The organism is Herbaspirillum sp. RV1423, from assembly GCF_000577615.1.
GTDB lineage: Bacteria > Pseudomonadota > Gammaproteobacteria > Burkholderiales > Burkholderiaceae_D > Herbaspirillum.
Genome location: NZ_CBXX010000035.1, coordinates 1 through 50,202, shown reverse-complemented (window position 1 = coordinate 50,202; position 50,202 = coordinate 1). Strand labels below are relative to the sequence as shown.

Genomic DNA, 50,202 nt, shown 5'->3' with positions numbered 1-50,202 from the left:
CGAAGGCTCCGGGTCATACCGTGCGTTCGACCTACACCCAGGGCGGCGGGGTGCCGCACCTGATCGCCGTGTATCAGGACAAGTCCGGCACCGCGCGCGACGTTGCGCTGTCGTACGCCACCGCCAACGGCGGCGGCCGCGCCGGCATCATTGAAACCAACTTCCGCGAAGAAACCGAAACCGACCTGTTCGGCGAACAGGCCGTGTTGTGCGGCGGCACCGTCGAACTGATCAAGGCCGGTTTCGAAACGCTGGTGGAAGCCGGCTACGCGCCGGAAATGGCGTACTTCGAATGCCTGCACGAACTGAAGCTGATCGTCGACCTGATCTACGAAGGCGGCATCGCCAACATGAACTACTCGATCTCGAACAATGCGGAATATGGCGAATACGTCACCGGCCCGCGCATCATCAACGAAGAGAGCAAGAAGGTCATGAAGCAGGTGCTGACCGACATCCAGACCGGCGAATACGCCAAGAGCTTCATCCTGGAAAACAAGGCCGGCGCGCCGACCTTGCTGTCGCGCCGTCGCATCAACGCGGAACACCAGATCGAAATCGTGGGCGAGAAGCTGCGCGCCATGATGCCCTGGATCAAGGCCAACAAACTGGTGGATCAATCGAAGAACTAACGCGATTCCGGACCGCGATGTAGGCATCATGACAGGACGCGCTTGCAAGCGCGCCCCGGGCAGGACGGCGCAAAGCGGCGCTTTGCGAATTCCCGTCCAGCCTGTCGTGGATCAAGGCCAACAAACTGGTGGACCAATCGAAGAACTAAGCCAAACCTCTCCCGTTTGTCGTTCCAACGAAAGATGGAACCCAGCGTCGTGAAAAAGCTTGAGCGATGCACTGACGCCACTGGGTCCCGGCGTGCGCCGGGACGACGGCAATAGAGATATCGATGGGTAAAAAGGACGCTCAGGCGTCCTTTTTTGGTTAAGCCGGCGGACCAATCGAAGAACTAAGTTAAACCTCGCTCGTTTGTCGTTCCAACGAAAAAGTTGGAGCCCAGCGTCGTGAAGAAGCTTGAGCGATGCACTGACGCCACTGGGTCCCAGCGTTCGCGGGGACGACGGTAACGGGAAGTTGATGGGAAAAAGGACGCTCCGGCGTCCTTTTAGTTTTTCTCGGTTATCGTAACAAAGATGTTTCGTGGCTTTCACATTGTCACAATTGTACTGTTCCTTTCAAGAACCAAGCGTTTCACCGGGCGTCCAACCGCCAGTCTTCGCCACACAGCTTTCGTGGAATGTGCGAAGCTCATCAATCAGTTTCATTTCTGGAGATCTCAATGTCGCGCCCAAGCCAACTATTATTCGCAGCCATACTCGCAACAGCAACGATGGCAGCGCATGCGCAACCCGTTCAAACTGCCGGCACCCTGGTGGTCGTTCCAGCCTCGGGTGAAATCGTCGTGCCGAATGATGAAGCGCATGCCACGCTGAGCGTGGAAGAGCAGGACAAGGACAAAGCAGCCGCTGCCTCGCGCGTCAACCGGAAAATGAAGCAGGGCATAGATATCGTCAAGAAGCAGGATCCGCAAGCGCAACTGAAAACGCGCGGCTATTACACTTACGCTGTCTACGCCGAGGACGCGCTGCGTTCAAACAACAAGCCACGCCCGATTGTCGGCTGGCGCGTCGGGCAGTACCTCGATGTCACGACCACCAATCTGGAAGGCTTGCCCAAGACGGTGGCTGCAGCACAAAGCATATTGGGATTGAACAACCTGCAATTCGGATTGAGTCCGGCAACTGCCAAGAAACTGGATGCCGACCTCATCAACGCCACCTACAGGAATCTCAATGAACGGATTGCCTCGATTGCGGCCGCGATGGGACGCCGCAGCAGCGATGCCGTAGTGGAAACCATCGACTTCGAAGGTTCCGGCAACTATGCCCAAAATGCACTGGCCCCCAAGGCCATGATGATGCGTGCGATGGCGGATGCGCCTGCGCAGGAAGCGGTGGCCGAGCCGAGCTTCGAACCGGGCGAGTCCACCGTCGGCATGCACCTGGTCGGCAAGGTGCGATTCAAGTAAGCGTTCTTTCGCGTCGGAGAGCATGAGGCAAGCTTTCCGGCGCGGTTTCATTTCGTGCACATCCGCTTCATGTGTGCGTATGCCAGGTGTTTCCGTCGCGATTGTCGCTGTTGCATGGATGGTCGAGGCATCGATTCGCGCCATATCCGCCATGGTTCGCGATAAAATACGCGCTTATCAAAAGAAGAATGGCTCATCGGGCCAACAGATCCCTCCGCTTTCGCACAGGCCGGAATCTCAGGCCGTCATTCGCTCTCAATGGGTAAATATCCGTTGATTTGATTTGCGGCGCGTTACATTTCTGGGGCGCTCGTCTAGAATAAGCACGCTTTACCATTCTGAAATTTATCAGCGACTATCGGAGCAACGTTGAATAATCATTACCCACATCCTATTATTGCCCGCGAAGGCTGGCCTTTTCTGGGCATCGCCGTTGTCGTCGCCGTTATCGTTACCCTGATCGGCGGAGCGTGGTCGCTGCCGTTCTGGATCATTGCTTTGTTCGTGCTGCAATTTTTCCGCGATCCTCCGCGCGCCATTCCGCAGAATCCGAACGCCGTGCTGTCGCCTGCAGATGGCCGTATCGTTGTGGTCGCCAAGGCCCATGACCCGTACACCGACCGTGAAGCGCTGAAGATCAGCGTGTTCATGAACGTCTTCAATGTCCATTCCAATCGCGCGCCGGTGGATGGCAAGATCGAGACCGTGCAATATTTTCCCGGCAAGTTCGTCAATGCCGACCTCGACAAGGCGTCTCTAGAAAACGAGCGCAATGCGCTGGCAATCACTGCCGCCAACGGCCAGAGCGTGACCTGCGTGCAGGTGGCGGGCCTGATCGCCCGCCGTATTCTATGCTACGTCAAGGCCGGCGACGTGCTGGCGCGCGGCCAGCGTTACGGTTTCATCCGTTTCGGTTCGCGGGTCGACGTCTATCTGCCGTTGACCGCCACGCCGAAAGTGAGCGTCGGTGAGAAGGTCTCTGCCACGGAGACCATTCTGGCTGAATTCTGACCACCCGACGCATACTAGACGGACTTCACATGGCAACTTTCCGCAGACGCAAAAACAAGGGCAACATTCCTTTTCCGAAATCCTTGCGCAGCCATAAAACGCCGTTGTATCCGGCTCAACTGGAAGACATCGACGGTGCGCCCATTGTGCGCCCACGGCGTTCGCGCGGCATTTACCTGTTGCCGAATGCGTTCACGACGGCGGCGTTGTTCTGCGGTTTCTACGCCATCGTCATGGCGATGAACCTGAAGTTCGACCATGCATCGATTGCAATCTTTGTCGCCATGGTGCTGGACAGCCTGGACGGCCGCGTTGCACGCATGACCAATACCCAAAGCGAATTCGGTGCCCAGTACGACAGCCTGTCCGACATGGTGTCGTTCGGCGCCGCGCCGGCGCTGGTGGTGTATGAATGGTCGCTGCGCGGCATGGGCAAGCTGGGCTGGCTGGCGGCGTTCGTGTATTGTGCCGGCGGCGCTTTGCGCCTGGCCCGTTTCAACACCAACATCGCGGTGGTCGACAAACGCTACTTCCAGGGGCTGCCGAGTCCCGCCGCGGCGGCGCTGGTGGCCGGCTTTGTCTGGCTGATGGACGACCTGCGTTTTGCCGGCACCGACCTGAGCTGGGCGTCCTGGGTGATTACCTTGTATGCCGGCATCACCATGGTCACCAACGTACCGTTCTACAGCTTCAAGGACATCAATTTCCGCAAGCCGGTGCCGTTCATCGCCGCGTTGCTGGTGGTGGTGGCGTTGGTGGCGATCTCCAGCGATCCGTCCAAGGTGTTGTTCGGCTTGTTCGTGCTGTACGGCTTGTCAGGATACATCGTCTATGCCTGGCGCAAGATCAAAGGCAAGCCCGTCAGCATCGTGCAGACGGAACACGAAGAGAAGTAGAACGCATCTCACGCCTAATTATGAAATGAGTTCTGGACAAGTCAATCAAAACCGCCGCGGTGCAAGCCCGGCGGTTTTTTCATATCCGCGCCAAGGCCTGTTTGCAACGCTGTGCCGGAAGACTAGAATAGGACGCAGACACTAGCCGAGGGAGCCGCCATGTCAGCAGAAAAACTCATCATCTTCGACACCACCTTGCGTGACGGCGAGCAATCGCCCGGAGCATCGATGACCAAGGAAGAAAAGATCCGCATCGCGCGCCAGCTTGAACGCATGAAGGTCGACGTGATCGAAGCGGGTTTTGCTGCGGCTTCACCAGGCGACTTCGATGCAATTCGCAGCATCGCCGGATTGATCAAGGATTCCACCATCTGTTCGCTGTCGCGCGCCAATGATCGCGATATCGCCCGCGCCGCAGAAGCCTTGCAGCCGGCGCAACGCAAGCGCATCCACACCTTCATCGCAACCTCGCCGCTGCATATGGAAAAGAAGCTGCGCATGACGCCCGATCAGGTGTTCGAGCAGGCTCGGCTGGCCGTGCGTTATGCGCGGCAGTTCACCGACGACGTGGAATTCAGTCCGGAAGACGGCAGCCGCTCCGACATGGATTTTCTGTGCCGGGTGCTGGAAGCGGTGATCGCAGAAGGTGCCACCACCATCAACTTTGCCGACACTGTCGGCTACGGTGTACCTGAGCTGTACGGCCACATGCTGAAAACCCTGCGCGAGCGCATTCCCAATTCGGACAAGGCGATCTGGTCGGTGCATTGCCATAACGATCTCGGCATGGCGGTCGCCAATTCATTGGCAGGGGTAATGATCGGCGGTGCGCGCCAGGTTGAATGCACCATCAACGGTCTCGGCGAACGCGCCGGCAATACCGCGCTGGAAGAAATTGTCATGGCGGTCAGGACGCGGCGCGACCACTACAAGCTCGAACTCGGCATCGACGCGACGCAAATCGTGCCGACTTCCAAGCTGGTGTCGCAGATCACCGGCTTCGCCGTACAGCCGAACAAGGCCGTGGTCGGCGCCAATGCCTTCGCCCATGCATCCGGCATCCACCAGGACGGCGTACTCAAGGCGCGCGATACGTATGAGATCATGCGTGCCGAAGACGTCGGCTGGAGCGCCAATAAGATCGTGCTGGGCAAGCTGTCCGGCCGCAATGCCTTCAAGCAGCGGCTCGAAGAGCTCGGCATTACGCTGGAGTCGGAGGGCGAGGTCAATGCCGCCTTTGCCCGTTTCAAGGAACTGGCCGATCGCAAGTCCGAGATTTTCGACGAAGACATCATGGCGCTGGTCACCGACGAACAACACAGTCACGAAGGCGAACATTATCAGTTCGTGTCGTTGTCGCAACACTCGGAAACCGGCGAGCGGCCGGCTGCCAAAATCGTCTTCACCGCCGACGGCAAGGAGATTGCATGCCAAGGGCAGGGCAACGGCCCGGTCGACGCCATCGTCAATGCCATCGAATCGCACGTCGCCAGCGGCTCGGAACTGCTGCTGTTTTCCGTCAATGCAATCACGACGGGCACGCAGTCGCAGGGCGAGGTCACCATGCGGCTATCCAAGGCGGGACGCATCGTCAACGGTGTCGGCGCCGACCTCGACATCGTCGTCGCTTCGGCCAAGGCTTACCTGTCGGCCTTGAACAAACTCTATTCAAAGTCGGAAAAGTTGAATCCGCAGCAAGTCTGATGTTGTCAAGGTGATATCGAAAAGTGCGCCAATTGCTGCTAGTCTGAAACAGGTCGTCTGAAATCGTTCAGCTAGGATCGTCGTGGCCATTGCAATCAACAGTTCTTTCACCGCCAGTGTTCCGGCTGCCTATGGAGGCAGTACGCCGGTGATTGATCTCGGCCAGAGTCCGGCCGCGATCAGTACTGCCGTGGCGCTGGCGAGTGCCGGAGCGGTAGTGCTCAGCCTGAGTGGTGCGCCGCGAGGATCCGTGACTTACACGGCAACCGGCCTCCTGCATGAAATCGCGCTGGCAGGTACCGCCACATCGCAGCCGACGACGCCGAATCAGGAGACACAGTCGCTGGGGCAGGGCATCCTGGCGTCGCTGGGCAGCAATCAGCAATCCACCGACGGCGTCTATGACGGCAGCGGCGTATTTACACCGACCAGCGGAATTCCCGCCGATTTCGCCGATATCCTCAAGAGCAATCCTGGCTTGTCCGACGTCGCAGTCAGCGACTCGGTGACCCAAGGCGTCGTCGGGACGCTCGTTGCTACCACCGCCTGATTATTTTTCCTCTTGGTTTTCCTGCCGGATGATGGCTGCAATGCGCTGGCGCAGCAGGGCGTCTTGCACCATTTTTTCGCTGAGGCGATGGTCGGTGTCCGGCAAATCGATGAGACGCCGAAAGCGTGCCGATTGCGCCGCCTGCACGAGCAGTTCGGCGACGTCATGCGGAATGACGGCGTCGTCGAGTGCACGGATGATGCTCAGGCCGCCGCGGTAATGGCGGATGAATTCCAGCGTTTCGGCTTCGCGCCAGCTCTGCGGCCGGCGTATCGCGGCGGAGAAGGCGGGACCGAAAGGCAGCGCAAAAGCCGCCCGGTCATAGATGGCGCCGACGATCATGACCAGATGGGTGAGTTCACTGTCCGGTTTGCACGCCAGCCGGATGGCGATCTCACCGCTCATGCTGGTGCCGACGACGGTATGGACGGCATGCGCGACGTTCGTCGCCTGCAAGACGTGCTCAGCTTCGCGCAAACGTTTTTGCAGCGAGCCGGGACTGTTGGCGCTGCTGTCCCCATGCCCTGAGAAATCGAAGGCGATGCTGCCGAAGCCCTGTTCAGCCAATTCTTCGCGCAGCAGACGCTGTCGCTGCCGGTGGCTTTGCCCCGCGCCGTGCAGGAATAGTGCGCTGAGCTGTTCGGCAGAACCGAGCGTATCGACGGCGATTGTCTCGTCATCGACAGGCAATGCGAATTGCCGCGCGTTCATTCCGGGGATGTCTGGCGCCGTTCGTTTCCCGGCGTCTGGGCGTAATAGGTGCGTTTGTCTTGGTACATCAATGTATCGGCGCGCTGTATGGTCGCTTCCAGGCGTTCGCCGTGCCGACTGGTGGCGTAACCCATCGACAGACTCAGCGGCGAACCTGAGTAATACTGGTTGTTGATGTCGATCAGGCTCTGGATGTTTTCCACCATTGCGACGGCGTCGCGTTCATCTGTAGCCGGCATCAGGATGGCGAATTCGTCGCCGCCGATGCGTGCGGCATGGACCGGTTTGTCCGCCGCCTTGCTCAGCACTTCGCCGACACGGCGCAACAGGGCATCGCCAGCGGCATGGCCGAGCTGGTCGTTGATTTCCTTGAGGCCGTTGAGATCGGCCATGATGACGCTGACCGGGAACGGACCTTTGCGCTCGAGCCGGTTCATTTCGTCGACCATGAAGGCGCGATTGTGGAGTTTGGTCAGTTCGTCGTGCTTGCCGAGGAATTCAAGATAGGCTTCGGCCTTCTTGCGGGCAGTGATATCGGTCAGCGCCACCAGCACCAGGTCCCAATTCTCTTCGTGCCCGGGGAACACCGAGAACTGCAGATGCACGTGCAATTGTTCGCCGTTAAGTGCGTAATTCACGACCTCGCGCTGGTGGAACAGGTTGCCGTGCCACAGCTCGCCGAGCTGTTCGCTGAAATGCGGGCGCATATCATCGCGGAACACTTCGCTCAGATGCGACAGCAACGTCGGCTTGTCGGGAGCGTGGAACATGGTCAGCGTCTGCTGGTTGACGTCGATGACGCGGATTTCCTGCATGCAGCGCTCGACGAATTCGGGATGCACGTCGGTGAAGACGCGGAAGTCCTTGATGCCGATCTGGCGCAGGTCGCCGAACAGGCGCTTGACCTGGCTGAAGTCTTCCACCCACAGGGAAATGGGCGAATATTCGAACAGACCGCGCGCATAGTTTTCGCTGTGCATCAGTTTGCGGCGGGCCGCTTCGCGTTCGGTGACGTTTTCGACGGCCAGCAGCACGCGCTCCCAGTTGTCTTCGTAACCCGGCAGGATGCGGGCGTTGAGTTGTATGTCGAGGCGTTTTCCGGACAGGGTGTAGTTGACGCTGTTGCTGGAGAATTCGTTCTTGCCTTCCCACACCTGCAGCAATTCCTCGATATGCGTATGCAGCATGTCGTCGCGGAATACCTTGCCGAGGTTGGCGGTCAGGTGCGCCAGATCGTCCGCCTCGAACAGTTGCAGCGTCTTGCGATTGACTTGCAGGACACGGATTTGCAAGGTGCAGGCGTGGACACGCGACAGGTCGGCCTGGAGATGGCTGCGCAAATCGGTGACGCCGGCGGCGCGCCATTCATCGAGCAATTTTTTGACGCCGCTGAAGTCTTCCAGCCACATGGACACGGGGGCCAGTTCGAACATCTCCGCATTGACGTGTTCGTCGCTGCCAGCCTTGGCAGTATCGGGAGAGCGGCTTTCATTCTGCATAACGGTGAAGAGAGGTGGGTGACGCATTAGTGTAATGCCTTTGATGCAATACACCCACACTCTTCGTGGTCAATGCGCAAAAATTTAGATGCACATTGTGCAAGAAAGCAGCCCGGTTATGCTCCGCAACCGATCACCGCGACGCCAGCAGTTGTCGCGCCATGCCGCGCAAACGACGCAACGGCGCTGCGACAAGCGCGGCGATGAAACTCAGTGAGAAATAGCGCGGCGCCGCGCTGGCGTAGTGCAACACTTCGGCGGTCCGCGTTGCGTACAGGCAAGTCCAGCCGCCTTGTTCGATCTGGTAATACTGGCCTTCGTGCAGCGTCGACAGCGTTCTCAATATCGTTTCCGACATCCATTCGGGCGATTCGCGCAGGCGGATGCTACCCGTTTGCACGACCAGCACCGCATCGCGGCGACTCCACAGATAGTAACTTTGGCCGGCGCTCAGATAGATTTTGGCGGGGACGGCCTGTTGGCGTTCTGGTGTGTGCATGGTTTTTCCCGGTTGGTTGGCGTAGGGACAGTCTAGGCGGGACGCATTTTGCGGAACAGGCACAGGCTGTCGCGATGTGGATCGATACAGCGGACATTTTTTCGATCTGTTATCGTCTGTTTTCGACTGCTCTGTATCTATCGCCGCCGCAGCGGAACGCTGAAGATTCATCCATGGACATGCAACCACCCCCTCTCGCCGCCGAGCCTGCGCAGCAAGCTACCCAGCCCATCTATCGCCGCCTGGCCGATTACTATCTTTCGGCGATCCATGCCGGCACCCTGGAAGCAGGCGACCGCATGCCTTCTGTGCGAGACCTGATGCGCCAGCATCAGGTAAGCCTGTCCACCGCCTTGCAGACCTTGCGCCATCTGGAAGAAGGCAACTGGCTGGAGGCACGCCCGCGTTCCGGATATTTCGTCCGGCAACCGCGCAGGGCGACCATACGTCCGGCAGGCGAGCCGAATATCCTGGTTCCGCTCGACCCGGCGCAATATGTCGGCATTCACGAACAGGTTTCCGATTTCATCGCGCGGCGCCAGTTGCAGGCGCCCGCCATCGACCTCAGCGGCATGAGCTGCGCGCCCGAGCTGTATGCGGTGGAAGCCCTGAAGAACGCCGCCATCCGCGCTTTGCGCGAGCAGCCGTCCTTGCTGACCAGTCCGATGCCGATTAACGGCAACGCCACGTTCCGCCAGGTGGTGGCGCGGCGGGCGTTGAATGCCGGGATCCGTATCAGCGCCGACGATGTGGTGGTGACGCATGGCTGCATCGAAGCGCTCAACCTGGCGTTGCGAGCGGTGGCGCAGGCAGGCGACACGATTGCGGTGGAGTCGCCGACTTACTTCGGTTTGCTGCAGACGCTCGAAAGCCTGGGCATGCGCGCGCTGGAGATTCCGACCAGTCCGCACAGCGGGATCTCCATCGAAGCGCTGGAGCTGGCGATGCAGACCTACGGCAACATCAAGGCGGTGGTCGTGGTGCCGACGCTGCAAAACCCGCTCGGCTGCATTATGTCGGACAGCCATAAGGAGCGATTGGTGGCCTTGTGCGAGCAACACGGCGTGCCGCTGATCGAAGACGACGCCTACAGCGAACTGGCGGACGGCGATGTCGCGCCGTCCGCCGCCAAGGTGTGGGACAAGAGCGGCAACGTCATCTACTGCGCCTCGCTCAACAAGGTGTTGGCGCCGGGCATGCGCCTGGGCTGGATGACCAGCGGCAAATGGCATGAGCGCGTCAAGATGCTCAAGTTCGCCTATACCCGCGCCAACGAGGAATGGACCCAGATCACCGCCGCCAATTACATGGGGTCGCCGGCTTACGACCGCCACTTGCGGCGCCTGCGCGGTAATCTCAAGGAGCAGCGCGAACAGATGGCCGAGGCGATTGCCGCCTACTTTCCGGAAGAAACACGCCTGAGTGTGCCTGCCGGCGGCGTCGGCCTGTGGGTCGAACTGCCGCGCGGCCTGTCGTCGAAAGCCGTCTTTGCGGCAGCGCTGGATGAGGGCATCGGCGTGTCTCCGGGCGTGATCTTTTCCAATTCGGATCGTTTCGAGCATTACTTGCGCCTGTGCTGCGGCAAGCCGTTCACGCGCGAGCTGGACCAGGCTTTGCGCAAGCTGGGTGCCATCACGGACCGTTTGCTGATTTAGCGAAAACGGCGGTTCAGGAAATGTTTTTCGTCATTGGATAAAAATTGTAAGATTGATGCCGCTTCCCGCGACAAACCTATCTTCGAATCCAAAATAGATGACAGGAAAATAACGATGGAATCTCTTTCACAAGGCGGGACAAACGCTGCGTTGCTGCAATTGTTGCAGCAGGCGATCGGTTTTCATACCGCGGGCGAACTGGATCGGGCCGAGTCGATTTACCGCGAAGTGCTGGCGCGGGATCCGGTGCATCCCATTGCGCTGCATTATCTGGGCATCTTCCTGCATCAGCGCGGTCAGCACGAGGAGGGCATCCAGAGCATCCGCCTGTCCTGTGCGCTGCAGCCGGGCAACGCCAACTGGCATAACGATCTCGGCAACGTGCTGTTCGCCCTGAAGGAATTCGAGGAGGCCTGCGACGCCTATCAGGCTTCGCTGGATGCGAATCCCGGCGACCATGTGGTCTGGAACAATCTCGGTTCGTCGCAGTTGCAATGCAACGATATGGAAGGCGCAATCGACTCCTTCAAGCAAGCGGTCGAACTGGTCCCCGAATTCGGTCCGGCGCTGATCCATCTCGGCAATATTTATGAGGCCGCCGGCGACAAGATGAGCAGTTCGCATTACCAATGCCGCGCTTTCGTGCTGCCGCCGCTGGAAGGCAAGTCCAGGGAGATGCTCGGTACTTGCTTCTACTTCCTCGGCCGCCTTGAAGAAGCTGCCGATATCTACCGCACATGGATGGAAGAAGAGCCGGGCAATCCGATCGCCGCGCATATGTATGCGGCCTGTTCGCAAAGCGACGTGCCCGGCCGCGCTTCGGACAGTTATGTGGAACAGCACTTCGATCGCTACGCAGAGACCTTCAACGACAATCTCGTCGGCAGCCTGGCGTATCGCGGTCCGCAGTTGATGGGACAGGGGCTGACGGCCATAGGTATCGGCGGCAAGCAATACGATATCCTCGATGTCGGCTGCGGCACCGGCTTGTGCGCATCGTTTGCTGCGCCTTATGCACGTTCGCTGCATGGCGTCGACCTGTCGGGAAAGATGCTTGAACAGGCGCGGGCGCGCGGAGGCTACGATCAGTTGATCAAGCAGGAGATCACCGAATACATGGCCGGACAGCCGCAGGCCTTCGATATCGTGTTGTCGGCCGATACCTTGATCTACTTCGGCGGTCTTGAAGATGCGTTCGGTGCGGCGGCGACTACGCTCAGGAAAAACGGCTATTTCCTGTTCACGGTTGAAACGATGACAGAAGGCAATCACGCTGGCGATCTTCAGTTGCATCCGAGCGGACGCTATCGACATAGCGCCGCGTATGTGATGCAATGTCTGGCGGACGCGGGACTGGACTTGATCAGCATGGAAGACGTGACGCTGCGCGAGGAAATCAGGCAGCCTGTGGCCGGCATGCTGGTGATCTCCAGGAAAATTTAGTTTCCAGGTGACGGGAACATAAAAAGAGCGACGGCATCGATGGCGTCGCTCTTTTTATTTCGGGGTGATGTCGCACGCTAGCCTTGTCGGTTCAGCACCGCATTGACTTGTTCCGTCGTCGGAATCGGCGCCACGGCGCCATAGCCCGTGGTGGAGATTGCCGCCGCCACGTTGGCGTAGCGGGCCGCATCGAACGGATTCTTTCCGGCGACCAGTTGAGAGACGAATGCGCCGCCGAAACAGTCGCCGGCGCCGGTCGCGTCAATGGCGTCGACCGCATACGCCGCCACCATGCGCCGCTCGGTCGGCGTCGCCACATAGCAGCCTTCCTTGCCCAGCTTGAACGCCACCAGTTTGACGCCATAGACCAGCAGCCTGTCGACGATGGCGTCGCGGTCGTCCAGTCCGGTCAGCGCGCTGACGTCTTCCCAACTGGGCAGGCAAATATCGCACAAGGCAAAGGCCTCCGCCATCTTGGCGCGGGCGCGTTCCAGCGGCCACAGGCGCAGACGCAGGTTGGTATCGAGCGAGGTCAGCGTGCCGTTCTTGCGCGCGTGCGCCATTGCAGTCAGACCGGCGTCGCAGGCGCTCTCGCTGATGGCCAGGCTGATCCCGGACAAGTGCAGCACCTCGGCGTCGGCGATCGCCTGCAGCGGCAATTGCGCAGGCGTGTATCTACTGGCGGCGGAGCCGGCGCGCAGATAGGTGAATTGGTGGCCTTCTTCGTCATGCGTGACGAAATACACGCCCGACGGCGCGTGCGGCACGATGTCGACATGTGTGGCGTCGACACGTTCGGCCTCCCACAGCGCTTGCAGGCTCTTGCCGAAATGGTCGTCGCCGACCGCGCTGACGTAGCCTGCATCGGCGCCCTGGCGCGCCGCCGCGATACAGAAGTTGGAAGTGTCGCCGCCGAAACCTTCGAGATAGTAGTGAGGGGTTTCGATGCTCTGGTTGAATTCCACCATCGCTTCGCCATAGGCGAGGATTTTCTTGCTCATGATGTCGTATGCGGCTGATGCTCAGAAGAAGGTTTGGACGATGTCGATGACGTTGAATTTGGCATCCAGTGCCGGCAGATGGCGCCATTTGTCGAAGGTCAGGCACGGATGCGAAATGTCGAACGCGATCATGTCGCCGACGCGGATGTCGTCGCCCGGTGCGATCTTCAGGTAGGCATGCTGATCCATCATGCCGGTGACTTCCCAGTGTGAAGGCGAGTCGACTGGCGCTGCGTCGTGACCGGGACGGAAACGCTTGACCGGCAACGGCAGGCCGGCGTCGAAGGCGGCGTCGCGCTTGCCGAGCGCGACGATGGCCTTGTCGGCCTCGGGGATCGATTGCACATAGGCCCAAAGTTGCAGCGCCGGCAGCAGTTCGCTGCGCATCTTGCGCGCGACCGGGTTGCGCGTCAGGATCTGTTCTTGCGCGGCGCGATAGATGCCGACGTCGTGCGTGAGATAGCAGCCGGGGCGCAACACCACATCCAGCGGCACACCGATGTCGGCGCCGGCGAATTCTTCGGCGACCACGTCATACCAGGCGGAGCCGGCGCCGGTCAGCACCGCCGGCTTTTGCGCCGAGCGATGGTTGAGGTAACCCTGCTGCGCGATGTCCTTGGCGCATTGCACGGCGCGTTGCAGGAACAGGCGAATGTCAGCTTCTTCCTTGAGCACGCCTTCATAGACTTCGATGCCGGACAAGGCGATGCTGCCTTGCCAGCGCTTGATTGCCGCCAGCACGGCGTCTTGCTGCTCATTGTTGCGCACGCCGGTACGGCCGCCGAGCGGGCCGAGTTCGAGCAGTACGCTGAGGGTTTGCCTGCGTTCGGAGAAGAAGCGGCCGAGCTGGTCGACCAGCTCGACGGAATCGATCAGGCAGAAGAATTCGAAGGACGGATCTTGCAGCAGGCGCGAGATGATGTTCATGTTTTGCTTGCCAACCAGTTGGTTGGCCATCAGCACGCGGCGTACGCCGTGGTGATAGGCGACGTTGGTCTGGTGTGCGGTCGCCAGCGTGATGCCCCAGGCGCCGGTCGCCAGTTGGCGGGCAAACAGTTTCGGCGCCATGGTGGTCTTGCCGTGCGGCGCCAGCTTGACGCCGTATTCTCGGACAAAGCGCTGCATCCAGTCGAGGTTGTGCGCCAGGCGCTCTTCATACAACACGGCGGTCGGCAGGCTCAGGTCTTCGTTGAGGAGATTCCAGGACACAGTGTTGGCCGCGTTCGGCGCCAAGGGAGCCTCCAGGGTACCGATGCCCTTGTTCAGCGGATCGATGATGCCACTTTGCCACGTGTTCTGGTAGTTTGTATCATTCATCTTGAATCTCTCCTCAAAAATTGATTTGACGTAATCATAGTACTGAATTTACTATGTTGAAAGTGTGTTATAAACTAACATAAAAAATTCCTTCCCGACTGGAATTACCGCTTTCTGGTGATTTCGGGAGATGCGGGATTCGCACCTGAGACTTCCTTTATTCCATGGCCCAAGCCTTTGACATCATTTCACGCATTACCGAGCGCAGCGCTCAGTTGCGTCTGGCAGAGCAGAAAGTCGCTGAGGCGATACTGAGCGATTTGTCTTCGGCCGCCAGCGCCAGTATCGGCGAACTGGCGCAAAAGGCCGGTGTGAGCCTGGCCAGCGTGACGCGCTTTGCCAAAGCCATGGGCTGCCGCGATGTGCGCGAGTTCAAATTCATGCTGGCGCAGGCCGTGGCGGTCGGGCAGCGTTTTTTCGACGGCGTCAAGACGATTCCGCCGGGGCAGCCTCCGGAACTGATCGATGTCGTCTACAACGACATTCATGCGGTGCTCGAAGTCAATCGCGCCTTGCTCAATACCGATGCCTTGATGCGCGCCGCCGAGCTGTTGCGCGACGCGCGCATGATCTACGCCTTCGGCATGGGCGGCGGCTCCACCATGATGTCGGACGAGGCACGCTACCGCCTGGTGCGGCTGGGGCGTCCGGTGGCGACTTACCACGATGCTTTGTTGCAACGCATGGTGGCGGCCACGCTCGACAAGAACGACGTGCTGCTGGTGTTTTCGACCACCGGCAACGTCCCCGAGTTGCTGACCAATTGCGAAGTGGCCAAGGAGTATGGCGTCAAGATGATCGGCATCACCGCGCTCGGTTCGCCGCTGGCCGGCATGGTCGACGTGCTGCTGCCGATCAAGGCGCTGGAAACGGATTTCATTTTCAAACCATCGTCATCGCGCTACGCCATGATGATGGCGCTGGACATGCTGGTGCTGGAACTGGCGCTGCTGCAGAAGGACCGCAGCCAGGAGCAGTTGCGGCGCCTCAAGTATGTACTCGACATGCATCGCGGCGGCGGCGACCGCCAGCCGCTGGGAGATTGATATGACCACCCCAGACCGAATTTCAGACGACAATCAAACCTGCGACACCCTGATTCGTCATGTTTTTTTGATCGACGGCAGCGGCGGCGATCCGGTGGTGGCGGATGTCGCCATTGCCGATGGGCGCATTGTCGCCATCGGCGCGCTGGAAACCTGGCAAGCCGCGCAGGTCATCAATGCGCCCGGCAAAGTCCTCAGTCCTGGCTTCATCGACGTACACACGCACGACGACACCAATGTGATCCGCATGCCGGAGATGTTTCCCAAGCTGTCGCAAGGCGTCACCACGGTCGTGGTCGGCAACTGCGGCATCAGCGCATCGCCGGTGACGCTCAAGGGCGATCCTCCGGATCCGATGAATCTGCTGGGGCAGGCGGGCGCGTTTTCTTATCCGACTTTCGCCAGCTACGTCGACGCCATCGCGGCGGCCAAACCATCCGTCAACGTCGCTGCGCTGGTCGGCCATACCGCCTTGCGCAGCAATCACATGGACCGCCTCGACCGCGCCGCCACCGACGCGGAAATCATGGGCATGCGCGACCAGCTCACGGAAGCGCTCGAACACGGCGCACTCGGACTGAGCACCGGCCTGGCGTACGGCAACGCCATCAACGCGCCCACCGAAGAAGTGCTGGCGCTGGCCGAGCCGCTTGCACAATACGGCGCCATGTACGCGACGCATTTGCGCAGCGAATTTGCCGACATCCTCGACGCCATGGATGAGGCGTTCCACATCGGCAAGCATGCGCGCGTGCCGGTGGTGATTTCCCATCTCAAATGCGCCGGCGTCGAAAACTGGGGGCGCAGCGGTGAAGTGCTGGCAGCCCTGGAACTCGCCGAAAAGCACCAGCACGTCGGTTGCGACTGTTATCCCTACACCGCCAGCTCGTCGACGCTGGACCTGAAGCAGGTGACCGACACCTACGACATTCAGGTCACCTGGTCCGAACCGCATCCCGAGCAGGGCGGCAAGCTGCTGGCCGACATCGCAGCCGGATGGCAGGTCGACATGACGGAAGCGGCGCGCCGCCTCATGCCAGCCGGCGCGGTCTACCATTGCATGTCCGACGACGACGTCAATCGCATCCTGCGCCATCCTGCTACCGTGATCGGCTCGGACGGCCTGCCCAATGATCCTTTGCCGCATCCGCGCCTGTGGGGCGCGTTTCCGCGCGTGCTCGGCTATTACAGCCGCGAACAGCAATTGTTTTCGCTGGCGGCGGCGGTGCGCAAGATGACCGGGTTGTCCGCCCAGCGTTTCGGCCTGGACGATCGCGGTCTGGTGAAAGTGGGATATTGGGCCGACCTGGTCCTGTTCGACGCCGCCACGATCCGCGACGCCGCCACCTACACTGATCCGATGCAGCCGGCGCATGGCATTGACGCCGTGTGGGTCAACGGTGTGCTGTCGTATCGCGGCGAGGGCAAGAAAGCCACGGGTGAGCGCGCAGGTCGGTTCCTCGCGCGCAAACGCATTCAGGCGGAAGAAACGGCAGCGTAATTGCTTGCCGCTTGAGTACTCTATTGGAGGGCGCATTGATGGTTGAGCAGCGCCCGGTTTACTTTTTTGAAGGAGAAATACGATGAGCATCAAACGATATGGCGTCGATGGCGGCACTGGCACGGGCGGCCAGCATTTGCCTTTTGCGCGCGCAGTGGAAGCGGACGGCTGGCTCTATGTCTCCGGCCAGGTGGCAATGGTCAACGGCGAAGTGATCGACGGCGGCATCGTCGCGCAATCGCATCAGGCCATCAAGAACGTGCTGGCCATCCTCAAGGAAGCCGGCTACGGCCCGGAACATGTCGTGCGTTGCGGCGTCTGGCTGGACGACACGCGCGATTTCCAATCCTTCAACAAGGTATTCAAGGAATATTTCGGCGCCAACCCGCCGGCCCGTGCTTGCGTGCAATCGGCCATGGTGGTCGATTGCAAGGTCGAAGTGGATTGCATCGCGTTCAAGCGCTGAGCGTAACGTCAGTTAACCCTGGGGATGAGGAGACGTAAATGGAAGCAGTACAAGGAAGCATGTTGCTGATCTATGCGCTGGTCGCGGTGATCGCATTGATTGTGTTGATCGCGAAATTCAAGATGAATCCGTTCATCGTGCTGATCGTGGTTTCGCTGATACTGGGCTTGTCGGTCGGCATGCCGATGGGAGCCATCGTCAAGTCGTTTGAGACCGGCGTCGGCAACACGCTCGGACATATCGCGCTGGTGGTCGGCCTGGGTACCATGCTGGGCAAGATGATGGCGGAGTCGGGCGGCGCCGAGCGCATCGCGACGACGATGATCGACGCTTTCGGCGAGAAGAACGTGCACTGGGCGATGATGACGGTGGCGTTTATCGTCGGTCTGCCGGTGTTTTTTGAAGTCGGCTTCGTGCTGCTGATCCCGATCGCCTTCAACGTTGCCAAGCGTACCGGCACATCGATGGTGCTGGTGGGTATTCCGATGGTGGCCGGTTTGTCGGTCGTGCATGGCCTGATTCCTCCGCATCCTGCCGCATTGCTGGCGGTGACCGCTTACAACGCCGACATCGGCCGCACCATCCTGTTCGCGCTGATGGTGGGTATTCCCACGGCGATCATTGCCGGTCCGATTTTCGGCAAGCTGATGTCCAAATATGTCATTCCCAATCCTGATAATCCGTTGATCGGCCAGTTTGTCGACCAGGGTGCGAATGGTGCGGCCAAGCGCGAATTGCCGGGTTTCGGCATCACGCTGTTCACCATCCTGTTGCCGGTGGCGCTGATGCTGATCGGTAGCTGGGCCGACCTGTTCTTTACGCCGAAGACCTTCGCCAACGACTTCCTGCGCCTGATCGGCAATTCGGTCATCGCCCTGCTGATCGCTACGCTTGTGAGTTTTTACACCTTCGGCAAGCTGCGCGGTTTCGGTCGCGAAGCCATCCTGAAATTCACCAATGAATGCCTGGGGCCGATCGCCAGCATCACGCTGGTGGTGGGCGCGGGTGCCGGTTTCGGCCGCATCCTGATGGACGGCGGCGTATCGAAGGCGATCGTCGGCATTGCCACCGATGCGCATCTGTCGCCGTTGCTGCTGGGTTGGTTCGTAGCGGCGCTGATTCGCGTGGCCACCGGTTCGGCGACTGTGGCGATGACGACCGCTTGCGGCATCGTGGCGCCGATCGTGGCGTCGGTTGGCGGCACGCGCCCTGAATTGATGGTGCTGGCCACCGGCGCCGGTTCGCTGATCCTGTCGCACGTGAACGACGGCGGTTTCTGGCTGGTCAAGGAGTACTTCAACATGACCGTGCCGCAAACCTTCAAGACATGGACGGTGTGCGAAACCATCATTTCCGTGGTGGCCTTGCTGCTGACGCTGGGATTGGCGGCCGTTATCTGAGTTGCTTTTGCCCCAAACGAAAAACCGCTTGCATTGCAAGCGGTTTTTTTTTACGCGCAGGGCTCGGTCAGAAGCGCATGCGGCTGTCGTCGAAACGCGGATCCGGGCCGTTTTCGACTTTGCGGACGATGCCGTTGTTGTCGAAATAGATGGTCATCTGCGAATTCCATACGCCGCTTTCCTTGTAACCATAGTTCCAGGCCTCGAACGGAATGCGCGCATAGCGGGTCACTTCAGTAGGTCGACCGACCAGGCGCAACACGTCATCCTTGGTTGCCTGGTCGACCTTGATCGACTGGAAGTTTTGCAGCGTCCAGACTTGTTGGTAGGAAATCAATTTCCCGTCCGGCCCGATACGGGCCATGTAGCTGTATTGACCGAAAGCGCCGGCGGCATATTCCAACAGGTGCGTGTTGCCGTCGGGATACACGGCGGTCGGCGCGCCGAGACGTGCGACGACTTGTTCTTCGGTATCGCCGGGATTGACGGGAGGAGTAAACAACGAGGCGCAGCCCGTCAGGGACAAAACGGCAGCGGCAAGGACAGGGAGAACGATGCGTTTCATAAACAGTTTGTAGGGATGAGTGTCCTGTGAAGTTACGATTCTACGCTTTTCCGGTAAGTATTTGAATCTGCTGATATTTTGCTATATACTTGCGCCTCTGGTCATTTGGGCCAGTTTAATTTTTGTTCACGGTACGCAGGGTAGCCACTCCGCATACCGCTTGTGAAAGGTAAAAAACATGTCGATCGAAAAAGCAGCCAAGGCTGCCATTATCACTGATAACGCCCGTGGTCAAAACGACACCGGCTCCCCGGAAGTTCAAGTTGCGCTGCTGACAGCACGCATCAACGACCTGAACGGTCACTTCAAAGAACACAGCAAGGATCACCACTCCCGTCGTGGCCTGATCAAGATGGTTAACCGTCGCAAGAGCCTTTTGTCCTACCTGAAGGGCAAGGACACCGACCGTTATCGCGCACTGATCGAAAAACTCGGTCTGCGTAAGTAATCTTGTTCCCTGATTTTGTTCCCGTCGCCGTTCCGGCTCAGGGTTCATAGCCAAAATGCCTGCGTCAGTTTCTGACGCGGGCATTTTGTTTTTTGCGATTCCGCCTCGGCATGCCGATTACGATCCGCAAATTTCTTTGCAGTACCGCGATCCTATCCAATGATCGTGATTCGTAAGGTGGATTGTCGTTTGCCGGTTGTTTCGTTGACGACAAGCATCTGTGGTGAGGTGAACGACAGCGCCTGAAAATCTGTCGGCAAAAAAGAATCACTGCAAAGCAAGGCAGCGCAGGGGTTCAATATAGAAAGGAAATACCGTGTTCAATAAAGTTACTAAAACCTTCCAGTATGGACAGCACCAAGTCACGCTGGAAACCGGCGAAATCGCTCGCCAGGCTTCCGGTGCAGTCGTCGTGTCGATTGAAGACACTGTTGTGCTGGCAACGGTCGTGGCGCGCAAGGATGCCAAGCCAGGTCAGGACTTTTTCCCATTAACCGTCGATTACATTGAAAAGACTTACGCTGCGGGCCGTATCCCCGGCGGCTTCTTCAAACGTGAAGGCAAGCCTTCCGAAAAGGAAACACTGACATCGCGCCTGATCGACCGTCCGATTCGTCCGCTGTTCCCGGAAGGTTACCTGAACGAAGTGCAGGTCATCGTGCACGTTCTATCCGTCAATCCTGAAATCGATCCCGACATTGCGGCGATGATCGCTTCGTCGGCCGCATTGTCGATCGCCGGCATCCCGTTCAACGGCCCTGTGGGCGCCGCGCGCGTCGGTTACATCGACGGCCAGTACGTCCTGAACCCGACCACGACCCAACTGAAATCCTCGCAACTGGATCTGGTCGTCGCCGGCACCGAAACCGCCGTGCTGATGGTCGAATCCGAAGCGAAGCAATTGTCGGAAGAAGTCATGCTGGGTGCGGTTGTGTTCGGTCACGAGCAATCGAAGGCCGTCATCAGCGCGATCCATGAACTGGTGCGCGACGGCGGCAAGCCGGAAATCGAATGGGCGCCTCCTGCGAAGAACGAGCCGCTGATCGCACGCGTGACCGAACTGGCCGACGGCAAGCTGCGCGAAGCCTATCAAACCAAGGACAAGCAAGCCCGCACCGAAAAACTGAAGACCGTGACGTCCGAAGTCAACGCGGCGCTGGCGGCTGACGCAGCGACAGGTACATCGGCGGCCGACTCCGCGGAAGTCGGCGGCATCCTGTTCGACCTCGAAGCCAAGATCGTCCGTTCGCAAATCCTCGACGGCGAACCGCGCATCGACGGCCGCGACACACGCACCGTACGTCCGATCACCATCCGTACCGGCGTATTGCCGCGCACTCACGGTTCCGCGCTGTTCACCCGCGGCGAAACGCAGGCGCTGGTCATCGCGACCCTGGGCACCGCACGCGACGAGCAAAAGATCGACGCGCTGATGGGCGAATACTCCGATCGCTTCATGCTCCACTACAACATGCCGCCGTTCGCGACCGGCGAAACCGGTCGCGTCGGTACGCCGAAGCGCCGCGAAATCGGTCACGGCCGCCTGGCCAAGCGTGCGCTGGTTGCGGCTTTGCCGCCTGCTGAAGAATTCAGCTATTCGGTGCGCCTGGTCTCGGAAATCACCGAGTCCAACGGTTCCTCGTCGATGGCTTCGGTCTGCGGCGGCTGCCTGGCATTGATGGACGCCGGCGTGCCGATGCAGGCGCACGTCGCCGGCATCGCCATGGGCCTGATCAAAGAGGGCAACAAGTTCGCCGTCCTGACCGACATCCTGGGCGATGAAGATCACCTCGGCGACATGGACTTCAAGGTGGCGGGCACTGCCAACGGCATCACCGCACTGCAAATGGATATCAAGATCCAGGGCATCACCAAGGAAATCATGCAAGTCGCGCTGGAACAAGCCAAGGAAGGCCGCGTGCATATCCTCGGCAAGATGCAGGAGGCCGTTCCTGCCGGCAAGGCGGAACTGTCCGACTTCGCACCGCGCCTGATCACCATCAAGATCAATCCGGAAAAGATCCGCGACGTGATCGGCAAGGGTGGCGCCGTGATTCGCGCGCTGACGGAAGAAACCGGCACCCAGATCGACATCAGCGATGAAGGCGTGGTCACCATCGCTTCCGTCGACGCCGGTGCCGGCCAGGAAGCCAAGCGTCGCATCGAAGAGCTGACCGCCTCCGTGGAAGTCGGCAAAACCTACGAAGGCACCGTCCTGAAGCTGCTGGACTTCGGCGCCATCGTCCAGGTCCTGCCGGGCAAAGACGGCTTGCTGCACATCAGCCAGATCGCCAACGAGCGCGTCAACGCCGTTGCCGATTACCTGAAGGAAGGCCAGCAAGTCCGCGTCAAGGTTCTGGAAACCGACGACCGCGGCCGCCTGAAACTGTCGATGAAGGCAGCACAGTCGGAAGAAGGTGCGGAAGCGCCCGCTTCGCAAGACGCGCAGTAATGGAGTAAAGCCTGGCGGAGGCGGGCATTGCCTCATCCGTCAGCAATTCTCTGGCAGTATCTGAATCCCCCTGGACGAAAGTCCGGGGGGATTTTGTTTTTTGGGACCGCGTTTGCATTTGTCGGCGTTAGGCGGATCGTTTGTTCTCTGAGACAATGCCGATTCACTTCACCATCAGGACTGTCTCGGGAGCAACGGGACCATCGTTTCAGCAGAATGTGAAAGGAGCCATCATGCCTCACGTGATTATCATCGGATGCGGTTTCGGCGGCCTTGCCGCCGCGCGGGAACTGGCCGATGCCAATGTCGACGTCACCATGATCGACCGCAGCAATCATCACCTGTTCCAGCCGCTGCTGTATCAGGTAGCCACAGCCGGCTTGTCGGCGCCCGCGATCAGCGCGCCGATCCGCAGTATCCTGGCGTCGCAGCGCAACGTCACCAGCCTCATGGCGGCAGTAAGCAACATCGATACAACGCGCAAGGCGGTTGCGCTCGAAGACGGCAGCGAAATCGCTTACGACTATCTGATCGTGGCAGCCGGTTCGACGCACAGTTATTTCGGGCATGACGAATGGGCTTCCCTGGCGCCCGGATTGAAGACGCTGGAAGACGCATTCGATATTCGTCGTCGCATCCTGATGGCCTTCGAATACGCCGAGCGCGAAGACGATCCCGTGCGCCGCGACGAATGGCTGACTTTTACCGTGATCGGCGCCGGCGCCACCGGCGTCGAGATGGCCGGCACGCTGATTGAAATCGCCCGGCACACCTTGCGCGGCGAGTTCCGCCGCATCGACCCGCAGCAGGCCAGGGTGGTTTTGCTGGAAGGCTCGGACCGCGTACTCGCGGCTTATCCTCCCGATTTGTCTGAAAAAGCCCGCAAGCAACTTGGCAAGCTCGGCGTCGACGTGCGCACCGGCAGCCGCGTCATCGACATCGACGGCGAATGCGTGCGTTATACCGACAAGGACGGCGAGCAGAGACTGGCGTCGCGCACTGTGATCTGGTCGGCCGGCGTGGCCGCATCGCCACTCGGCAAGTCGCTCAATGTACCGTTGGATCGCGCCGGCAGGGTAGTGGTGGGAAGTGATTTGTCGATTCCCGGTCATCACGAAATTTTTGTCATCGGCGACCTTGCCGCTGCCATATCGGACGGCAAGCCGGTTCCCGGCGTGTCGCCTGCGGCCAAGCAAATGGGGCGTGTCGCCGCGCGCAATATCGTCAACAGAATCGCGGGCCGGCCGCTCGAGGGTTTTGTGTACCGCGATTACGGATCGCTGGCGACGATAGGCCGCAAGGCTGCGGTGGCGATGGTCGGCAAGCTGAAGTTTTCAGGCTATCCGGCGTGGCTGTTCTGGCTCTTCGTCCACGTGTATTTCCTGATCGGTTTCCGCAATCGCTTGCTGGTGATGAGCGATTGGGCCTGGGCGTACCTGACGTTCAAACGCAGCGCGCGGGTAATTTCCAGCGCCATCGATACGCCGCCGGATAAGCCGCATGACGAAGCCTCGACGCAATAGCCAAGATTGCAGAGTAAAAATCCGGCACGAATGCCTAATGCCGTTCAGTCAAGTGTAAAAAGCTACTTACCGTATTGTCAGTTCATCACAACTGTCGTCCTGACGAAAGTCAGGACCCAGCGTCGTATTGGACGTCTTCACGACACCGGGCCCCAGCGTGCGCTGGGACGACGGATGGGAAAATAGGCTTAACTGAACGGCATTAGGCATTCGTGCCGTTTTTTTACGTGGACTGGCTCCGTCTGTCTCAACCTTCCAGCGCCAGCAACGCAAAGCTGGCCAGCCAATGGCCGCCGCTGTAATGGCTGCCGACGACATGGCCGATGCTGGCGTTCAGGTGGCGTTCCACCGCCGCGGTCAATGCAGCTTGCGCAGGGTGATCGGCCGGCAAATGGCGGGAGATGTGCTTCATGCACCAGGCACGGCTCAGGTTGAGGCCGTCGAGGTGCGCGATCTTGGGGTCGGTGCGGTCGCTGACCTGCGCGGGTTGCATCAATTGTCCGACCTGATCGATGCGCGGCAGGAACCGGTTGAACCAGTTCGGGAACGCCGCTTCATCCAGCACTTTGCTCATCAGTAGCGCCTCAGTCAGGGCTGCGGAGATATATTCGTCGCCGCCCGGTTCGTAATGCGCGGGATAGCTCTCGTCCTTGCCGTAGTAGCGTTGCGAGGCGTCGATGATGTCGTTTTCCAGTTCGCCGTCGTTTGCCGCGCGCGCATAGTCGATCGCCAGCGCCAGCGCGAAGGCGGTGTTGTAATGCGTGCCGACGCGAATCGGATACGTCAGCTTGCTCAGATAGTCGAGCAGGCGTTTGCGGATTTCCATGGTCAACGGCTGCATCGCGGCGCTCCAGGCCGCGGCGCGCGGGTGCGGCGATGCGGCGAGTTCTTGCTCCAGTCCGAGAATCCAGCCGAAGCCGTAAGGCCGTTCAAACGATGCGCGGCCGCCCACCTGGAAGTAGGCCGTTTCCTGCTGTATCAGTTCGGGCGTGAAATGCTCATCGAAAATGGCCGTGATCCTGTCCTGCGTCGGCAGCGATGGATACAGCCGCATGCAGCGCAGCAGCAGCCAGTAGCCGTGCACCGCGGAATGCCAGTCGTAGCAGCCGTAGAATACCGGGTGCAGCGCGCGCGGCGACAGCACGTCGCCGGCATCGTTGAGCACGTGCATGATGTGATTCGGGTATTCCTGGCGGAGATAGGTCAGCGGCATCTCGGTGTATGCCGCGGCCAGGTCGATGTCGAGTTGCATGGGAATGTTCCGGTTGAACGTTGTTGAAAGGCGCGTTTGCGGCCGGTATCCCACCGGCCGCAAACGGCGTCAGCGGAATGCCAGGAAATACATCAGGAAGACGTTGACCGTCAGCAGCGTCAGCGCCGTCGGAATCTGCACCTTGATGACCTGGTACTTGTCCTTGAGCTCCAGCAGCGCCGCCGGCACGATGTTGTAGTTGGCCGCCATCGGCGTCATCAGCGTGCCGCAGTAGCCGGAGTACATGCCGATTGCCACCAGCGGCGCCGGATTGGCGTGATGGCCGACGATCAGGAAGGGCAGTGCGATGCCTGCGCTCATGACCGGGAAGGCGGCAAACGCGTTGCCCATCACCATCGTGAACAGCGCCATGCCGACGCAGTAGATGGCGACCACCAGGAACAGGTTGTCCGGATTGACGAACAGACTGACGACCTGCTGCACCGAATTGCCGGTTTTGGCGGCGACGAAAACGCCGCCCAGCATCGCCAGCATCTGCGGCAGGATGGCCGCCCAGCCGATCGAATCCACCAGGCGCCGGGATTGGCGCACTGCCTGCAGCGGCGAGCCGCCGGTCAGCTTCCAGCCGGCCAGCAACGCGCAGATACAGGCTACGCACAAGGCCGCCAGCGTGAGTTGCTTCTGATCGAGCAGGAACACGCCGCCGACCGATACGCCCTTGAGCAGCACGGTACAGGCAACGGTAATGACGGGGATCAGGACGGCAGGGAAAAACAGCCAGTTGCCGAAGCGCTTCGACGACGCCTTGCGCTCTTCATCGCTGGTGGTCGGGTAGGAACCGGTCGACAACATGCCGGTCCCGGCGATCAGGGAGATCAGGATGACCATCACGCCGATGACGCGATAGGCCAGCGACTTGCCGAGCTGGTCGACCATGATGTCGCCGAACAGGAAGATCGAGCCGAACAGGAACCAGAATAGCGCCGTCGTATAGCGCTTGGGATGCCCCTTGTCCCTAAGCGTCATGCCGACCAGCAGCATGACGATGAAGCCGACCAGATAGTAAATGCGGTTGATGGTGATCAGAGTACTCATGCTGGCACCTCGCTTGGGTTGTTGCCGGTTTTCTTCCATGCTTCGACATCGCGGCGGATGCCGGCATCGAGGCGGGTCAGGCGGAACATGTGGATGATCAGCGCGCTCAGGGCGGTCGGGATGGCCCACAAGCCGAGATGCAGCGGTTCGATGTTGGTGATGCCGTTTTCCTTGAGGAAGGCATCCATCAGCAGCACGGCGCCGAAGGCGATGAAAATATCTTCGCCGAAGAATACCGCGATGTTGTCGCAGGCGGCGGAGTGCGCCTTGATCTTGTCGCGGATGTGCTGCGGCAGGTCTTCGCCGTAAGCGCTGACTGCCGCGCCTTCAGCCATGGGCGCCAGCAGTGGGCGCACGGTTTGCGCCTGGCCGCCGAGATAGATCAGGCCGAGTGCGGCGGTGCCTTCGCGCACGAGGAAATAGAGCATAAGGATGCGTGCCGAGGTGGCGCTGGCGATGCTGGAAATCCAGGCCTGTGCACGCTCTTTCAAACCGTAATGCTCCAGCAGGCCGATGATCGGCAGGATCAGCAGGAAGGTCGCCAGCGAACGGCTGTTGACGAATTTTTCGCCGAAGGTTTCCAGCAGCATGCCGAAGTCCATGCCCACGGCCAGGCCGGTCGCGAGACCGGCGACGGTCACCACCAGCAATGGATTGAACCGGAACGCAAAGCCGGCGACGACGATCGGAATCCCGATCAACGGTAGCAAAATCGAGCTGTCCATGGGCTATCTCCTCTACATGAAAAATGTTGTTGAATGACTGCTGGCGATGAAAATGACAACTGGGCAAGACGGAACAAGATGGAACGACTGCTAAATGGCAACTGATGACGGCGCGCGGATGGCGATGCGCTCGGCGCCCAGGCGCGTGCGGATCTGGCGGGCGAATTCCAGGGCATGCGCGCCGTCGCCATGCAGGCAGACGGTTTGCGCGTTGACCTTGACGACGCTGCCGTCGATGGCCGTGACCTGCTTGTCCTTGACCAGTGAAATCGTTTGCGCGATGGCCTGCGCTTCGTCTTCGATCAGCGCGCCCGGTTGGGTGCGGCTGACCAGGCTGCCGTCGGGGTTGTAGGCGCGGTCGGCGAAGACTTCTTCGATGGCGGTCAGGCCGGCGCGTCCGGCGGCCGCGATCATCTCGCTGCCGGCCAGGCCGAACAGCGCCAGGTCGGGATTGAATGCACGTACTGCGGTGCAGATGGCGTCGGCCAGCACGGCGTCTTTTGCGGCCTGGTTGTAGAGCGCGCCGTGCGGCTTGACGTGCGCCAGGCGGCCGCCTTCCGCGCGCACGATGGCATCCAGCGCGCCGAGCTGGTACAGCATGCCGCTGACGATTTCTTCGGACGGCAATTGCATTGCTTTGCGGCCGAAATTCTCACGGTCCGGGAAACTCGGATGGGCGCCGATGGCGACATGGTTCCGTATTGCCCAGCGCACGCTGCGGCGCATCGTGTTGGCGTCGCCGGCATGCCAGCCGCAGGCGATGTTGGCCGAGCTGACCAGTGTCAGCAGCATTTCATCGTTGTCGCAGCCTTCGCCGAGATCGGCATTGAGATCGATTTGCATGATCCGTCCTTATTTCCTGTATTGCGTGGCGCGCGACCAGTCGAGCGCGGCAATGGTTTGTTGGACATGGGCAAGGTAGCGCTGCTGTTCCTCCCATGCATGCAAGGCTTGTTCCAGATCGCATGGTTGCAGCCGCAGCAAGGCGTTCAGCGGCGCTTGCGCCAGCTTCCACATGTCGGCCGCGATCACCACGCCGATCTTGGGATAGCCGCCAGTGGTCTGGGCATCGCCCATCAGGATGATGGGCTGGCCCGACGGCGGCACCTGGATGACGCCCGGCACCACGCCATGCGAGAGCAGATCGCGGCTTTGCTTGCGCTTGAGCTCCGGTCCTTCGAGACGGTAGCCCATGCGATTGCTGTTGGGCGTGATGCGCCATTTGTCCTGCCACAAGGCATTTTTGGCGGCGACGGTGAATTGCTCGTACTCCGGGCCGGGCAGCACACGCAGGGTGAGCAGCTTGCTGCTGTCGTTCTGGTGTGTGCCAAGACCGCTCCATTGCGGAGAGCGGACGCCGAAGGCCGGGCCTGTCGCCTTGATGCCTGCTTCGCCCAGCGGCAACCGGTCGCCTTTGCGTAGCGCACGGCCTTCATGGCCGCCGAAACCGGCTTTCAGATCGGTGCTGCGCGATCCCAGGCATTCAGGCACATCGATGCCGCCTGCGACAGCCAGGTAGGAACGAATGCCTGGCGCGCCGCCGGGACCGATATTGGACAGTTTGAGGATTTGGCCGGCGTTGACCGGGACGCTCCAGTACGGGGCGACAGGCTTGCCGTCAAGCCGTGCATCGAAGTCGTCGCCGCCGAGCGCCAGGCGCGTGTCGGCGGTGAAGCGGAATTCGCATGCGCCCATGGTGATTTCCAGGCCGGCCGTGCCGGCAGGATTGCCGACCAGCAGATTGGCGGCGGTGAGCGCGAGCGTATTGAGGACGCCGCCGGGATTGATACCGAGCTGGCGATGTCCGGTGCGGCCGAGATCTTGCACCGAAGTGAGCAGGCCGGGTTGGATGACTTCTAGCATTTTTCGATCCGTTCCACGATAAAGCGGACGCGGTCGCCCGGGCGCAGCAAGGTCGGCGGATTCTGCATCGGCTGGAACAGCGGCAGTGCGGTGCGTCCCAGCAGTTGCCAGCCGCCCGGCGATGTCAGGGGGTAGATGCCGGTCTGTTCGCCGCCAATGCCGACCGAGCCGGCCGGGATCGACAGCCGCGGCTCGGCCTGGCGCGGCGTGGCAAGTTGCGGATCGAGGCCGCCCATGTAGGCAAAGCCCGGCATGAAGCCGATGAAGTAGACGATATATTTCCCTTCGCTATGGCGCCGGATGACTTCTTCGGCGGATAAGCCTGTGTGGCGGGCGATCACGTCAAGATCGGGGCCGCCGACGCCGCCGTAGACGACCGGGATGTCGATGTCGCGGCCGGTGAGGTGGCCGATGTCGATGTGCGGCCAGGAGTCAAGGACGCGCTGCGATACGGCATCCATGTCCCTGACCGGACGTTGCAGGATCAGCGTCAGGTTGTTCATGCCGGGAACGACTTCACTGATTTCGGGCCAGCTTGCGGCCAGTTCGGCGAGGCTCCATATGCGTTGTTGGTGCGCCAGGGTGGCTGGCGGCGGCAAATTGCACAACAAGGCGCCGTCGCCGAGAAAATGGATTTGAGGTTGAATCATGTCATCCGGATCATGCAGAAGGGACTGGGCCCGTTAATCCCGAAGGATCATACATTTCAAGCAAGGTATAGACAATATATAGATAAATTATTTGTTTTAAGTTTGCTATATAGTGTCGACGGTTATACGAATATCTCTTCGACAGAAAATAGCTTATGAGTGACAAATCTTTGGAAAACACGCCGGAACAGGCCGTGACACAAAAATCCCCGACCAAAATCGTCTCCTCCAATCATCTGGTTTCCGAGCGAAGCGCCGAGCTTTCCGAGCTGGAGTACGCTTTGATCATGGCCGGCAACGCATTCAATCGCTGGATGATGCGCTGCATGATGGCGGCCGGGGCAAAAGACATGACGGCCATAGAGGTCTCTTTGTTGCATCACGTGAATCATCGCGAACGCAAAAAGAAACTCGCCGACATTTGTTTTGTCCTGAACATTGAGGATACGCACGTTGTGACTTACGCGCTCAAAAAACTGGTCAAGGCCGGTTATGTGCAAAGCGAAAAGGCCGGCAAGGAGTTGCTGTTTTCGACGACCGAAGAAGGCCAGCAGTTGTGCATGAAGTACAAGGAAGTGCGCGAGCGCTGCCTGATTGAAGCGCAGGTCGACAGCGGCATCCAGAACCACGCGATCGGCGAGGCCGCGCAATTGCTGCGCAGCGCCTCCGGTTTGTACGATACTGCCGCGCGCGCAGCGGCTTCGCTGTAGCCGGCTGATATTCCATCGACTGCGCCGCTCAGGCGCAAAGGAAAAACCATGCAAGTAATTGAAATAACCGCATTCGGCGCGCCCGAAGTATTGCAGTTGTGCGAACGTCCGCAGCCGCAATTGAAAAGCGGCGAAGTGTTGATCAAGGTCCATGCCGCCGGCGTCAATCGTCCCGATGTGTTCCAGCGGCAGGGCAATTATCCGGTGCCGCCGGGAGCTTCCGACTTGCCGGGGCTGGAAGTGGCCGGCGAAATCGTCGACGGCGAGCTTGGCGATAGCGGCTTCAAAAAGGGCGATCTGGTGTGCGCCTTGGTTCAGGGCGGCGGCTACGCCGAATACTGCGCCGCGCCGTTGGCGCAATGCCTGCCGGTGCCGCAAGGCTTGAGCCCACTGCAGGCGGCAGCGTTGCCGGAAACTTTCTTTACCGTATGGAGCAATGTCTTTGACCGGGCGCATCTGGCCCCTGGCGAAACCTTGTTGGTCCAAGGTGGTTCGTCCGGTATCGGCGTGACGGCGATACAGATCGCGGCGGCGCTGGGCCATCGCGTGTTCGCGACGGCCGGTTCGGACGACAAATGCCGCGCCTGCGAAGAGTTGGGCGCCGAGCGCGGTATCAATTACCGCACTGAAGATTTCGAGCAGGTCGTCAAGGCGGCAACCGATGGCCGAGGCGCCGACGTCATCCTCGATATGGTGGGCGGAGATTATCTGCCGCGTGAGATCAGGGCCCTGGCCGACGACGGCCGGCTCGTCGTCATCGCCTTGCTCGGCGGCGCCAAGGCGCAACTCGACCTGGGCCAGGTTTTGCGTCGGCGCCTGACCATCACCGGGTCCACCTTGCGCCCGCGCCCCGTGGAGTTCAAGGCGCATGTAGCGAAACAACTGCTGGACCGCGTGTGGCCGCTGTTGGCGAGCGGCAAGGTGAAGCCGGTGATCTACAAGACTTTTCCGCTGGCGCAGGCATCGCAGGCGCACGCGCTGATGGAGTCCAGCGCGCATGTGGGCAAGATCATGCTCACGCTGGCGTGATCGATCGCCAGATACCGCGGCGTTTGGTTTGACCGGGTTTGCCGCGGCGCGATAGAATGCGTGGTTATTCAATATTTTCACCTCTTATGCGCCGTAAATTAGTTGCCGGTAACTGGAAAATGAATGGCGGCCTCGCCGCCAATGCAGCCCTGATCGCCGATGTGAAAGCCGGTCTGGCTGTTGTCGGCGTTCAGGCCGATATTGCGGTGTGCGTGCCGGCGCCGTACTTGGCGCAAGTGCAGGCGGCTGTCGCCGGTTCCGCGCTGGCATTGGGCGCACAGGATGTCTCCGCGCATGCAAGCGGTGCATATACCGGCGAAGTGTCGGGCGCGATGCTGGCCGAATTTGCCTGCAAATATGTCATCGTCGGTCACTCGGAGCGTCGCGCCTATCACGGTGAAAGCGATGAAGTTGTCGCTGCGAAAGCAGTCGCCGCGCTGAAGTCGGGCTTGACGCCTATCGTTTGTGTTGGGGAAACGCTGGCCGAGCGTGAAGCAGGGCAGACCAATGCCGTGGTCGGTCGCCAGATCGATGTCGTGCTGTCCGTGCTGGATGCGGCCGATGTGGAAAAAATTGTCGTGGCTTACGAGCCGGTCTGGGCCATCGGCACAGGCAAGACGGCGACGCCGGCAATGGCGCAGGATGTGCATGCGATGCTGCGCGCCAGACTGGCCGCAAAGAATGCTGGCGCCGCTGTCAGGGTGCAAATCCTGTACGGTGGTAGCATGAAGCCCGATAACGCTAGGGAATTGCTGGCCATGTCGGATATCGACGGTGGCCTCATAGGTGGTGCAGCCTTGAAGGCGGCGGATTTCCTGGCGATTGTCCAGGCTGCCCAAGGCAACTGATTGTTGTTGTTTTAATTTAAGATGGCTATATGAATACTTTATTTACTGTTATTGTTGTGGTTCAGGTGCTGGCGGCGCTGACGATCATCGGTCTGGTGTTGCTGCAGCACGGCAAGGGGGCTGATATGGGGGCGGCGTTCGGTTCGGGCGCGTCGGGCAGCTTGTTCGGCGCCACGGGGTCTTCCAATTTCTTGTCGAAGTCGACCGGCGTCGCTGCTGCGATCTTTTTTGCTGCGACGCTTGCATTGGCTTTCGTCGGCAATCACCACGTTTCGCAAAGCGGCGGCGTCATGGACAATCTGCCTGCGCCCGCGGCTGCAATTCCTTCCACATCGGCTGCTTCCGGTGCTGCGCCGGCGACTCCGGCGAATCCTGCAGATCAATCGAATCAGATTCCGAAATAGTCTTTTGCGCAGAGTGTAACAATGCGCAAAACTTAAAGCAGTTTGTGAAGTTTTAGTGTGATTGTGCGTTGAACAAGAGCATCAAACCGAGTTACAATTGCAGTCTCAAGCCGACGTGGTGAAATTGGTAGACACGCTATCTTGAGGGGGTAGTGGCGAAAGCTGTACGAGTTCGAGTCTCGTCGTCGGCACCATTGAAATACTGAGAAAAGCCAGCAAAGGACAAAGACCTGAGCTGGCTTTTTGTCGAGGAAAAAGCTGTTTGATATTGAGAATCATTCCGCTAATTATCAACAAACCTACGCCAAATCGTGAACCTCGAAAATTACTTTCCAGTTCTATTGTTTATCCTAGTCGGCATCGGTGTCGGTGTCGCCCCTCAGTTACTTGGTCGTTTGCTTGGTCCTCATCGGCCGGATGCGCAAAAGACCTCTCCTTACGAATGCGGATTCGAGGCTTTTGAAGATGCGCGCATGAAGTTCGATGTGCGTTATTACCTCGTCGCCATTCTGTTCATTCTGTTCGATCTCGAAACTGCATTTTTCTTCCCGTGGGGCGTCTCCATGCGCGACCTGGGCTGGTCTGGCTACATCACGATGATGGTGTTCATCGCTGAATTTGTTGTCGGTTTTTGGTACATCTGGAAAAAGGGTGCCCTGGATTGGGAGTGAGCCATGTCAATTGAAGGCGTATTAAACGAAGGGTTTGTTACCACCTCGCTGGATAAGGTAATCAACTGGACCCGTACCGGTTCCATGTGGCCGATGACCTTTGGTCTGGCGTGCTGTGCGGTTGAAATGATGCATGTGGGCGCATCGCGCTACGACCTAGATCGTTTCGGCATCATGTTCCGTCCGTCGCCGCGCCAGTCCGATGTCATGATTGTTGCCGGCACGCTGTGCAACAAGATGGCGCCGGCGTTGCGCAAAGTGTACGACCAGATGGCTGAGCCGCGCTGGGTGATCTCGATGGGTTCCTGCGCCAATGGCGGCGGCTATTATCACTATTCGTATTCCGTCGTGCGCGGTTGCGACCGTATTGTGCCGGTCGACGTGTATGTTCCTGGCTGTCCGCCGACAGCGGAAGCGCTGCTGTACGGCGTGATCCAGTTGCAAAACAAGATCAAGCGCACCAATACCATTGCGCGCTAAGAGAGTGGAAGGGTCAGAATGACGACAAAATTGGAAACTCTCGAAGCTGCCTTGCGTAATGCGCTTGGAGGGTATCTTCAGAATTTGACAGTGGCTTTGGGCGAGATCACCGTTGTGATCAAGTCCACCGATTATCTCTCGGCAATGCGCGTCCTGCGCGATCACGCCGATACCCGTTTCGAAGAATTGATGGACCTGTGCGGCGTCGACTACTCGACGTACGGCGACGGCGTCTGGGATGGCCCGCGTTTTGCGGCGGTTTCCCATCTGCTTTCGATAACGCACAACTGGCGCGTGCGCGTGCGTGTTTTTGCGCCTGACGACGACCTGCCGCTGGTGGCGTCGGTCGCCGGTATCTGGTCTGCCGCCAATTGGTATGAACGAGAAGCCTTCGATTTCTATGGCATTTTGTTCGATGGGCATGACGACTTGCGTCGTATCCTCACTGATTATGGCTTCATCGGCCATCCGTTCCGCAAGGACTTCCCGGTGTCGGGCTATGTCGAAATGCGCTACGACGCCGAGCAAAAACGCGTGGTTTATCAACCCGTAACGATTGAGCCGCGCGAAATTACGCCGCGTGTCATTCGTGAAGAGAATTACGGGATCAAATAATGCATATCCTTAAAAATCGTAGCGAGCGGCCCGAGTTTGGGTCGAGAAGCGCAGCCGTACGGATGTACGGTGAGCATCGCAGCCCCAAAATCGGGTTGCGCAGTAGATTTGTAGAGGTATGCAATGGCTGAAATCAAGAATTACACGCTTAACTTTGGTCCTCAGCACCCGGCAGCGCACGGCGTGCTGCGTCTGGTGCTGGAGCTGGACGGCGAAGTCATTCAACGCGCCGACCCGCATATCGGCTTGTTGCATCGTGCAACCGAAAAACTGGCCGAGCAAAAAACCTATCTGCAATCGGTTCCGTACATGGACCGCCTCGACTACGTGTCGATGATGTGCAACGAACACGCCTACGTCATGGCGATCGAGAAGCTGCTCGGCATCGAAGTGCCGTTGCGTGCCCAGTACATTCGCGTCATGTTCGACGAAATCACCCGTCTGCTGAACCACCTGATGTGGATCGGCGCGCACGGCCTGGACGTCGGCGCGATGGGTGTGCTTCTGTATGCCTTCCGCGAGCGCGAAGACCTGATGGATTGCTACGAAGCCGTTTCCGGCGCACGCATGCACGCTGCCTACTATCGTCCGGGCGGCGTCTATCGCGACCTGCCCGACACGATGCCGCAATACAAGGCATCGATCATGCGCAACGACAAGGCCATCAAGCAACTCAATGAAAACCGCCAGGGTTCGATGCTGGACTTCATTGAAGACTTCACCAACCGCTTCCCGACATATGTCGACGAGTACGAAACGCTGCTGACCGACAACCGCATCTGGAAACAGCGCCTGGTAGGCGTCGGCGTGGTCTCGCCGGAACGCGCGTTGGCGATGGGCTTTTCCGGTCCGATGCTGCGCGGCTCCGGCATCGAATGGGATCTGCGCAAGAAGCAGCCTTACGAAGTCTACGACCTGCTCGATTTCGATATTCCGGTCGGCAAGAACGGCGACTGCTATGACCGTTACCTGGTGCGCGTGGAAGAAATGCGCCAGTCGAACCGCATCATCAAGCAATGCGTCGAGTGGCTGCGCAACAACCCGGGCCCGGTCATCATCGACAATCACAAGATCGCGCCGCCGCCGCGTGTGGACATGAAGTCCAACATGGAAGACCTGATCCACCACTTCAAACTGTTCACCGAAGGCTTCCATGTGCCGCCGGGAGAAACGTATGCAGCGGTTGAGCATCCGAAGGGCGAGTTCGGCATCTACCTCGTATCGGACGGCGCCAACAAGCCTTACCGCATGAAGATCCGCGCTCCGGGCTACGCGCATTTGCAGAGTTTGAACGAGATGGCCAAGGGCCACATGATTGCCGATGCCGTAACCATCATCGGTACGCAAGACATTGTGTTTGGTGAAATCGACCGGTAAGTCGGTCACTGGATGTTTTTGAAAACCCATTAGGTTGTGGGGAATATCCGATAAACCCGCGCAGACTATGCGCACGGATGGCCAACGATATGCTGTTAAGTCAAGACGCTCTAAAGAAAATCGATCGCGAACTCGCGAAGTATCCGGCGGATCAACGCCAGTCTGCGGTCATGTCCGCGCTGGCGATCGCTCAGGATGAACACGGCTGGCTGCCAGCCGAGCTGCAGCAGGAAGTCGCCGATTACATCGGCATGCCTGCGGTCGCGGTCCAGGAAGTCGCCACCTTCTACAACATGTACAACACCAGCCCGCAAGGCAAGCACAAGATCACGGTCTGCACCAATCTGCCGTGCCAGTTGTCGGGCGGCGAGCGCGCTGCGCATCATCTGAAGCACAAGCTCGGCGTGGGCTACAAGGAAACCACAGCGGACGGTCAGTTCACGATCGTCGAAGGCGAATGCATGGGCGCTTGCGGCGACGCGCCTGTCATGCTGGTCAATAACAAGCGCATGTGCAGTTGGATGTCGAACGACAAGATCGACGCGCTGCTGGAGGAATTGAAGAAATGACCTGTCTGCACGATCGTCACATCGACCCGCTGATCCTGGCTGGCCTGGACGGCCAGAACTGGCGTCTGGCGGATTACGTCAAACGCGGCGGCTACGAGTCGCTCAAGCGCATCCTTTCCGAGAATATCACTCCCGAGCAAGTCATCGCCGAACTCAAGTCTTCCGGCCTGCGCGGCCGTGGCGGCGCGGGTTTTCCGACCGGCCTGAAGTGGAGCTTCATGCCGCGCCAGTTCCCCGGCCAGAAATACCTGGTCTGCAACAGCGATGAAGGCGAGCCAGGCACATTCAAGGACCGCGACATCATTCGCTACAATCCGCACGCGCTGATCGAAGGCATGATCATCGGCGGCTACGCGATGGGCATCACGGTCGGCTACAACTACATCCACGGTGAAATTTTCGACGCCTACCTGCGCTTTGAAGAAGCGCTGGAAGAAGCGCGTGCCGCCGGATTGTTGGGCGACAACATCCTCGGCACCAACTTCAGCTTCCAGTTGCACGGCCATCACGGCTACGGCGCCTACATCTGCGGTGAAGAAACCGCGTTGCTGGAATCCCTGGAAGGCAAGAAGGGCCAACCGCGTTTCAAGCCGCCATTTCCGGCGAGCTTTGGCCTGTACGGCAAGCCGACCACGATCAACAATACCGAGACGTTCGCGGCCGTCCCATTCATCTTCAAGATCGGCGCGCAAGCGTATGCCGACATGGGCAAACCGAACAACGGCGGCACCAAGATCTTCTCGATCTCGGGCGACGTCGAGCGTCCGGGCAACTACGAAATCCCGCTGGGCACGCCGTTCTCCAAGTTGCTGGAACTGGCGGGCGGCATGCGCGGCGGCAAGAAGATCAAGGCGGTCATTCCCGGAGGCTCATCGGCGCCGGTGATTCGTGGCGACGTCATGATGGACACCACCATGGACTATGACGCCATCGCCAAGGCCGGTTCGATGCTGGGTTCCGGCGCCGTCATCGTCATGGACGAGACGCGTTGCATGGTCAAGTCGTTGTTGCGCCTGTCCTATTTTTATTTTGAAGAATCCTGCGGCCAATGTACGCCATGCCGTGAAGGCACAGGCTGGATGTACCGCATGGTCGAGCGCATCGAAAACGGTCACGGCAAGCCGGAAGACCTCGATGTCCTCAATTCGGTTGCCGACAACATCCAGGGCCGCACCATCTGCGCGCTGGGCGATGCGGCGGCGATGCCGGTGCGCGCGTTCATCAAGAATTACCGTGAAGAGTTTGAGTATCACATCGAGCACAAACACTGCTTGGTGCCAGCTTACATTTAACAGATTGAGTTGAGCAGCACGGCAGAACCTGCATGCAGCCAGACCCGGCGATGTGCAGGTCATCAGGGTCAAAAGAATACTTAGCTTGGGCAAAAAGCCATGGTTGAAATCGAAATAGACGGCAAAAAAGTTGAAGTGCAAGAAGGCAGCATGGTTATGGATGCTGCCAACAAAGTCGGCACTTACATCCCTCATTTTTGCTATCACAAAAAATTATCCATTGCGGCCAACTGCCGCATGTGTCTGGTCGACGTCGAAAAGGCGCCGAAGCCTTTGCCGGCCTGCGCCACTCCGGTCACCGCCGGCATGATCGTGCGCACCGCCAGCGACAAGGCGGTCAAGGCGCAAAAAGGCGTCATGGAATTCCTGCTGATCAACCACCCGCTGGATTGCCCGATCTGCGACCAGGGCGGCGAGTGCCAGTTGCAGGATCTGGCGGTCGGCTACGGCGCTTCGACCTCCCGTTACGAAGAAGAGAAGCGCGTCGTGGCGCCGAAGGATGTCGGTCCGCTGATCTCCATGAAGGAAATGAATCGTTGCATCCACTGCACACGCTGCGTGCGCTTCGGCCAGGAAGTCGCCGGCGTCATGGAACTGGGCATGCTGGGTCGCGGCGAACATTCCGAAATCACCACCTTCGTCGGCAAGACCGTCAACTCCGAACTGTCGGGCAACATGATCGACCTGTGCCCGGTCGGCGCATTGACATCGAAGCCGTTCCGTTACGCAGCGCGTACCTGGGAATTGTCGCGCCGCAAATCGGTCAGCCCGCACGACAGCCTCGGCGCCAACCTGATCGTTCAGGTCAAGGGCGGCAAGGTCATGCGCGTGCTGCCGCTGGAAAACGAAGAAGTCAACGAATGCTGGATTTCCGACAAAGACCGTTTTGCTTATGAAGCGCTGGACAGCGAAGAGCGTCTGACCAAGCCGATGTTGAAGCAAGACGGCAAGTGGCAGGAAGTCGAATGGCAAGTCGCGCTGGAATACGTCGCGCACGGCCTGCGCAACATCCGCCACGAACACGGCGCCAACGCCATCGCTGCATTGGGTACCCCATACTCGACGCTGGAAGAACTGACGCTGCTGCAAAAAGTGGTGCGCGGTTTGGGTTCGGAAAACGTCGATTTCCGGCTGCGCCAATCCGACTTCGCGCTGGACCATCAGGTCAATCCATGGCTGGGTATGTCGATCGTCGAATTCTCCCAACTGAACCGCGCCTTCATCATCGGTTCGTTCCTGCGCAAGGACCATCCGTTGCTGGCTGCGCGTCTGCGCCAGGCAGTCAAGAGCGGCGCCAAGGTCAGCGTATTGCATGCGACCGACGACGACCTGCTGATGCCCGTCGCCAACAAGATCATCGTCGCTCCATCCGAGTGGCTGGCTGCACTGAGCGGCGTCGTTGTCGCGGTCGCACAAGCTAAGGGCATCGCCGTACCGGCTGGTTTCGATAATATCCAGACATCGCAGGAAGCCAAGCAAACTGCGGCAAGCCTGTTGTCGGGCGAATCCAAGGCGGTCCTGCTGGGCAACGCCGCTGCGCAACATCCGCAAGCGTCGCAACTGCACGCCGCCGCACAATGGATCGCCGAGCAAACCGGCGCCAAGTTCGGTTACCTGACTGAAGGCGGCAACGCCGTCGGCGGTTACCTGGCCAATGCCATCCCGGGCAAGGACGGCGTCAACGCGCTGCAAGCTTTCGCACAACCGCGCAAGGCCTACCTGCTGCTGAACGCCGAACCGGAACTCGACAGCTACGATCCGCAAGCCGCCAGCGCCGCGCTCAAGCAAGCCGAGATGGTCGTCGTGATGTCGGCCTACAAGCATGGCGCCGATTACGCCGACGTATTGTTGCCGATCGCGCCATTCACCGAAACTTCAGGCACTTTCGTCAACGCCGAAGGCCGTGCGCAAAGCTTCAACGGCACCGTCAAGCCGCTGGGCGATGCGCGTCCGGCATGGAAAGTGTTGCGCGTCCTGGGCAACTTGCTGGGCCTGCAAAATTTCGATTATGAAACTTCGGAAGCGATTCGCAGCGAAGTCATCGGTACGGAAACCAATCTGACTGCGCGCCTGAACAACGTTTCCAAGCTGGCGCCGCAAGCTGCCGGCGGTGCCGCCAACGGCGCACTGGAACGCGTCGCCGACGTGCCTATCCACTTTGCCGATGCCATCGCTCGCCGCTCGCCGGCATTGCTGCAAACGCAAGACGGCCAGGCGCCGAAGGCATGGCTGTCGGCAGCCTTGTCGCAAAAACTCGGCATCGCCGCCGGCGACCGCGTGAGCGTCAAGCAAGGGCAGGGCAGCGCAGTGCTGACTGCAGACATCGACAAGGCGTTGCCGGAAAACGTCGTACGTGTGGCCGCGGCCCATGCAAGCACCGCTAATCTGGGCAGCATGTTTGGCGCAATCGTTGTGGAGAAAGCGTAATGGATCAACTGATTGCCAATATCAATGCAGTTGGCCCCACCTATCTGGGGACGGCATGGCCGTACGTGTGGACCTTCATCTGGAGCCTGCTCAAGATTCTGGTCGTGATGATTCCGCTGCTCGGCTGCGTGGCTTACCTGACCCTGTGGGAACGCAAGCTGATCGGCTGGATGCATGTGCGTCTTGGTCCTAACCGCGTCGGTCCTGCCGGTTTGCTGCAGCCGATCGCTGATGCACTCAAGCTGATTTTCAAGGAAGTGACGACGCCGGCACGCGCCAACAAGGTGCTGTTCTTCATCGCGCCGATCATGACCATCATGCCGGCGCTGGCTGCCTGGGCGGTGATTCCGTTCGGACCGGAATCGGTGATCGCGAACGTGAACGCCGGTCTGCTGTTCGTGATGGCGATCACGTCGATGGAAGTCTACGGCGTGATTATCGCCGGCTGGGCATCCAACTCGAAGTACGCTTTCCTCGGCGCCATGCGCGCATCGGCGCAGATGGTGTCCTACGAAATCTCGATGGGCTTCTGCTTGGTGGTCGTGTTGATGGTGTCCGGCAGCCTGAACCTGATCGACATTGTCACGAGCCAGGGCAAAGGTTACTTCGCCGACCACGGCCTGGGTTTCCTGTCGTGGAACTGGCTGTCGCTGTTGCCGATTTTCGTGATCTATGTAGTGTCGGGCATTGCTGAAACCAATCGCCACCCGTTCGACGTGGTGGAAGGCGAGTCGGAAATCGTGGCCGGCCACATGATCGAATACTCGGGCATGTCGTTTGCGATGTTCTTCCTGGCCGAATACGCCAACATGTGGCTGATCTCGATTCTGACGGCGCTGTTGTTCCTGGGCGGCTGGGCGTCGCCGCTGCATGTCCTGGACTTCATCCCGGGCTGGATCTGGCTCGGCATCAAGACCTTCTTTGTGGTGTCGCTGTTTATCTGGGTGCGTGCATCGTTCCCGCGCTACCGCTATGACCAGATCATGCGCCTGGGCTGGAAAGTGTTCATTCCGCTGACGCTGGTGTATCTGGTGATTGTGGCGACCTGGATGCAGACCTCGTGGAACATATGGAAATAAATTCGGAAGTAATGGATAAAGGCTTAGGTGAGAAGCATGGAAGCTATTAAGGATTTTTTCGGCAGCCTGATGCTGCGGGAGCTGTTCAAGGGCCTGGCCCTGACCGGCCGCTACCTGTTCGCGCGCAAGATCACGATCCAGTTCCCGGAAGAAAAGACGCCGCAATCGCCGCGTTTCCGCGGCCTGCACGCCTTGCGTCGCTATCCGAACGGCGAAGAGCGCTGCATCGCCTGCAAACTGTGTGAAGCGGTTTGCCCGGCCATGGCGATCACGATCGAATCGGAGCAACGCGCCGACGGTTCACGCCGCACCACGCGTTACGACATCGATCTGACCAAGTGCATTTTCTGCGGTTTTTGCGAAGAGTCCTGCCCGGTCGACTCGATCGTCGAAACACACATCCTGGAATATCACGGTGAAAAACGCGGCGACCTGTACTACACCAAGGAAATGCTGCTCGCCGTTGGTGACCGTTACGAAAATGAAATTGCTGCCGCGCGTACGGCGGACGCTGCTTATCGTTGATTAAGTTCGGGACGGCATGCCGGTTCGCCGTGTGCCGCTGAGATGGTCGGGTCTGACGGTCAAATGATCGTGCGATCGAATGATCTGATGCTGGTTTAGCCAACTTTTGGTTGATTATGGAATTTAAAACTGTCTTGTTCTATGCGTTTTCGGTGGTGCTTGTGCTCGCCGCATTGCGCGTCATTACGGCCCGCAATCCGGTGCATGCGGCCCTGTTTCTGGTGCTAGCCTTCTTTTCGGCGGCCGGCATCTGGATGTTGCTGAAGGCGGAATTCCTCGCCATCGTGCTGGTGCTGGTCTACGTCGGCGCGGTGATGGTGCTGTTCCTGTTCGTGGTGATGATGCTGGACATCAATCTCGACAAGATGCGAGAGGGCTTCTGGGGGTATTTCCCTCTGGCGGCCACCATCGGCGTCGTCATCGTGCTGGAAATGGCGGCAGTCCTGCTGCGCAGCTTCTGGGCTCCGGAAGCGCAAGTGCCGGCGGCTGCCAACAACATCGGCACCACCAAAGCATTGGGCATGCTGATCTACACCGAATACGTCTATGCGTTTGAAGTCGCGGCAGTCATCCTGCTGGTCGCCATTGTCGCCGCGGTTGCGCTGACGCTGCGCCGCCGCAAGGACAGCAAATACTTCTCGCCGGCCGATGCCGTCAAGGTCAAGAGCACCGACCGCGTGCGTCTGGTCAAGATGAAGTCGGAATCCACCCGTAATACCGGCGGCGATGCTCAGGCATCCGGCGCGGAACAACAATCTTAAGGAGCGGCCGCAATCATGACTCTCTCGCTCTCGCATTTTCTGATCCTCGGCGCGATCCTGTTCGCGATTTCGATCGTCGGTATTTTTCTCAACCGCAAGAACGTCATCGTGCTGCTGATGGCAATCGAACTGATGTTGCTGGCGGTGAATATGAACTTCATTGCTTTTTCGCATTATCTGGGCGATGCGGCAGGACAGGTCTTTGTGTTTTTCATCCTGACGGTTGCCGCTGCGGAGTCCGCAATCGGTCTGGCTATTCTGGTGGTGCTGTTCCGCAATCTGGACACCATCAATGTGGAAGACCTGGATACCCTCAAGGGATAAGGGCGCGTAGGCCGCAGTGCATTCGCAGTGCATTTGTTTGGATAGCTTTTAAATTTCATTTAAAGATGGGTGTTCTCCGAGAGTCGTCATGACTCGACGAGAACCCAAATAGCGATAAGGTTCATCATGGCGGGGCAACTTAACCCACATCTTCTTTTAGCCGTACCACTGGCGCCGTTGGCCGGTTCTGCGATCGCGGGCCTGCTCGGGACGAAATTCTTCGGCAATGTCGTCGGCCGCAAGGTATCGCATACGGTCACCATTCTCGGCGTGCTGATTGCATTCATCATCTCCTTCCAGACGCTGCTGGCGGTCATGGACGGCGCCACCTACAACGGTACGTTGTACACCTGGATGACGGTTGCCGGACTGAAGCTGGAAGTCGGCTTCCTGATCGACAGCCTGACCGCGATGATGATGTGCGTGGTGACCTTCGTGTCGCTGATGGTGCACATCTACACCATTGGCTACATGAAAGACGACGACGGCTATAACCGCTTCTTCTCGTACATCTCGCTGTTCACCTTCTCGATGCTGATGCTCGTCATGAGCAACAACTTCCTGCAACTGTTCTTCGGCTGGGAAGCGGTGGGCCTGGTTTCCTACCTGCTGATCGGTTTCTGGTACACCCGTCCGACCGCGATCAAGGCCAACATGAAGGCCTTCCTGGTCAACCGCGTCGGCGACTTCGGCTTCATTCTCGGCATCGGCTTGTTGCTGGCCTACGCCGGCTCCATGAACTACGGTGAAGTGTTCGCCAAGCGCGGCGAGCTGGCTCAACTGACATTGCCGGGCACCGACTGGATGCTGCTGACCGTGGCTTGTATCTGCCTGTTCGTCGGCGCCATGGGTAAATCTGCCCAGTTCCCGCTGCACGTCTGGCTGCCGGATTCGATGGAAGGCCCGACCCCGATTTCCGCACTGATCCACGCGGCGACGATGGTGACCGCCGGCATCTTTATGGTGACGCGCATGTCGCCGCTGTTCGAACTGTCCGATACCGCCTTGTCGGTGATCCTGGTAATTGGCGCGATTACAGCGCTGTTCATGGGCTTCCTCGGCACCATGCAAACCGACATCAAGCGCGTGGTGGCGTATTCGACGCTGTCGCAGCTTGGTTACATGACGGTTGCATTGGGCGCTTCGGCCTATTCGGTCGCCGTATTCCACCTGATGACGCACGCCTTCTTCAAGGCATTGTTGTTCCTCGGCGCAGGTTCGGTCATCATCGGCATGCATCATGATCAGGACATGCGCAACATGGGCGGCCTGCGCAAGTACATGCCGATTACCTGGATCACTTCGCTGCTGGGTTCGCTGGCGCTGATCGGTACACCGTTCTTCTCTGGCTTCTACTCGAAGGACAGCATCATCGAAGCGGCTGCCGAATCGCATCTGGCGGGTTCCGGTTTTGCCTACTTTGCTGTGCTGGCCAGCGTGTTCGTGACCGCGTTCTATTCATTCCGTATGTATTTCATGGTGTTCCATGGGGAAGAGCGTTTCGGCAAGGCTCACGACCATGGTCATGACGATCACCATGCTCCAGCGGTTGCATCTGCGGCACATGGCGCACATGACGACCATGGTCACGATGCCCACGATGACGCGCATGACGATCACGAACACCACGGCCTGGCGCCCGGACAAAAGCCGCACGAATCGCCGCTGGTGGTGACGCTGCCGCTGATCCTGCTGGCAATTCCCTCTGTGATCATCGGTTTCTTTGCCATCTCGCCCATGGTCTTCGGCGACTTCTTCAAGAACGTGATTTTCGTCGGCGAAAACCACAAGGCAATCGAAGAACTGGCCCACGAATTCCACGGTCCGTTGGCGATGGCGGTGCATTCGCTGACATCGGCCCCGCTGTGGCTGGCGATTGCCGGCGTGGTGGTGGCGTACTACTTCTACATGGTCAATCCGCGCGTTCCTGCCTGGTTCAAGGAAAAATTCAGCGCGATCTATACCTTGCTGGACAACAAGTACTACATGGACAAGTTTAATGATGTCGTGTTTGCCGGCGGTGCGCGCATGCTGGGCAGCGGTCTGTGGATTGTCGGCGACAAGGGCCTCATCGATGGCCTGGTCGTCAACGGCAGCGCCAAGGTCGTCAACTGGTTCTCGAAAGTCACGCGCCTGTGGCAATCCGGTTACATCTACCATTACGCTTTCGTGATGATTATCGGAGTGCTGGGTTTCCTGGTGTGGTTCATGCCGTTTCCGTTTGCCAAATAAGTTGGCGTAAAGTTAAAAACAACCATGATGCAGTCAACTTTTCCTCTCCTTAGCCTTGCGATCTGGTGTCCGGTCGCATTTGGTGTGCTCGTCCTGGCTGTCGGCCGCGACGAAAATCCATCCATCGCGCGCTGGCTGTCGCTGCTCGGCGCCGTTGTCAGCCTGTTGGCGACAATTCCGCTGGTCATGCATTTCGATGCGGCTGCACATGGCTACCAGTTCGTCGAGAAGACGCCTTGGATCGATCGTTTCAACATCAGTTATTTCCTCGGCATCGACGGTCTGTCGTTGTGGTTCATTCCGCTGACCGCTTTCATCACCGTGATCGTGGTGCTGGCAGGTTGGGAAGTGATCCAGAAGCGTGTGGCCCAGTACATGGGGGCGTTCCTGATCCTGTCCGGCCTGATGATCGGCGTGTTCTCGGCGCTCGACGGCATGCTGTTCTACGTGTTCTTCGAAGCGACCCTGATCCCGATGTTCATCATCGTCGGTGTGTGGGGCGGCGCCAATCGCGTCTATGCGGCCTTCAAGTTCTTCCTCTACACCTTGCTCGGCTCGCTGCTGATGCTGATCGCGCTGATCTATCTGTACATCGTGTCCGGCGGCAGCTTCGAGATCCCGACGTGGCACCAATTGCCGCTGTCGATGCTGGAGCAGAAACTGCTGTTCTTCGCATTCCTGATGGCGTTCGCGGTCAAGGTGCCGATGTGGCCGGTGCACACCTGGCTACCGGATGCCCACGTGGAAGCGCCTACCGGCGGTTCGATCGTGCTGGCGGCGATCATGCTGAAGCTCGGCGCCTACGGTTTCCTGCGATTCTCGCTGCCGATCGCACCTGACGCCAGCCATGCGCTGTCCGGTTTCATGATCACGCTGTCGCTGATCGCGGTGATCTATATCGGCCTGGTCGCGCTGGTGCAGCAAGATATGAAGAAACTGGTGGCGTATTCGTCGATCGCGCACATGGGCTTCGTCACGCTGGGCTTCTTCATGTTCAACGACATGGCAGTGCAGGGCGGCATTGCCCAGATGATTTCCCACGGTTTCGTGTCGGGTGCGATGTTCATGTCGATCGGCGTGCTGTACGACCGCATGCATACCCGTGAAATCGCCCAATACGGCGGCGTGGTCAACACGATGCCGCGTTTTGCAGCGTTCTTCATCCTGTTCTCGCTGGCCAACTGCGGTCTGCCGGCGACTTCCGGTTTCGTCGGCGAATTCATGGTGATCCTGGGCGCGGTCAAGTTCAACTTCTGGATCGGCCTGCTGGCGGCGACCGCGCTGATCCTGGGTGCGGCGTACTCGCTGTGGCTGGCCAAGCGCGTGATATTCGGCGCCGTGGCCAATCATCATGTGGCGGAACTGACTGATGTGAACAAGCGTGAATTCCTCATCCTCGGCCTGCTGGCGATCGCAGTGCTGGTGATGGGCTTGTACCCGGCGCCGGTGACGGACACGATGCAGACTTCGGTCAGCGACCTGTTGAAGCACGTGTCGGTATCCAAGATTAACTAAAGTAACAAGCGTCGGTGCCACCAGTGCGGCACCGACGCCGAACAGCGGTTTGGTACGGCGTTTCGATACGGACCGGGCAATATGGATGTGTGCAGCCCGGCTGAAAACGGCGGCAACGGTAAGCGGACAACATACGCGGACGAAAATAAGCGGTAACTAAATGAACAACATGAATCTGATCCCTGTCTATCCGGAAATATTTCTGCTGATTGCGACTTCTGCAATCTTGCTGATCGATATGTTTTTGCCGGATGCAAAACGCGTCATCACTTACCTGCTGTCCTTGCTGGCGCTGGTGGTTTGCGCAGTGTTGACCTTCACCAGCTACTCGAGTGGAGAAACGGTCTACACCTTCAGCAACATGTTTGTTTCGGACCCGCTGTCGAGCCTGCTCAAACTGTTCTCCTATCTGGCCATCGGCCTCACGCTGATCTATGGCCGCCAATACAGCAATGACCGCAGCATCGTCGGCGGCGGCCATCTTGGTGGCGAATTCTATGTCCTGGCACTGTTCTCGCTGTTGGGCCAGATGGTCATGATTTCCGGCAACAGCTTCCTCTCCATCTATCTCGGCCTGGAACTGATGTCGCTGTCGCTGTACGCGCTGGTCGCTCTGCGCCGCGATAACGTCGGCTCGACCGAAGCGGCGATGAAGTACTTCGTGCTCGGCGCGCTGGCGTCCGGTTTCCTGCTGTACGGTATTTCAATGCTGTATGGCGCCACCGGTTCGCTGGAGCTGAACGATGTCTTCCGCGCCATCGTGTCCGGCACCGTTGATCGCAACGTGCTGGTGTTCGGCATCGTGTTCGTGGTCGCCGGCCTGGCGTTCAAGCTGGGTGCCGTGCCTTTCCACATGTGGGTGCCCGACGTCTATCATGGCGCACCGACGCCGGTAACGCTGCTGATCGGCGGCGCGCCGAAACTGGCGGCCTTCGCCATGGTGTTCCGCTTGCTGGTGGAAGGCCTGTTGCCGCTGGCCATCGACTGGCAGCAGATGCTGATGGTCCTGGCAGTATTGTCGATCATCATTGGTAACGTCACCGCGATTGCGCAAACCAACATCAAGCGCATGCTGGCTTACTCGACTATCTCGCACATGGGCTTCATGTTGTTGGGCATGATGTCGGGCGTGGTCGACGGCAACCTGTTCCAGGCCGTCAACGCCTACAGTTCTTCGCTGTTCTATGCGATCACTTATGTACTGACCACGCTGGGTACTTTCGGCGTGATCCTGCTGATGACGCGTTCCGGTTTTGAAGCCGACACGCTCGACGACTTCAAGGGTCTCAATCAGCGCAGCCCATGGTTCGCCGGCGTCATGCTGGTGTTGATGTTCTCGCTGGCCGGTATTCCTCCGATGGTCGGCTTCTACGCCAAACTGTCGGTACTGCAGGCTGTGCTGGGTACCGGACAGATCTGGCTGGCCGTGCTGGCTGTCGTGTTCTCCCTGGTCGGCGCGTTCTATTACCTGCGTGTGATCAAGAATATGTACTTCGATGAGCCTGCCGACAGCGGCAAGATCACCGCCAGCTTCGATGTGCGCGTTGCCCTGAGCCTGAACGGCCTGGCGGCGCTGGCGATCGGTCTGTGGCCTGGCCACCTGATGGATGCCTGCACCAACGCCATCGTCACCACGCTGGCCACGTTCCTGAGCAAAGTCATCGCGACTTAAGCGAATCCGCCAGTGAACGTTTCCCTGCTAAGCTGGTGCGTCATCCTGTTGGCGGCCCTGGCCGCCAACTTGCCTTTCTTCAATCAGCAATTGTTTGCGTTGATCCCCCTGAGCAAGTCCGCCGATTATCGCAAGCCGGTATGGATACGCTTGCTTGAACTCATTGTTCTGTATTTCGTTGTCGGCGCCATTGCCCGTTTCTTTGAAGCCAGCATCGGCAACGCATTTGCACAAGGCTGGGAATTTTATGCCGTGACGGGCTGTCTGTTCCTGGTGCTGGCGTATCCCGGTTACGTGCTGCGCTATTTGCGCAAGACGCACGCCTGAATTTCAGGCACGGCGGCGCCGGTCGGCGCGCCTCTTCCATTTACACGCTCACCGATTCCCCGACTCGCATGGACGCTCATCTCAAAGAAAGCAAAGTGGACGGCGAACTGGTCTACGAAGGCCATTTTCTCAAAGTCCAGCGCGACACCATTCGCCTGCCTGACAGCAAGCAGTCGGTGCGCGAGTACATCCGGCATCCGGGCGCAGTGGTGATCCTGCCGTTGTTCGACGACGGTTCGGTGCTGTTGGAAAGGCAATTCCGCTATCCGCTCGATCAGGTCTTCATCGAATTCCCTGCCGGGAAAATAGATCCAGACGAAGACCACCTAGCCTGTGCCAAACGCGAGTTGCAAGAGGAAACAGGATATACCGCGACAGACTGGCAGTTCGTCTGCACCATCCACAATGCAATTGCCTATTCGGACGAACATCTCGAGATCTATCTGGCGCGCGGTTTGGTCGCGGGGGAACGCAAGCTCGACGAGGGCGAATTCCTCGACATCTACAAGACCCCCTTGTCCGATTTGCTGGAGCAAGTGCGACAGGGCAAGGTGACCGACGTCAAAACCATCATCGGCGCCTTCTGGCTGGAGAAGATTGTCAACGGCGACTGGAGCGCATCGCCTGTTTGATTGCGTGCGCGAGCGCGGTGTCAGCCTAGTGTGCTGCGAGAATGAGGAACGGCGCTTCGTCTTTGTCGAAGCGCCATTTTGATTTTTGCGAACAATGCAGAAGCCAAATCACATATTCGAATAATTCGGTCCGCCGCCGCCTTCCGGCGTCACCCACACGATGTTCTGCGTCGGGTCCTTGATGTCGCAGGTCTTGCAGTGGACACAGTTCTGCGCATTGATCTGCAGGCGATCCGTATTGTCGTCGTTCTTCACGAACTCATACACGCCCGCAGGGCAGTAACGCGCTTCCGGGCCGGCATACTTCGCCAGATTGATGCCCACCGGCACCGAAGCGTCTTTCAGCGTCAAATGGATCGGCTGGTCTTCCGCATGATTGGTGTTCGAGATGAACACCGACGACAGGCGGTCGAAGGTCAGCTTGCCGTCCGGCTTCGGATAGGAAATCGGCGTGAAGTCGGCAGCCGGTTTCAGGCATTCATGGTCGGCGTGCGAATGATGCAGCGTCCACGGCGCCTTGCCGCCGAACAGCACCTGATCGATCCCCACCAGCAGCGTGCCGGCGACCAGGCCCTTGCTCATCGACGGCTTGAAGTTGCGCGCCTTGTGCAGTTCTTCGTGCAGCCAGGATTTTTCAAAAGCCGCGCTGTACGCCGTCAGCTCGTCATACTGACGGCCGCCATTCAATGCCTCAAACACCGCCTCGGCCGCCAGCATGCCGGTCTTGATCGCGGCATGGCTGCCCTTGATGCGCGAGGCATTGAGGAAACCCGCGTCGCAGCCGATCAGCGCGCCGCCCGGGAAGGTCAGCTTCGGCAGCGATTGCAGGCCGCCGGCGGTAATCGCGCGCGCGCCGTAAGCCAGACGCTTGCCGCCCTCAAAGAACTTGCGGATTTCCGGATGCGTTTTATAGCGCTGGAATTCTTCATACGGCGACAGGTAAGGATTCTCGTACGCCAGGCCGACCACATAGCCGACCGCCACCTGGTTGTTCTCCAGGTGATACAGGAAAGAGCCGCCGTAGGTCTTGCTGTCCAGCGGCCAGCCCGCGGTATGCACCACCAGGCCCGGCTTGTGCATCTTCGGATCGATTTCCCAGATCTCCTTGATGCCGATGGCATAGGTCTGGGGATCACGGCCGGCATCGAGCTTGTATTTCGCGATCAGTTGCTTGCCCAGATGGCCGCGCGCGCCCTCGGCGAAGAAGGTGTATTTGGCGTGCAGCTCCATGCCGAGCTGGAACGCGGCGGTCGGCTCGCCGTGGCGGTCCACGCCCATGTTGCCGGTGGCGACGCCTATGACGGAACCGTCGTCGTTATAGAGGATTTCCGCCGCCGGAAAGCCGGGGAAGACTTCCACGCCCAGCGCCTCCGCCTGCTGGCCCAGCCAGCGCACGACGTTGGCCAGCGAGATGACGTAATTGCCGTGGTTCTGGA

48 protein-coding genes and 1 tRNA gene are annotated in these 50,202 nt (G+C 59.2%); 36 read left to right on the top strand and 13 right to left on the bottom strand.

The window, feature by feature from the left end:
• From ilvC to RV1423_RS22750, 6 genes are all read left to right on the top strand, one after another.
• Positions 1-632 (top strand): ketol-acid reductoisomerase (gene ilvC / locus RV1423_RS22775; RefSeq protein ID WP_034301853.1); only part of this gene is annotated, 632 nt, incomplete at its 5' end.
• Positions 633-1,294: 662 nt separating this feature from the next.
• A complete protein-coding gene (locus RV1423_RS22770; RefSeq protein WP_034301843.1) occupies positions 1,295-2,044 on the top strand; it encodes an SIMPL domain-containing protein in 750 nt (249 codons plus the stop codon).
• A gap of 369 nt (positions 2,045-2,413) precedes the next feature.
• On the top strand, positions 2,414-3,055 hold the full coding sequence (locus RV1423_RS22765) for a phosphatidylserine decarboxylase (RefSeq protein WP_034301841.1): 642 nt from the start codon (positions 2,414-2,416) through the stop codon (positions 3,053-3,055).
• A gap of 29 nt (positions 3,056-3,084) precedes the next feature.
• Positions 3,085-3,951 carry a CDP-diacylglycerol--serine O-phosphatidyltransferase gene (gene pssA / locus RV1423_RS22760; RefSeq protein WP_034301839.1) on the top strand — a complete coding sequence of 289 codons (867 nt, stop codon included), beginning with the start codon at positions 3,085-3,087 and terminating at the stop codon, positions 3,949-3,951.
• Positions 3,952-4,110: 159 nt separating this feature from the next.
• The gene (locus RV1423_RS22755; RefSeq protein ID WP_034301837.1) at positions 4,111-5,655 is read left to right on the top strand and encodes a 2-isopropylmalate synthase; all 1,545 of its coding nucleotides are present in this window, start codon (positions 4,111-4,113) and stop codon (positions 5,653-5,655) included.
• An 82-nt stretch (positions 5,656-5,737) separates the two neighbouring features.
• Positions 5,738-6,205 carry a hypothetical protein gene (locus tag RV1423_RS22750; RefSeq protein ID WP_034301835.1) on the top strand — a complete coding sequence of 156 codons (468 nt, stop codon included), beginning with the start codon at positions 5,738-5,740 and terminating at the stop codon, positions 6,203-6,205.
• Here RV1423_RS22750 and RV1423_RS22745 read toward each other — a convergent pair whose 3' ends face one another.
• From RV1423_RS22745 to RV1423_RS22735, 3 genes are all read right to left on the bottom strand, one after another.
• Positions 6,206-6,916, bottom strand: coding sequence for an alpha/beta fold hydrolase (locus RV1423_RS22745; protein WP_034301833.1), 711 nt, complete (start codon positions 6,914-6,916; stop codon positions 6,206-6,208).
• Positions 6,913-8,415 carry a sensor domain-containing diguanylate cyclase gene (locus RV1423_RS22740; protein WP_034301831.1) on the bottom strand — a complete coding sequence of 501 codons (1,503 nt, stop codon included), beginning with the start codon at positions 8,413-8,415 and terminating at the stop codon, positions 6,913-6,915. The genes RV1423_RS22745 and RV1423_RS22740 overlap by 4 nt, the downstream gene beginning before the upstream one ends.
• 133 nt (positions 8,416-8,548) lie before the next feature.
• Positions 8,549-8,914 (bottom strand): hypothetical protein, encoded by a 366-nt coding sequence (locus RV1423_RS22735; protein ID WP_034301829.1) that lies wholly within the window; start codon positions 8,912-8,914, stop codon positions 8,549-8,551.
• A 173-nt stretch (positions 8,915-9,087) separates the two neighbouring features.
• On the opposite strand from RV1423_RS22735, the gene RV1423_RS22730 reads away from it, so the two are divergent.
• Both RV1423_RS22730 and RV1423_RS22725 read left to right on the top strand, forming a co-directional pair.
• The gene (locus tag RV1423_RS22730; protein WP_034301852.1) at positions 9,088-10,569 is read left to right on the top strand and encodes a PLP-dependent aminotransferase family protein; all 1,482 of its coding nucleotides are present in this window, start codon (positions 9,088-9,090) and stop codon (positions 10,567-10,569) included.
• Between the two features lie 114 nt (positions 10,570-10,683).
• The gene (locus RV1423_RS22725; RefSeq protein ID WP_051516865.1) at positions 10,684-12,012 is read left to right on the top strand and encodes a tetratricopeptide repeat protein; all 1,329 of its coding nucleotides are present in this window, start codon (positions 10,684-10,686) and stop codon (positions 12,010-12,012) included.
• Between the two features lie 77 nt (positions 12,013-12,089).
• On the opposite strand, the gene RV1423_RS22720 is transcribed toward RV1423_RS22725, so the two are convergent.
• Together RV1423_RS22720 and RV1423_RS22715 are read right to left on the bottom strand one after the other, a co-directional pair.
• A complete protein-coding gene (locus tag RV1423_RS22720; RefSeq protein ID WP_034301827.1) occupies positions 12,090-13,013 on the bottom strand; it encodes a sugar kinase in 924 nt (307 codons plus the stop codon).
• Between the two features lie 21 nt (positions 13,014-13,034).
• On the bottom strand, positions 13,035-14,330 hold the full coding sequence (locus RV1423_RS22715; RefSeq protein ID WP_034301825.1) for an amino acid deaminase: 1,296 nt from the start codon (positions 14,328-14,330) through the stop codon (positions 13,035-13,037).
• A gap of 164 nt (positions 14,331-14,494) precedes the next feature.
• On the opposite strand from RV1423_RS22715, the gene RV1423_RS22710 reads away from it, so the two are divergent.
• From RV1423_RS22710 to RV1423_RS22695, 4 genes are all read left to right on the top strand, one after another.
• Positions 14,495-15,376, top strand: coding sequence for a MurR/RpiR family transcriptional regulator (locus RV1423_RS22710; protein ID WP_034301823.1), 882 nt, complete (start codon positions 14,495-14,497; stop codon positions 15,374-15,376).
• 1 nt (position 15,377) lies between these two features.
• Entirely contained in the window at positions 15,378-16,877 is a 1,500-nt protein-coding gene (locus tag RV1423_RS22705) for an amidohydrolase family protein (protein WP_034301849.1), read from the top strand.
• A gap of 82 nt (positions 16,878-16,959) precedes the next feature.
• Positions 16,960-17,343 (top strand): RidA family protein, encoded by a 384-nt coding sequence (locus tag RV1423_RS22700; protein ID WP_034301821.1) that lies wholly within the window; start codon positions 16,960-16,962, stop codon positions 17,341-17,343.
• Between the two features lie 38 nt (positions 17,344-17,381).
• Positions 17,382-18,743: a GntP family permease gene (locus RV1423_RS22695; protein WP_034301819.1), complete on the top strand. Its 1,362-nt coding sequence runs from the start codon at positions 17,382-17,384 to the stop codon at positions 18,741-18,743.
• Between the two features lie 67 nt (positions 18,744-18,810).
• On the opposite strand, the gene bamE is transcribed toward RV1423_RS22695, so the two are convergent.
• The gene (gene bamE, locus RV1423_RS22690; RefSeq protein WP_034301817.1) at positions 18,811-19,308 is read right to left on the bottom strand and encodes an outer membrane protein assembly factor BamE; all 498 of its coding nucleotides are present in this window, start codon (positions 19,306-19,308) and stop codon (positions 18,811-18,813) included.
• Positions 19,309-19,486: 178 nt separating this feature from the next.
• Here bamE and rpsO point away from each other — a divergent pair, with 178 nt between their 5' ends.
• The 3 genes from rpsO (at position 19,487) to RV1423_RS22675 (ending at position 23,731) form a co-directional block, all read left to right on the top strand.
• On the top strand, positions 19,487-19,756 hold the full coding sequence (gene rpsO, locus RV1423_RS22685) for a 30S ribosomal protein S15 (protein WP_034301815.1): 270 nt from the start codon (positions 19,487-19,489) through the stop codon (positions 19,754-19,756).
• A 316-nt stretch (positions 19,757-20,072) separates the two neighbouring features.
• Positions 20,073-22,208 carry a polyribonucleotide nucleotidyltransferase gene (gene pnp / locus RV1423_RS22680; RefSeq protein WP_034301813.1) on the top strand — a complete coding sequence of 712 codons (2,136 nt, stop codon included), beginning with the start codon at positions 20,073-20,075 and terminating at the stop codon, positions 22,206-22,208.
• A gap of 233 nt (positions 22,209-22,441) precedes the next feature.
• Positions 22,442-23,731, top strand: coding sequence for an NAD(P)/FAD-dependent oxidoreductase (locus RV1423_RS22675; RefSeq protein WP_034301811.1), 1,290 nt, complete (start codon positions 22,442-22,444; stop codon positions 23,729-23,731).
• Between the two features lie 247 nt (positions 23,732-23,978).
• Here RV1423_RS22675 and RV1423_RS22670 read toward each other — a convergent pair whose 3' ends face one another.
• The 6 genes from RV1423_RS22670 to pxpB form a co-directional block, all read right to left on the bottom strand.
• Positions 23,979-24,983, bottom strand: coding sequence for a DUF2891 domain-containing protein (locus tag RV1423_RS22670; protein WP_034301809.1), 1,005 nt, complete (start codon positions 24,981-24,983; stop codon positions 23,979-23,981).
• Between the two features lie 69 nt (positions 24,984-25,052).
• Positions 25,053-26,039 carry a DUF979 domain-containing protein gene (locus tag RV1423_RS22665; RefSeq protein WP_034301807.1) on the bottom strand — a complete coding sequence of 329 codons (987 nt, stop codon included), beginning with the start codon at positions 26,037-26,039 and terminating at the stop codon, positions 25,053-25,055.
• Positions 26,036-26,764: a DUF969 domain-containing protein gene (locus RV1423_RS22660; protein ID WP_034301805.1), complete on the bottom strand. Its 729-nt coding sequence runs from the start codon at positions 26,762-26,764 to the stop codon at positions 26,036-26,038. Before RV1423_RS22660 ends, RV1423_RS22665 begins: the two co-directional genes overlap by 4 nt.
• Positions 26,765-26,854: 90 nt before the next feature.
• The gene (gene pxpA, locus RV1423_RS22655) at positions 26,855-27,607 is read right to left on the bottom strand and encodes a 5-oxoprolinase subunit PxpA (protein WP_034301803.1); all 753 of its coding nucleotides are present in this window, start codon (positions 27,605-27,607) and stop codon (positions 26,855-26,857) included.
• Positions 27,608-27,616: 9 nt separating this feature from the next.
• A complete protein-coding gene (locus RV1423_RS22650) occupies positions 27,617-28,627 on the bottom strand; it encodes a biotin-dependent carboxyltransferase family protein (RefSeq protein WP_034301800.1) in 1,011 nt (336 codons plus the stop codon).
• Positions 28,621-29,277 carry a 5-oxoprolinase subunit PxpB gene (gene pxpB, locus RV1423_RS22645; protein WP_034301797.1) on the bottom strand — a complete coding sequence of 219 codons (657 nt, stop codon included), beginning with the start codon at positions 29,275-29,277 and terminating at the stop codon, positions 28,621-28,623. Before pxpB ends, RV1423_RS22650 begins: the two co-directional genes overlap by 7 nt.
• A gap of 155 nt (positions 29,278-29,432) precedes the next feature.
• On the opposite strand from pxpB, the gene RV1423_RS22640 reads away from it, so the two are divergent.
• From RV1423_RS22640 to RV1423_RS22540, 21 genes are all read left to right on the top strand, one after another.
• Positions 29,433-29,987, top strand: a complete 555-nt coding sequence (locus RV1423_RS22640; RefSeq protein WP_051516864.1) for a winged helix DNA-binding protein — start codon at positions 29,433-29,435, stop codon at positions 29,985-29,987.
• 48 nt (positions 29,988-30,035) lie between these two features.
• Positions 30,036-31,016, top strand: coding sequence for an NAD(P)H-quinone oxidoreductase (locus RV1423_RS22635; RefSeq protein ID WP_034301794.1), 981 nt, complete (start codon positions 30,036-30,038; stop codon positions 31,014-31,016).
• Between the two features lie 86 nt (positions 31,017-31,102).
• Positions 31,103-31,864 carry a triose-phosphate isomerase gene (gene tpiA / locus RV1423_RS22630; RefSeq protein WP_081768957.1) on the top strand — a complete coding sequence of 254 codons (762 nt, stop codon included), beginning with the start codon at positions 31,103-31,105 and terminating at the stop codon, positions 31,862-31,864.
• Between the two features lie 29 nt (positions 31,865-31,893).
• Entirely contained in the window at positions 31,894-32,268 is a 375-nt protein-coding gene (gene secG / locus RV1423_RS22625; RefSeq protein WP_081768956.1) for a preprotein translocase subunit SecG, read from the top strand.
• 109 nt (positions 32,269-32,377) lie between these two features.
• Positions 32,378-32,462 (top strand) — tRNA-Leu (locus tag RV1423_RS22620).
• A 117-nt stretch (positions 32,463-32,579) separates the two neighbouring features.
• Complete coding sequence (locus RV1423_RS22615; RefSeq protein ID WP_029363013.1) at positions 32,580-32,939, top strand: NADH-quinone oxidoreductase subunit A; 360 nt, start codon at positions 32,580-32,582, stop codon at positions 32,937-32,939.
• A gap of 3 nt (positions 32,940-32,942) precedes the next feature.
• Positions 32,943-33,419: an NADH-quinone oxidoreductase subunit B family protein gene (locus tag RV1423_RS22610; protein ID WP_029363014.1), complete on the top strand. Its 477-nt coding sequence runs from the start codon at positions 32,943-32,945 to the stop codon at positions 33,417-33,419.
• An 18-nt stretch (positions 33,420-33,437) separates the two neighbouring features.
• Positions 33,438-34,034 carry an NADH-quinone oxidoreductase subunit C gene (locus tag RV1423_RS22605; RefSeq protein WP_034301787.1) on the top strand — a complete coding sequence of 199 codons (597 nt, stop codon included), beginning with the start codon at positions 33,438-33,440 and terminating at the stop codon, positions 34,032-34,034.
• 123 nt (positions 34,035-34,157) lie between these two features.
• Positions 34,158-35,411 carry an NADH-quinone oxidoreductase subunit D gene (locus RV1423_RS22600; protein ID WP_034301784.1) on the top strand — a complete coding sequence of 418 codons (1,254 nt, stop codon included), beginning with the start codon at positions 34,158-34,160 and terminating at the stop codon, positions 35,409-35,411.
• A gap of 77 nt (positions 35,412-35,488) precedes the next feature.
• Positions 35,489-35,980, top strand: a complete 492-nt coding sequence (gene nuoE, locus RV1423_RS22595) for an NADH-quinone oxidoreductase subunit NuoE (protein WP_034301781.1) — start codon at positions 35,489-35,491, stop codon at positions 35,978-35,980.
• Positions 35,977-37,272: an NADH-quinone oxidoreductase subunit NuoF gene (nuoF, locus tag RV1423_RS22590; RefSeq protein ID WP_034301779.1), complete on the top strand. Its 1,296-nt coding sequence runs from the start codon at positions 35,977-35,979 to the stop codon at positions 37,270-37,272. The genes nuoE and nuoF overlap by 4 nt, the downstream gene beginning before the upstream one ends.
• A gap of 99 nt (positions 37,273-37,371) precedes the next feature.
• Positions 37,372-39,699 (top strand): NADH-quinone oxidoreductase subunit NuoG, encoded by a 2,328-nt coding sequence (gene nuoG / locus RV1423_RS22585; RefSeq protein ID WP_034301777.1) that lies wholly within the window; start codon positions 37,372-37,374, stop codon positions 39,697-39,699.
• Positions 39,699-40,778 carry an NADH-quinone oxidoreductase subunit NuoH gene (gene nuoH / locus RV1423_RS22580; protein WP_034301774.1) on the top strand — a complete coding sequence of 360 codons (1,080 nt, stop codon included), beginning with the start codon at positions 39,699-39,701 and terminating at the stop codon, positions 40,776-40,778. The genes nuoG and nuoH overlap by 1 nt, the downstream gene beginning before the upstream one ends.
• Positions 40,779-40,814: 36 nt before the next feature.
• Entirely contained in the window at positions 40,815-41,303 is a 489-nt protein-coding gene (nuoI, locus tag RV1423_RS22575; protein WP_034301772.1) for an NADH-quinone oxidoreductase subunit NuoI, read from the top strand.
• A gap of 116 nt (positions 41,304-41,419) precedes the next feature.
• Entirely contained in the window at positions 41,420-42,064 is a 645-nt protein-coding gene (locus RV1423_RS22570) for an NADH-quinone oxidoreductase subunit J (RefSeq protein ID WP_034301769.1), read from the top strand.
• A 15-nt stretch (positions 42,065-42,079) separates the two neighbouring features.
• A complete protein-coding gene (nuoK, locus tag RV1423_RS22565) occupies positions 42,080-42,388 on the top strand; it encodes an NADH-quinone oxidoreductase subunit NuoK (protein WP_034301767.1) in 309 nt (102 codons plus the stop codon).
• A gap of 126 nt (positions 42,389-42,514) precedes the next feature.
• Positions 42,515-44,620: an NADH-quinone oxidoreductase subunit L gene (gene nuoL, locus RV1423_RS22560; RefSeq protein WP_034301764.1), complete on the top strand. Its 2,106-nt coding sequence runs from the start codon at positions 42,515-42,517 to the stop codon at positions 44,618-44,620.
• A gap of 24 nt (positions 44,621-44,644) precedes the next feature.
• The gene (locus tag RV1423_RS22555; RefSeq protein WP_034301761.1) at positions 44,645-46,135 is read left to right on the top strand and encodes an NADH-quinone oxidoreductase subunit M; all 1,491 of its coding nucleotides are present in this window, start codon (positions 44,645-44,647) and stop codon (positions 46,133-46,135) included.
• A gap of 160 nt (positions 46,136-46,295) precedes the next feature.
• Positions 46,296-47,807: an NADH-quinone oxidoreductase subunit NuoN gene (gene nuoN, locus RV1423_RS22550; protein WP_034301758.1), complete on the top strand. Its 1,512-nt coding sequence runs from the start codon at positions 46,296-46,298 to the stop codon at positions 47,805-47,807.
• Positions 47,808-47,819: 12 nt separating this feature from the next.
• Complete coding sequence (locus RV1423_RS22545) at positions 47,820-48,134, top strand: DUF2818 family protein (protein ID WP_034301754.1); 315 nt, start codon at positions 47,820-47,822, stop codon at positions 48,132-48,134.
• A gap of 68 nt (positions 48,135-48,202) precedes the next feature.
• Positions 48,203-48,766 carry an NUDIX domain-containing protein gene (locus RV1423_RS22540; protein WP_034301751.1) on the top strand — a complete coding sequence of 188 codons (564 nt, stop codon included), beginning with the start codon at positions 48,203-48,205 and terminating at the stop codon, positions 48,764-48,766.
• A 108-nt stretch (positions 48,767-48,874) separates the two neighbouring features.
• Here RV1423_RS22540 and RV1423_RS22535 read toward each other — a convergent pair.
• Positions 48,875-50,202, bottom strand: a 1,328-nt coding sequence (locus RV1423_RS22535; RefSeq protein ID WP_034301748.1) for an electron transfer flavoprotein-ubiquinone oxidoreductase, incomplete at its 5' end; no start/stop codon positions are given.

What these genes read in the sequence shown, in the direction of transcription:
- RV1423_RS22770 (WP_034301843.1), top strand. Translation starts at nt 1,295, where the DNA reads ATGTCGCGCCCAAGCCAACTATTATTCGCAGCCATACTCGCAACAGCA.
- pssA (WP_034301839.1), top strand. Translation starts at nt 3,085, where the DNA reads ATGGCAACTTTCCGCAGACGCAAAAACAAGGGCAACATTCCTTTTCCG.
- RV1423_RS22755 (WP_034301837.1), top strand. Translation starts at nt 4,111, where the DNA reads ATGTCAGCAGAAAAACTCATCATCTTCGACACCACCTTGCGTGACGGC.
- RV1423_RS22745 (WP_034301833.1), bottom strand. Translation starts at nt 6,916, where the DNA reads ATGAACGCGCGGCAATTCGCATTGCCTGTCGATGACGAGACAATCGCC.
- RV1423_RS22740 (WP_034301831.1), bottom strand. Translation starts at nt 8,415, where the DNA reads ATGCAGAATGAAAGCCGCTCTCCCGATACTGCCAAGGCTGGCAGCGAC.
- RV1423_RS22735 (WP_034301829.1), bottom strand. Translation starts at nt 8,914, where the DNA reads ATGCACACACCAGAACGCCAACAGGCCGTCCCCGCCAAAATCTATCTG.
- RV1423_RS22730 (WP_034301852.1), top strand. Translation starts at nt 9,088, where the DNA reads ATGGACATGCAACCACCCCCTCTCGCCGCCGAGCCTGCGCAGCAAGCT.
- RV1423_RS22725 (WP_051516865.1), top strand. Translation starts at nt 10,684, where the DNA reads ATGGAATCTCTTTCACAAGGCGGGACAAACGCTGCGTTGCTGCAATTG.
- RV1423_RS22720 (WP_034301827.1), bottom strand. Translation starts at nt 13,013, where the DNA reads ATGAGCAAGAAAATCCTCGCCTATGGCGAAGCGATGGTGGAATTCAAC.
- RV1423_RS22715 (WP_034301825.1), bottom strand. Translation starts at nt 14,330, where the DNA reads ATGAATGATACAAACTACCAGAACACGTGGCAAAGTGGCATCATCGAT.
- RV1423_RS22710 (WP_034301823.1), top strand. Translation starts at nt 14,495, where the DNA reads ATGGCCCAAGCCTTTGACATCATTTCACGCATTACCGAGCGCAGCGCT.
- RV1423_RS22705 (WP_034301849.1), top strand. Translation starts at nt 15,378, where the DNA reads ATGACCACCCCAGACCGAATTTCAGACGACAATCAAACCTGCGACACC.
- RV1423_RS22700 (WP_034301821.1), top strand. Translation starts at nt 16,960, where the DNA reads ATGAGCATCAAACGATATGGCGTCGATGGCGGCACTGGCACGGGCGGC.
- RV1423_RS22695 (WP_034301819.1), top strand. Translation starts at nt 17,382, where the DNA reads ATGGAAGCAGTACAAGGAAGCATGTTGCTGATCTATGCGCTGGTCGCG.
- bamE (WP_034301817.1), bottom strand. Translation starts at nt 19,308, where the DNA reads ATGAAACGCATCGTTCTCCCTGTCCTTGCCGCTGCCGTTTTGTCCCTG.
- rpsO (WP_034301815.1), top strand. Translation starts at nt 19,487, where the DNA reads ATGTCGATCGAAAAAGCAGCCAAGGCTGCCATTATCACTGATAACGCC.
- RV1423_RS22675 (WP_034301811.1), top strand. Translation starts at nt 22,442, where the DNA reads ATGCCTCACGTGATTATCATCGGATGCGGTTTCGGCGGCCTTGCCGCC.
- RV1423_RS22670 (WP_034301809.1), bottom strand. Translation starts at nt 24,983, where the DNA reads ATGCAACTCGACATCGACCTGGCCGCGGCATACACCGAGATGCCGCTG.
- RV1423_RS22665 (WP_034301807.1), bottom strand. Translation starts at nt 26,039, where the DNA reads ATGAGTACTCTGATCACCATCAACCGCATTTACTATCTGGTCGGCTTC.
- RV1423_RS22660 (WP_034301805.1), bottom strand. Translation starts at nt 26,764, where the DNA reads ATGGACAGCTCGATTTTGCTACCGTTGATCGGGATTCCGATCGTCGTC.
- pxpA (WP_034301803.1), bottom strand. Translation starts at nt 27,607, where the DNA reads ATGCAAATCGATCTCAATGCCGATCTCGGCGAAGGCTGCGACAACGAT.
- RV1423_RS22650 (WP_034301800.1), bottom strand. Translation starts at nt 28,627, where the DNA reads ATGCTAGAAGTCATCCAACCCGGCCTGCTCACTTCGGTGCAAGATCTC.
- pxpB (WP_034301797.1), bottom strand. Translation starts at nt 29,277, where the DNA reads ATGATTCAACCTCAAATCCATTTTCTCGGCGACGGCGCCTTGTTGTGC.
- RV1423_RS22640 (WP_051516864.1), top strand. Translation starts at nt 29,433, where the DNA reads ATGAGTGACAAATCTTTGGAAAACACGCCGGAACAGGCCGTGACACAA.
- RV1423_RS22635 (WP_034301794.1), top strand. Translation starts at nt 30,036, where the DNA reads ATGCAAGTAATTGAAATAACCGCATTCGGCGCGCCCGAAGTATTGCAG.
- tpiA (WP_081768957.1), top strand. Translation starts at nt 31,103, where the DNA reads ATGCGCCGTAAATTAGTTGCCGGTAACTGGAAAATGAATGGCGGCCTC.
- secG (WP_081768956.1), top strand. Translation starts at nt 31,894, where the DNA reads ATGAATACTTTATTTACTGTTATTGTTGTGGTTCAGGTGCTGGCGGCG.
- RV1423_RS22610 (WP_029363014.1), top strand. Translation starts at nt 32,943, where the DNA reads ATGTCAATTGAAGGCGTATTAAACGAAGGGTTTGTTACCACCTCGCTG.
- RV1423_RS22605 (WP_034301787.1), top strand. Translation starts at nt 33,438, where the DNA reads ATGACGACAAAATTGGAAACTCTCGAAGCTGCCTTGCGTAATGCGCTT.
- RV1423_RS22600 (WP_034301784.1), top strand. Translation starts at nt 34,158, where the DNA reads ATGGCTGAAATCAAGAATTACACGCTTAACTTTGGTCCTCAGCACCCG.
- nuoE (WP_034301781.1), top strand. Translation starts at nt 35,489, where the DNA reads ATGGCCAACGATATGCTGTTAAGTCAAGACGCTCTAAAGAAAATCGAT.
- nuoF (WP_034301779.1), top strand. Translation starts at nt 35,977, where the DNA reads ATGACCTGTCTGCACGATCGTCACATCGACCCGCTGATCCTGGCTGGC.
- nuoG (WP_034301777.1), top strand. Translation starts at nt 37,372, where the DNA reads ATGGTTGAAATCGAAATAGACGGCAAAAAAGTTGAAGTGCAAGAAGGC.
- nuoH (WP_034301774.1), top strand. Translation starts at nt 39,699, where the DNA reads ATGGATCAACTGATTGCCAATATCAATGCAGTTGGCCCCACCTATCTG.
- nuoI (WP_034301772.1), top strand. Translation starts at nt 40,815, where the DNA reads ATGGAAGCTATTAAGGATTTTTTCGGCAGCCTGATGCTGCGGGAGCTG.
- RV1423_RS22570 (WP_034301769.1), top strand. Translation starts at nt 41,420, where the DNA reads ATGGAATTTAAAACTGTCTTGTTCTATGCGTTTTCGGTGGTGCTTGTG.
- nuoK (WP_034301767.1), top strand. Translation starts at nt 42,080, where the DNA reads ATGACTCTCTCGCTCTCGCATTTTCTGATCCTCGGCGCGATCCTGTTC.
- nuoL (WP_034301764.1), top strand. Translation starts at nt 42,515, where the DNA reads ATGGCGGGGCAACTTAACCCACATCTTCTTTTAGCCGTACCACTGGCG.
- RV1423_RS22555 (WP_034301761.1), top strand. Translation starts at nt 44,645, where the DNA reads ATGATGCAGTCAACTTTTCCTCTCCTTAGCCTTGCGATCTGGTGTCCG.
- nuoN (WP_034301758.1), top strand. Translation starts at nt 46,296, where the DNA reads ATGAACAACATGAATCTGATCCCTGTCTATCCGGAAATATTTCTGCTG.
- RV1423_RS22540 (WP_034301751.1), top strand. Translation starts at nt 48,203, where the DNA reads ATGGACGCTCATCTCAAAGAAAGCAAAGTGGACGGCGAACTGGTCTAC.